Annotated in this window: 52 protein-coding genes and 2 tRNA genes (1 of these 54 running past the window's edge); 38 read left to right on the top strand and 16 right to left on the bottom strand. The window is 62.9% G+C overall.

Translation table 11 applies throughout. The annotated features are described in order from the left end of the window. The 3 genes in view from G9U53_RS29585 to G9U53_RS29575 are tightly spaced (at most 23 nt apart) and all read left to right on the top strand, a layout consistent with a single transcriptional unit that may run on beyond the window. Positions 1 to 581 carry the 3' portion of an enoyl-CoA hydratase/isomerase family protein gene (locus G9U53_RS29585; RefSeq protein WP_042923165.1) on the top strand. 478 nt of this gene lie to the left of the window's left edge, so only the last 581 of its 1,059 coding nucleotides appear in the window; its start codon lies beyond the left edge, outside the window; its stop codon occupies positions 579 to 581. A gap of 23 nt (positions 582 to 604) precedes the next feature. Next, on the top strand, positions 605 to 1,498 hold the full coding sequence (gene mmsB, locus G9U53_RS29580; RefSeq protein WP_003941308.1) for a 3-hydroxyisobutyrate dehydrogenase: 894 nt from the start codon (positions 605 to 607) through the stop codon (positions 1,496 to 1,498). Continuing rightward, the gene (locus G9U53_RS29575; protein ID WP_003941374.1) at positions 1,498 to 2,274 is read left to right on the top strand and encodes an enoyl-CoA hydratase; all 777 of its coding nucleotides are present in this window, start codon (positions 1,498 to 1,500) and stop codon (positions 2,272 to 2,274) included. Before mmsB ends, G9U53_RS29575 begins: the two co-directional genes overlap by 1 nt. 77 nt (positions 2,275 to 2,351) lie before the next feature. On the opposite strand, the gene G9U53_RS29570 is transcribed toward G9U53_RS29575, so the two are convergent. Next, positions 2,352 to 2,885, bottom strand: coding sequence for a MarR family transcriptional regulator (locus G9U53_RS29570; RefSeq protein ID WP_020970065.1), 534 nt, complete (start codon positions 2,883 to 2,885; stop codon positions 2,352 to 2,354). 85 nt (positions 2,886 to 2,970) lie between these two features. Between G9U53_RS29570 and mraY the strand changes: the two genes are divergently transcribed. Further along, a complete protein-coding gene (gene mraY / locus G9U53_RS29565; RefSeq protein ID WP_003941316.1) occupies positions 2,971 to 4,047 on the top strand; it encodes a phospho-N-acetylmuramoyl-pentapeptide-transferase in 1,077 nt (358 codons plus the stop codon). On the opposite strand, the gene G9U53_RS29560 is transcribed toward mraY, so the two are convergent. Next, entirely contained in the window at positions 4,044 to 5,312 is a 1,269-nt protein-coding gene (locus G9U53_RS29560; RefSeq protein ID WP_165639712.1) for a multidrug effflux MFS transporter, read from the bottom strand. The genes mraY and G9U53_RS29560 overlap by 4 nt on opposite strands. A gap of 233 nt (positions 5,313 to 5,545) precedes the next feature. Between G9U53_RS29560 and G9U53_RS29555 the strand changes: the two genes are divergently transcribed. Together G9U53_RS29555 and dcm are read left to right on the top strand one after the other, a co-directional pair. After that, positions 5,546 to 5,616, top strand: a tRNA-Cys gene (locus G9U53_RS29555). Between the two features lie 120 nt (positions 5,617 to 5,736). Continuing rightward, positions 5,737 to 7,071, top strand: coding sequence for a DNA (cytosine-5-)-methyltransferase (gene dcm / locus G9U53_RS29550; RefSeq protein WP_242692829.1), 1,335 nt, complete (start codon positions 5,737 to 5,739; stop codon positions 7,069 to 7,071). An 82-nt stretch (positions 7,072 to 7,153) separates the two neighbouring features. On the opposite strand, the gene G9U53_RS34105 is transcribed toward dcm, so the two are convergent. Continuing rightward, positions 7,154 to 7,279 (bottom strand): hypothetical protein, encoded by a 126-nt coding sequence (locus G9U53_RS34105; RefSeq protein WP_003941303.1) that lies wholly within the window; start codon positions 7,277 to 7,279, stop codon positions 7,154 to 7,156. A gap of 394 nt (positions 7,280 to 7,673) precedes the next feature. Beyond that, entirely contained in the window at positions 7,674 to 8,321 is a 648-nt protein-coding gene (locus tag G9U53_RS29545) for a TetR/AcrR family transcriptional regulator (protein ID WP_042923173.1), read from the bottom strand. Positions 8,322 to 8,418: 97 nt separating this feature from the next. Here G9U53_RS29545 and G9U53_RS29540 point away from each other — a divergent pair, with 97 nt between their 5' ends. Together G9U53_RS29540 and G9U53_RS29535 are read left to right on the top strand one after the other, a co-directional pair. Continuing rightward, complete coding sequence (locus G9U53_RS29540; protein ID WP_165639711.1) at positions 8,419 to 10,209, top strand: amidohydrolase family protein; 1,791 nt, start codon at positions 8,419 to 8,421, stop codon at positions 10,207 to 10,209. After that, entirely contained in the window at positions 10,206 to 11,051 is an 846-nt protein-coding gene (locus G9U53_RS29535; protein ID WP_165639710.1) for an alpha/beta fold hydrolase, read from the top strand. The genes G9U53_RS29540 and G9U53_RS29535 overlap by 4 nt, the downstream gene beginning before the upstream one ends. An 85-nt stretch (positions 11,052 to 11,136) precedes the next feature. On the opposite strand, the gene G9U53_RS29530 is transcribed toward G9U53_RS29535, so the two are convergent. The 3 genes from G9U53_RS29530 to G9U53_RS29520 are packed head-to-tail and all read right to left on the bottom strand — an operon-like array spanning position 11,137 to position 14,235. Beyond that, entirely contained in the window at positions 11,137 to 12,276 is a 1,140-nt protein-coding gene (locus G9U53_RS29530) for a sulfotransferase (protein WP_042445529.1), read from the bottom strand. 7 nt (positions 12,277 to 12,283) lie between these two features. Continuing rightward, the gene (locus tag G9U53_RS29525) at positions 12,284 to 13,066 is read right to left on the bottom strand and encodes an SDR family oxidoreductase (RefSeq protein ID WP_007726165.1); all 783 of its coding nucleotides are present in this window, start codon (positions 13,064 to 13,066) and stop codon (positions 12,284 to 12,286) included. Positions 13,067 to 13,068: 2 nt separating this feature from the next. Continuing rightward, positions 13,069 to 14,235 carry a hypothetical protein gene (locus G9U53_RS29520; protein ID WP_030537322.1) on the bottom strand — a complete coding sequence of 389 codons (1,167 nt, stop codon included), beginning with the start codon at positions 14,233 to 14,235 and terminating at the stop codon, positions 13,069 to 13,071. A gap of 116 nt (positions 14,236 to 14,351) precedes the next feature. Between G9U53_RS29520 and G9U53_RS29515 the strand changes: the two genes are divergently transcribed. The 5 genes from G9U53_RS29515 (at position 14,352) to G9U53_RS29495 (ending at position 19,720) form a co-directional block, all read left to right on the top strand. Further along, a complete protein-coding gene (locus G9U53_RS29515) occupies positions 14,352 to 15,287 on the top strand; it encodes a helix-turn-helix domain-containing protein (protein ID WP_047270168.1) in 936 nt (311 codons plus the stop codon). 143 nt (positions 15,288 to 15,430) lie between these two features. Then, complete coding sequence (gene cysD, locus G9U53_RS29510; RefSeq protein ID WP_003941285.1) at positions 15,431 to 16,357, top strand: sulfate adenylyltransferase subunit CysD; 927 nt, start codon at positions 15,431 to 15,433, stop codon at positions 16,355 to 16,357. Beyond that, positions 16,357 to 18,201: an adenylyl-sulfate kinase gene (gene cysC / locus G9U53_RS29505; RefSeq protein ID WP_003941334.1), complete on the top strand. Its 1,845-nt coding sequence runs from the start codon at positions 16,357 to 16,359 to the stop codon at positions 18,199 to 18,201. Before cysD ends, cysC begins: the two co-directional genes overlap by 1 nt. Continuing rightward, positions 18,198 to 19,352 (top strand): 3'(2'),5'-bisphosphate nucleotidase CysQ, encoded by a 1,155-nt coding sequence (locus G9U53_RS29500; protein WP_165639709.1) that lies wholly within the window; start codon positions 18,198 to 18,200, stop codon positions 19,350 to 19,352. Before cysC ends, G9U53_RS29500 begins: the two co-directional genes overlap by 4 nt. Further along, positions 19,349 to 19,720, top strand: coding sequence for a limonene-1,2-epoxide hydrolase family protein (locus G9U53_RS29495; protein WP_165639708.1), 372 nt, complete (start codon positions 19,349 to 19,351; stop codon positions 19,718 to 19,720). The genes G9U53_RS29500 and G9U53_RS29495 overlap by 4 nt, the downstream gene beginning before the upstream one ends. Positions 19,721 to 19,729: 9 nt before the next feature. Here G9U53_RS29495 and G9U53_RS29490 read toward each other — a convergent pair whose 3' ends face one another. Then, positions 19,730 to 20,881: a N(5)-(carboxyethyl)ornithine synthase gene (locus G9U53_RS29490; protein ID WP_003941354.1), complete on the bottom strand. Its 1,152-nt coding sequence runs from the start codon at positions 20,879 to 20,881 to the stop codon at positions 19,730 to 19,732. 233 nt (positions 20,882 to 21,114) lie between these two features. After that, a complete protein-coding gene (locus G9U53_RS29485) occupies positions 21,115 to 21,492 on the bottom strand; it encodes a MarR family transcriptional regulator (RefSeq protein WP_003941367.1) in 378 nt (125 codons plus the stop codon). Positions 21,493 to 21,577: 85 nt separating this feature from the next. Here G9U53_RS29485 and G9U53_RS29480 point away from each other — a divergent pair, with 85 nt between their 5' ends. Continuing rightward, positions 21,578 to 23,107 (top strand): MFS transporter, encoded by a 1,530-nt coding sequence (locus tag G9U53_RS29480; RefSeq protein ID WP_165639707.1) that lies wholly within the window; start codon positions 21,578 to 21,580, stop codon positions 23,105 to 23,107. Positions 23,108 to 23,180: 73 nt separating this feature from the next. Here G9U53_RS29480 and G9U53_RS29475 read toward each other — a convergent pair whose 3' ends face one another. From G9U53_RS29475 to G9U53_RS29460, 4 genes are all read right to left on the bottom strand, one after another. Then, positions 23,181 to 25,058: an FAD-dependent monooxygenase gene (locus tag G9U53_RS29475; RefSeq protein ID WP_165639752.1), complete on the bottom strand. Its 1,878-nt coding sequence runs from the start codon at positions 25,056 to 25,058 to the stop codon at positions 23,181 to 23,183. Positions 25,059 to 25,060: 2 nt separating this feature from the next. Continuing rightward, positions 25,061 to 26,389 (bottom strand): MFS transporter, encoded by a 1,329-nt coding sequence (locus G9U53_RS29470; protein ID WP_075833726.1) that lies wholly within the window; start codon positions 26,387 to 26,389, stop codon positions 25,061 to 25,063. A gap of 128 nt (positions 26,390 to 26,517) precedes the next feature. After that, complete coding sequence (locus G9U53_RS29465; RefSeq protein WP_165639706.1) at positions 26,518 to 27,444, bottom strand: LysR substrate-binding domain-containing protein; 927 nt, start codon at positions 27,442 to 27,444, stop codon at positions 26,518 to 26,520. A gap of 89 nt (positions 27,445 to 27,533) precedes the next feature. Continuing rightward, positions 27,534 to 27,609: transfer RNA gene (locus tag G9U53_RS29460), tRNA-Arg, on the bottom strand. Between the two features lie 243 nt (positions 27,610 to 27,852). Between G9U53_RS29460 and G9U53_RS29455 the strand changes: the two genes are divergently transcribed. Then, complete coding sequence (locus tag G9U53_RS29455; protein WP_003941371.1) at positions 27,853 to 30,222, top strand: phosphoketolase family protein; 2,370 nt, start codon at positions 27,853 to 27,855, stop codon at positions 30,220 to 30,222. Positions 30,223 to 30,277: 55 nt separating this feature from the next. Here the strand turns inward: G9U53_RS29455 and G9U53_RS29450 are convergent, their stop codons facing one another. Beyond that, on the bottom strand, positions 30,278 to 30,997 hold the full coding sequence (locus tag G9U53_RS29450; protein ID WP_165639705.1) for a DUF305 domain-containing protein: 720 nt from the start codon (positions 30,995 to 30,997) through the stop codon (positions 30,278 to 30,280). Beyond that, positions 30,990 to 31,817, bottom strand: a complete 828-nt coding sequence (locus G9U53_RS29445; RefSeq protein ID WP_003941378.1) for a DUF3105 domain-containing protein — start codon at positions 31,815 to 31,817, stop codon at positions 30,990 to 30,992. The genes G9U53_RS29450 and G9U53_RS29445 overlap by 8 nt, the downstream gene beginning before the upstream one ends. Positions 31,818 to 32,033: 216 nt before the next feature. Here G9U53_RS29445 and argS point away from each other — a divergent pair, with 216 nt between their 5' ends. From argS to G9U53_RS29335, 22 genes are all read left to right on the top strand, one after another. Beyond that, a complete protein-coding gene (gene argS / locus G9U53_RS29440) occupies positions 32,034 to 33,686 on the top strand; it encodes an arginine--tRNA ligase (RefSeq protein ID WP_003941360.1) in 1,653 nt (550 codons plus the stop codon). After that, complete coding sequence (lysA, locus tag G9U53_RS29435; RefSeq protein WP_165639704.1) at positions 33,683 to 35,104, top strand: diaminopimelate decarboxylase; 1,422 nt, start codon at positions 33,683 to 33,685, stop codon at positions 35,102 to 35,104. The genes argS and lysA overlap by 4 nt, the downstream gene beginning before the upstream one ends. After that, complete coding sequence (locus G9U53_RS29430) at positions 35,101 to 36,414, top strand: homoserine dehydrogenase (protein ID WP_007726192.1); 1,314 nt, start codon at positions 35,101 to 35,103, stop codon at positions 36,412 to 36,414. Before lysA ends, G9U53_RS29430 begins: the two co-directional genes overlap by 4 nt. Further along, on the top strand, positions 36,411 to 37,493 hold the full coding sequence (gene thrC / locus G9U53_RS29425) for a threonine synthase (RefSeq protein ID WP_003941280.1): 1,083 nt from the start codon (positions 36,411 to 36,413) through the stop codon (positions 37,491 to 37,493). Before G9U53_RS29430 ends, thrC begins: the two co-directional genes overlap by 4 nt. A gap of 44 nt (positions 37,494 to 37,537) precedes the next feature. Beyond that, positions 37,538 to 38,482: a homoserine kinase gene (gene thrB, locus G9U53_RS29420; RefSeq protein WP_007726194.1), complete on the top strand. Its 945-nt coding sequence runs from the start codon at positions 37,538 to 37,540 to the stop codon at positions 38,480 to 38,482. Between the two features lie 503 nt (positions 38,483 to 38,985). Beyond that, complete coding sequence (rho, locus tag G9U53_RS29415) at positions 38,986 to 41,124, top strand: transcription termination factor Rho (protein WP_064075250.1); 2,139 nt, start codon at positions 38,986 to 38,988, stop codon at positions 41,122 to 41,124. Positions 41,125 to 41,350: 226 nt separating this feature from the next. Next, on the top strand, positions 41,351 to 41,587 hold the full coding sequence (gene rpmE, locus G9U53_RS29410; RefSeq protein ID WP_003941310.1) for a 50S ribosomal protein L31: 237 nt from the start codon (positions 41,351 to 41,353) through the stop codon (positions 41,585 to 41,587). 146 nt (positions 41,588 to 41,733) lie between these two features. Beyond that, the gene (prfA, locus tag G9U53_RS29405; protein ID WP_003941341.1) at positions 41,734 to 42,813 is read left to right on the top strand and encodes a peptide chain release factor 1; all 1,080 of its coding nucleotides are present in this window, start codon (positions 41,734 to 41,736) and stop codon (positions 42,811 to 42,813) included. Between the two features lie 77 nt (positions 42,814 to 42,890). After that, complete coding sequence (gene prmC / locus G9U53_RS29400; RefSeq protein WP_054186744.1) at positions 42,891 to 43,823, top strand: peptide chain release factor N(5)-glutamine methyltransferase; 933 nt, start codon at positions 42,891 to 42,893, stop codon at positions 43,821 to 43,823. Then, a complete protein-coding gene (locus G9U53_RS29395) occupies positions 43,820 to 44,482 on the top strand; it encodes an L-threonylcarbamoyladenylate synthase (RefSeq protein WP_003941345.1) in 663 nt (220 codons plus the stop codon). Before prmC ends, G9U53_RS29395 begins: the two co-directional genes overlap by 4 nt. A 2-nt stretch (positions 44,483 to 44,484) precedes the next feature. Beyond that, positions 44,485 to 45,810, top strand: a complete 1,326-nt coding sequence (glyA, locus tag G9U53_RS29390; protein WP_165639703.1) for a serine hydroxymethyltransferase — start codon at positions 44,485 to 44,487, stop codon at positions 45,808 to 45,810. Then, positions 45,807 to 46,994, top strand: a complete 1,188-nt coding sequence (locus G9U53_RS29385; protein ID WP_030537335.1) for an MraY family glycosyltransferase — start codon at positions 45,807 to 45,809, stop codon at positions 46,992 to 46,994. Before glyA ends, G9U53_RS29385 begins: the two co-directional genes overlap by 4 nt. 92 nt (positions 46,995 to 47,086) lie before the next feature. Further along, complete coding sequence (locus tag G9U53_RS29380) at positions 47,087 to 47,497, top strand: hypothetical protein (protein ID WP_165639751.1); 411 nt, start codon at positions 47,087 to 47,089, stop codon at positions 47,495 to 47,497. A gap of 280 nt (positions 47,498 to 47,777) precedes the next feature. Then, positions 47,778 to 48,605: a F0F1 ATP synthase subunit A gene (gene atpB, locus G9U53_RS29375; protein WP_020970049.1), complete on the top strand. Its 828-nt coding sequence runs from the start codon at positions 47,778 to 47,780 to the stop codon at positions 48,603 to 48,605. An 83-nt stretch (positions 48,606 to 48,688) separates the two neighbouring features. Further along, positions 48,689 to 48,931, top strand: coding sequence for an ATP synthase F0 subunit C (locus G9U53_RS29370; protein ID WP_003941327.1), 243 nt, complete (start codon positions 48,689 to 48,691; stop codon positions 48,929 to 48,931). A 7-nt stretch (positions 48,932 to 48,938) separates the two neighbouring features. After that, positions 48,939 to 49,499 (top strand): F0F1 ATP synthase subunit B, encoded by a 561-nt coding sequence (locus tag G9U53_RS29365; protein ID WP_003941337.1) that lies wholly within the window; start codon positions 48,939 to 48,941, stop codon positions 49,497 to 49,499. A gap of 5 nt (positions 49,500 to 49,504) precedes the next feature. Beyond that, positions 49,505 to 50,329 carry a F0F1 ATP synthase subunit delta gene (locus G9U53_RS29360; RefSeq protein ID WP_003941304.1) on the top strand — a complete coding sequence of 275 codons (825 nt, stop codon included), beginning with the start codon at positions 49,505 to 49,507 and terminating at the stop codon, positions 50,327 to 50,329. A 62-nt stretch (positions 50,330 to 50,391) separates the two neighbouring features. Further along, the gene (gene atpA / locus G9U53_RS29355) at positions 50,392 to 52,035 is read left to right on the top strand and encodes a F0F1 ATP synthase subunit alpha (RefSeq protein WP_007726218.1); all 1,644 of its coding nucleotides are present in this window, start codon (positions 50,392 to 50,394) and stop codon (positions 52,033 to 52,035) included. A 48-nt stretch (positions 52,036 to 52,083) separates the two neighbouring features. Then, positions 52,084 to 53,067, top strand: a complete 984-nt coding sequence (locus tag G9U53_RS29350; RefSeq protein WP_003941320.1) for a F0F1 ATP synthase subunit gamma — start codon at positions 52,084 to 52,086, stop codon at positions 53,065 to 53,067. Between the two features lie 3 nt (positions 53,068 to 53,070). After that, entirely contained in the window at positions 53,071 to 54,522 is a 1,452-nt protein-coding gene (atpD, locus tag G9U53_RS29345) for a F0F1 ATP synthase subunit beta (RefSeq protein ID WP_003941349.1), read from the top strand. Positions 54,523 to 54,528: 6 nt separating this feature from the next. Further along, entirely contained in the window at positions 54,529 to 54,897 is a 369-nt protein-coding gene (locus G9U53_RS29340; RefSeq protein ID WP_003941287.1) for a F0F1 ATP synthase subunit epsilon, read from the top strand. A 49-nt stretch (positions 54,898 to 54,946) separates the two neighbouring features. Next, entirely contained in the window at positions 54,947 to 55,369 is a 423-nt protein-coding gene (locus G9U53_RS29335; RefSeq protein ID WP_029255703.1) for a DUF2550 domain-containing protein, read from the top strand. A 10-nt stretch (positions 55,370 to 55,379) separates the two neighbouring features. Here the strand turns inward: G9U53_RS29335 and G9U53_RS29330 are convergent, their stop codons facing one another. Beyond that, positions 55,380 to 55,952, bottom strand: coding sequence for a cob(I)yrinic acid a,c-diamide adenosyltransferase (locus tag G9U53_RS29330; protein WP_007726220.1), 573 nt, complete (start codon positions 55,950 to 55,952; stop codon positions 55,380 to 55,382). A gap of 54 nt (positions 55,953 to 56,006) precedes the next feature. Between G9U53_RS29330 and murA the strand changes: the two genes are divergently transcribed. Beyond that, entirely contained in the window at positions 56,007 to 57,266 is a 1,260-nt protein-coding gene (gene murA, locus G9U53_RS29325) for a UDP-N-acetylglucosamine 1-carboxyvinyltransferase (RefSeq protein ID WP_003941314.1), read from the top strand. The last annotated feature ends 405 nt before the right edge of the window (positions 57,267 to 57,671 follow it).

Below are 57,671 nucleotides of genomic sequence, written 5' to 3'. Positions count from 1 at the left end.
TCGGGACGCACATCGCGCTCACCACGGCGCGACTGAGCGCCGGCGATGCCATCGCAGCAGGTTTCGCTGACCACTTCATCCCGTCGGAGAACATCGAGACGTTCATCGCCGCACTCGCGTCGTCTTCGGTTGCCGACGCCGTGGCGCAGTACGCGGAGCCGGCTCCGGTGTCGGAACTGTTGGCCCAGCAGAGCTGGATCGACGCCGCGTACTCCGCCGACGACGTATCCACCATCGTCGAGCGTCTTCGCGCAAGTGGAATCCCCGAAGCGGAGAAGGCAGCGGAGCAGATTCTCGGCAAGTCCCCGATTGCACTGTCGGTGACCCTGCGATCTCTGCGGCATGCCAAGGAAGCAGCAAGCTTGGAAGAAGTCCTCAACGAGGAGTTCCGGGTCTCGACCGCTGCGCTCGCCTCACACGATCTGGTCGAGGGCATTCGCGCCCAGGTCGTGGAGAAGGACCGAAACCCGAAGTGGTTGCCGGCAACTCTCGACGACGTCACGGCAGAATCCGTCGACGCCTACTTCGCCCCGCTGGGCGACAACGAGCTCGGACTCGCCCCTCAACCGCAAGGCAACTGATCACCGCCGAAGGAGCATCACTAATGAGCACCATTGGATTTATCGGACTCGGTCACATGGGTGGCCCGATGGCGGCCAATCTCGTCAAGGCCGGACACAAGGTCGTCGGTTTCGACCTGGCACCTGCGGCGCTGGAGCAGGCAGTCAAAGACGGTGCATCGGTCGCGGATTCGGCGGTCGACGCCGTTCGCGGTGCCGACGTCGTGATCACGATGCTGCCGAGCGGTAAGCACGTTCTGGGTCTGTACGAAGAGCTGCTGCCGGTGGCAACACCGGGCACGCTGTTCATCGACTGTTCCACCATCGACGTCGCCGACGCCCGCGAGGCACACGACAAGGCCGAAGCGGCCGGTCACCGCAGCGTCGACGCACCGGTCTCCGGTGGAGTCGTCGGGGCTACCGCAGGCACGCTGGCATTCATGGTCGGCGGTTCCGAGGCTGACTTCCAAGCCGCGTCACCGTTGCTGGACGTGATGGGCCGCAAGGTCGTTCACTGCGGCGACGCCGGTGTCGGCCAGGCAGCCAAGATCTGCAACAACATGATCCTCGGCATTTCGATGATCGCGATCAGCGAGGCGTTCGTGTTGGGCGAAAAGCTCGGCCTGAGCAACCAGGCGCTCTTCGACGTGGCGTCCAACGCCTCGGGACAGTGCTGGGCACTGACCACCAACTGCCCGGTTCCGGGACCTGTGCCCACCAGCCCGGCCAACAACGACTACCAGCCCGGCTTTGCTGTTGCACTGATGGACAAGGACCTGGGTCTGGCAGCAAATGCGCTGCGCAACAACGGCGTCGATGCAGAGATCGGACTCAAGGCCGCCGAACTCTACAGTCGCTTCCATGCCGCGGGCGGTGGCGGTCAGGACTTCTCTGCCATCATCAACGACATCCGTGACCGTTCGACCGAAGGACAGTAGTGACCGACTTCAACACCATCATCCTCGAGCGTAAGGGTCGCGTCGGCGTCATCACGCTCAACCGCCCGAAGGCTCTCAACGCGCTGAACTCCGAGCTGATGAACGAGGTCGTCGCCGCGGTTGCCGACCTCGAAGCGGACAACGGCATCGGAGCCATCCTGATCACCGGTTCCGAGCGCGCCTTCGCCGCCGGTGCCGACATCAAGGAAATGCAGTCCAAGACGTACATGGACGCATACGTCGAGGATTTCTTCACCCCGTGGGATCGCGTCGCAGCAGCTCGTAAGCCGCTGATCGCCGCCGTCTCCGGATACGCGCTCGGTGGTGGCTGCGAGCTTGCGATGCTCTGCGATTTCATCATCGCTTCGGATACCGCGAAGTTCGGCCAGCCCGAGATCAAGCTCGGTGTCATTCCGGGTATCGGTGGCTCGCAGCGCCTTACGCGCGCCGTGGGCAAGGCCAAGGCCATGGAGCTGTGCCTCACCGGCCGCAACATGGACGCAGAAGAAGCCGAACGTGCAGGCCTGGTTGCCCGGATCGTTCCGGCCGCCGATCTGCTCGACGATGCCTTGAAGACCGCAACCACCATCGCCGAGATGTCGCTGCCGATTGCGATGATGGCCAAGGAAGCAGTCAACCGCTCCTTCGAGACCACCCTCGCCGAGGGCGTCCGCTTCGAGCGTCGGGTGTTCCACTCGACCTTCGCGACGGAGGATCAGAAGGAAGGCATGACCGCGTTCGTGGAGAAGCGGTCGGCAGAATTCAAGCACCGCTGAATTTCAACAGCGCTGAAACTGCCCTCACACTCGTCGAGAGTGTGAGGGCAGTTTCTTTGTGTGTACGGGTGGTCGGTTCACCACTTGGTCGGTGCGCCGCCGGTGTCGAAGTCACCCGCAGTCTTACGAAGTTCAGTGAGGATCGTCACCAATTGCTCGAGCTTGTCCTGCTGGAGTCCGGGGTGAGCGAACACCTTGCTGTTGAGCATTTCGGTCGCTTCGAGGGCCAGTGCGCGACCGGCGTCCGAGATCTCGATGAGCGTTGCACGGCGATCGCTGGGATGCGGGACCCGCCTGACCAACTCCGCTTTCTCCAAACGGTCGACGGCATTGGTGACGCTGGTGGGGTGAACCTGGAGTCGGGCACTTGCCTTGGCCATCGGGAGTGCGCCCGACCTGGTGAAGGTGAGAAGCGTCAGCAGTTCGTAGCGGGCGAAGGTCAGCCCGAGAGGCTTGAGTACCTCTTCGACCCGCGCCATCATGATCTGCTGCGCACGCATCACCGACGTGACCGCAGCCATACCGTCGGCGACATCGCTCCAACCGTGCTTCGTCCACTGACGATGCGCCTCTTCGATGGGGTCGAGGGGGAGCGGCGCGGGGGGAGACATAAGTTCGATCATCCCATGCTGGCAAGCGGTCGGGTGCCTTGTCTGATTGTGTGTCGCAGCCGCTTACGTCTGTAGAGTCCCACGGGTGATTTCAATCCTCGTAGCGGGTGGCGTCTCGTTGTTCGTCGCGCTCTTCCTGACTCCGTTTCTCATTCGTGTGCTTTCGCGGCAGGGGCTCGGGCACGAGATTCGGATCGAGGGTCCGCAGAGTCATCAGGGCAAGCGTGGCACCCCGTCGATGGGCGGGATCGCGATCATCGCCGGTATGTGGGCGGGCTACCTGGCGGCACACATCATCGGATTCGGCTCGCGGCTACCGCGGCTGTCTGCATCCGGTTGGCTGGTTCTCGCGCTCGCCACGTCACTGGGAATCGTCGGCTTTCTCGACGACTTCATCAAGATCCGTAAGAAGCGCAATCTCGGGCTCAACAAGACAGCGAAGACCGTCGGTCAGCTGGCGAGTGCCATCATCTTCGGCATTTTGTTCCTGCAGTTCTCCAACAACAACGGAGTCACTCCCGGAAGCCAGTACCTGTCCCATGTTCGTGACATCTCGGTGTTCTCCATGGGTGCCATCGGCTTTGTGGTCTTCTTCTGCATTCTGGTGTTCGCCTGGTCCAACGCCGTCAATTTCACCGACGGCCTCGACGGTCTCGCGGCCGGTTCGATGGGCATGATCCTGGGGACCTACGTCGTCATCGCCGGTTGGCAGTACCGGAACTCGTGTGTCCTCGAGCCTGCCGCCGGTTGCTACGACGTTCGTGACCCTCTCGATCTAGCGATCGTCGCTGCCGCCGCAGGCGGGGCGTGCCTCGGCTTCCTCTGGTGGAATGCCGCCCCGGCTCAGATCTTCATGGGCGACACCGGCTCCTTGGCACTCGGCGGCCTGGTTGTCGGCCTGTCCGTCACGACGCACACCGAGCTGCTGATGGTCATCATCGGCGCCCTGTTCGTCGCTGAGATCCTGTCGGTGATCATCCAGGTTCTGGTCTTCCGATCGTCCGGTCGACGCGTATTCAAGATGGCCCCGATCCATCATCACTTCGAGTTACTCGGTTGGCCGGAAACCGTCGTGATCGCAAGATTCTGGATCTTCGTCGCGATCTCGTGCGTCCTGGGACTTGCCACCTTCTACAGCGAGTGGTTCTCCGCTGCCGGTTAGACCGATTCACTCTTTCGGGTCGTAGCCAGAAGAGCGATCAGACCGAGCGACACACACGCCGTCATCGTGACGGCCAGGGCTGTGCTCGTGTTTCCCAGTAGACCGACTGCCGGCGCGATGGCCGCACCGACGCCGAACTGGAATGCACCGAGCATTGCCGCGGCAGTACCGGCCGCTTCGCCGTGACGAGCGAGGGCCAGTGCCGGGGCGTTGGGCAGAACGAACCCGATGGCACCGGCCATGACCCACAGTGCGATCACGAATCCGGCGAGCCCGCCCAGTTCCAGGACCGCGACAGCAATGACGACGGCCCCGGAGACAACGGCAGCCACGAGGGCCCACTTGGTGATCTGCTGGGGAGTCCACCGATCGAGCAGTCGGACGTTGACCTGCGAAGCGCCGATCAACGCAATCGCGCCCGCACTGAAGAGCAGCGCGAACTCCTGTTGATTGAGGCCGTACTGATCTTGATAGACAAACGACGCGCCCGAGACATACGCGAACAACGACGCCATGCCGACGCTGGATACGAGCGTGAGGACCATGAACGTGCGGTCGCCGAGCAGCGAACCGTAGGTACGGAGAACCGACGTCAATCCGCTCGGGCGACGCTTTTCCTTCGGCAATGTTTCGGACAGTCCGAACGCACCGATCATCGCTGTGCCGACGCCGATCAGTGCCAGGACGACGAAGATCCCGCGCCAGTCGAGGGCGACGAGGAGGGCGCCACCGATGCTGGGCGCCAGGATCGGCGCAACGCCGAGCACGAGCATCAGCCGGCTCATCACGACGGCAACGGTGTTACCGCTGTAGAGGTCGCGGACGATCGCCATGGTGACCACTGCTGCGGCCGCCGCGCCCATGCCCTGGAAAACCCGCAGGATGCCGAGGACAGCGATGCTCGGTGCGAAGACCGCCAGCAGCGAAGCCAGGATGTGCACACCGATCCCGGCGAGCAGCGGCTTCTTGCGGCCGAGAGTGTCCGAGAGCGGCCCGACCAACAGCTGTCCGAGTGCGAGGCCGAAGAGGGTTCCGGTGATCGTCAGCTGAACCGTTGACGACGAGACTCCGAGATCGGCACCGATATCCGGCAGCGCGGGCAGGTACATGTCGATGGTGAAGGGTCCGAGTGCAGTCATGGAACCGAGGGCAAGAATCTTCCCGACGCTCGGCTTACGGTCGATACTGCTCGTTTCCAGCGGGGCTGCCTTCACGGGCGGGGCTGCCTTCACAAGCGGGGCGATGGCGGTGTTCTCGGCACTCATGAAACCTTCTGGGTTGTCTGGGTCTGGCGAACTGCTCGGTCGTTCGGTCGAAATTCGGGCCGCAATCGAATGACCTGCGCCCACCGAGGGAGTCAGCATCGAGACTGACCGATTTGTTCCCGAAAGGCCCGCACTTTTCCCAGAGACTGGAACGCTTGGTGAGAATGCACTCGAATCATGCTGAGCGGAACTGTGGTTCGAGATCGTCACTCAGGGCAGAGTTACTCACTGACGCGGGTGTGGCTGAGTGGCTAGGCACCGGCCTGCAAAGCCGTTCACACGGGTTCGAGTCCCGTCATCCGCTCGTGTCGGAGACCGGCAGGCATATCGCCTGCCGGTCTCTCTTGTGTGGTCCCGGTTCGCGGGGTCGGCTGCGATAGTCTGGGCTGCCGGAGCGAGCGGACCACATGAGTGAGGCACTGAATTGATTTCGGGACAGGACCTGCGATCGCGGCGCTTGCACGTGGGGATCAGTCAGTTCCAGTTCGCCCGCCAGGCGGGAGTCTCGTCAGCCGTCGTCTCCGCGTGGGAACTCGACAAGGCGTATCCGAAGCCACCGGCGGAACGAGCAGTTCTCACGGCCCTCTCCGCGCTGGAAGCGGCCAAGCGTGAGGGCACGTACGCGGCCCCCCGGAAGCGATCGAGCGGTAGTACCCGTGCGCGTCGAGCGACACCGGTCAACGACCCCGCCTCGGTGGCCAGGCGTGCGGTCGCGGGGGCAGGAAACGGTGGCCCCACCGTATTGACGGCGTTCTCCGGTTGTGGCGGTATGGCCGAAGGCTTTCGGATGGCGGGGTTTTCGGTGGAGGGATACATCGAAGTCGTGCCGGAGGCGCGCGCGACCTTCGATCGGAACTTCCCCGGCGCGAAGTGCCTCGGTGAGGACATCCGGGCGATCGACGAAGCCCGTGTGAAAGATCTTCTGGCACAGGTGAATATCGATGTGTTGGCCGGGGGGCCGCCGTGTCAGGGTTTCAGTCTCGCCGGCCGGCGAGACCGCGACGATCCGCGTAACCATCTCTTCCGGAACCTACTCGAGCTCGCCGATCTGGTGAGGCCGAAGGTCGTGGTGATGGAAAATGTTCGGCTGCTGCTGAGCATGAAAGACCCGGACGGTGGGATGGTCGTCGACCGGATTCTCGGCGAGATGGCTGCATGCGGTTACGACGCGTCGGTCAACACGGTCAATGCGCAGGATTACGGCGTCCCGCAGTTCCGGGAACGAGTGTTCATCGTGGCGACCCGCCGCGACAGTGGTATCGGGCCGCTGCGTTTTCCGCCGAAGACTCACGGCGTGAATGGTGTTGCGCCGCTGAGGACTTTTCGCGATGCCACCGTCGACCTGGCCCCGCTGGAATCCGGGCAGGCTTGCGAGACGGACCCGCTGCACTGGGCCGTCGAGCATCCCGAGCACGTCTTGCGGTGGCTGCGTGATGTACCGGAAGGAATGTCGGCTCACGACAACGAAGATCCGGCCATGCGACCGTCGTCCGGATACAACACGACGTACAAGCGCCTCCGGTGGGACGAGCCGGCGTCCACGGTCGGAACCACTTTCGGGATGATCTCGGCTTCACGCAACGTGCATCCGAAACACACGCGATCGTTGACCGTTCGAGAAGCTGCTCGCCTCCAGACCTTTCCCGACGACTACGTCTTCGAGGGTAAGTGGGGAGCGGTGCGCACGATGATCGGCAATGCGGTGCCGCCGCAGCTGGCGTCGGTACTGGCAGGAGAGATCAAGAAGGCACTCGGCTGAGATAGGGCACCTACGGAAAATGGGGCCGACGATGTCGGCCCCATTTCGAGTTACGCCCTGGCAGGGGTGTGGTCCAAGCGAATCAGCTGAGGTTGAGCTTGGCGATCAACGGCTGGACGACCTTGATGATGTCGATGACGGCGCTGAGGGTGTTGATGGAACCCATGTTTCGGTCCTCCGTGTCGTATGTACAGGTGTGTATGTACAAGGTTGTGTCTGCGTGGTGTTTCTGTACGACCTTGTGTCGCAGACACAAGGTAGCAAACTGGACGCTTGTTTGGGTCGAAATGACCGCTTTGCGCTGAAGTTGCTGAAAAGTTCACGGATTGTTCAGGAACGTAAACAAAAAACAGGCCGGACTCCCCGAAGTCCGGCCTGTCGATGACGCTTTGCGATCAGCTGAATGCCGAAAGTGCGCTGATGAGGCCGATGCCCGCAACTGCGACCTTGAGGACACTCAAGACGTCTTCGAGCTTGACACCCTCGGGCAATACGTTTTCGACAGACTCCATGTTGGATCCTTCATGTGTTGGGGTCGTGGTCCAGTGCCACTGCAAGCAAGATACCCAATCGTGACCACCTGTGAAACCCCGGCACGAAGATCACAGTTGTGTTGCGCCGGACTCACTGGCCGTCGCGACAACGGTGGCTGCCACTATTTGCTCCACGCTGATGCCCGCTGCCGGTAGGCAGTGGTAGAAGATTCGTTCGCAGAGGTCGACCATTTCGCCTCGCTCGAGCGTCGGCTCGTCGATCCAGTTGACGACGATTTCCTCCATGAATGCCTGCCACCCGGCGATTGTCGCCTCCACGGTCGCATTCGATTCGATGCCTAGATTCGTCAGCGCAGCGACGATCCACGTGGTGAAAGTGCGGCGCATGCCTCGGTAGATCGTGCGCATTCGAACGTCGCCACTGCCGGCCATACGCATCACGGCGAGGTAAATGGTGGGGTGCTCGATAACGGCGTCGACGAATGTCTCGATACCTGAGCGCAGCTGGGACGTGATGGGTAGCTCGGGATCCGGTCGCATTCGATCTTCGAGATCGGCCGAGGCGGCCTCGAGGATGGCGTTCTGGAAACCCTTCTTGTTCTTGAAGTAGTGGAACAGCAGTGGCGGCGAGACACCGGCCTCGGCTGCGACGCGATCCATCGACAGTTGGTCGAAAGGCTCGGTCCGCAACATGTGTACTGCCACCTCGAGGATTTGCCTCTGACGGTCTTCGGGGGAGCGGGGGACTGCAGCCATTCCGTCATCTTATGTATTGGTTCGAATGGTTCATTGACTTTTACTCAACGCTGTCTATAACGTGAGGTAACACATACGTGAGGCGAGGAGTCCAACAGTGTCTGCTTTCGACATCGTGGTCAACGACGGGTTGTGGTTCGACGGGACGGGGGCTCCAGGTCTGCGTCGTAATCTCGGAATTCGAGAGGGCGTGGTCGCGGAGGTGTCCACGACGCGCCTCGAGATCGGGCCGGACACAGAAGTGATCGACGCGGCCGGCAAATGGGTTCTCCCCGGCTTTGTCGACGTCCACACGCACTACGACGCCGAAGCCTTGGTCAGTCCAGGGCTTCCGGAATCGGTTCGCCACGGCGTCACGACGGTCGTGCTCGGCAATTGCTCGCTGTCGACGGTGTATTCGACGCCGCGCGAGATCGCGGATCTGTTCAGCCGGGTCGAAGCAGTTCCCCACGACGCGGTGCTGCGCATCCTCGAAGCGAACAAGACCTGGACCGGTCCCGCGGCGTACACCGCCGCCCTCGAAGCCCTTCCCCTCGGACCCAATGTCGCGGCCTTCATCGGTCATTCCGATATCCGCACGCACGTACTCGGACTGGGGCGCGGTACCGACAAGAAGGTCAAGCCGACTCGCTCGGAACTCGGCCGGATGGGCTCGATGCTCGAGGACGCCATCGACGCTGGGATGCTCGGCCTGTCGTCGATGACCAATGCCCTCGACAAGATCGACGGCGACGAATATCGTTCTCGCTCTTTGCCGTCTACGTATGCACGGTGGAAAGAGTTCCGATTCCTCAACCGCATCCTTCGCGATCGCGGCAAGATCTTGCAGAGCGCTCCGACCATCAACCTGCATCCGAACGTCGCGGCGTTCTTCGCCGAAAGCTCGGCGATCGGACGCAAGAAGCCGCTCAAGACGTCGCTGCTCTCCGGTGCGGATTCGAAGGCCTACCCGGTGATCGTGTACTTCATGCTCGCTGCGGCCCCACTGCTCAATCGCTTCGCCAAGACCGATTTCAAGTGGCAGCACCTTCCGGTTCCCTTCACCGTCTACGCGGATGGAATCGACCTGGTCGTGTTCGAGGAGTTCGGTGCCGGCGCCGCCGCTTTGCACCTCAAGGACCAGGTGGAGCGCAACGAACTGCTCCAGGACGAGTCGTACCGTCGCGCATTCCGTAAGGACTACGACAACAAGTTCTCACCCCGCATCTGGCATCGCAATTTCTACGATGCGGTCATCGTGGGATGCCCGGACGAGACGTTGATCGGCAAGAACTTCGGTCAGGTCGGTGACATCCGCGGAGTGCACCCGGTGGACGCGTACCTCGACCTGGTCGTGAAGTACGGGCGAGATCTTCGCTGGCGCACCACCATTGCCAATCACCGGCCCAAGTTCGCGAAGAAACTCGCCGCGAGTTCCGGTGTGCAGATGGGCTTCGGCGATGCCGGCGCACATCTGCGCAACATGGCGTTCTACAACTACCCCGTGCGACTCCTCAAGCGCGTCAAGGACGCTCAGAGTGACCGCAAGCCGTTCCTCACCATCGAGCGCGCAATCCACCGCCTGACCGGCGAACTGGCGGACTGGTACGGCATCGACGCCGGACATCTGCGCCAGGGTGACCGCGCGGACTTCGTTGTCATCGACCCGGCCGGCCTCGACGAGTCGGTGGACGGGTTGTTCGAGGCAAAGGTTCCCGAGTACGGCGGGATCAGCCGGATGGTCAACCGCAGCGACGACGCAGCCGTCGCTACGGTGATCAACGGCCGACTCGTCTACCGCGACGGCGAATTCGCCCCCGGATTCGGCATCGAAAAGACAGGCCAGTTCCTGCGCGCCGGTGAAAAGGCTCCGATTACGCGGGCCGCGAAGACTAGCGTGGCGCTATGACTACACCGGCGGATCGCCTCTCCTCGTACTCCCGGTCCGGGCTGACCTTCGACGTACGCGACGAAGGACCCGCCGACGGTCCGGTCGTGGTTCTCCTGCACGGATTTCCGCAGGATTCGAGCTCGTGGGATCAGCTCGCACCGCTACTGCACGACCGCGGCTTCCGGACCGTCGCACCGGATCAGCGAGGGTACTCACCCGGCGCGCGGCCGAAAGCGCGCTGGGCGTACCGCGGGTCCGAACTAGCTGCTGACACTGTCGCACTGATCGACGCGCTCGGGGTGGGCAAAGTGCACCTGGTCGGCCACGACTGGGGTGCCGCAGTCGCATGGCAGGTGGCCGCCGAACGGCCGGACTTGCTCGATACCGTGACCGCGGTGTCGGTTCCGCACCCACTGGCGTTCATCAAGGCGATGGTGACCAGCACACAAGGACTGAAGTCGTGGTACATGGGGGCGTTCCAATTGCCGTTCGTTCCCGAGAAGGTTCTGTCCTCCACCTCGGCGGGTGAGAAGTTCCTGATCTCGAGCGGGCAGACGCCGGAGAACGCACGGCGCGATCTGAATGCCATGCTGGCTCCCGGCCGGCTGCGGGGTGGTCTGAACTGGTATCGCGCGATGTGTATGACCAAGCCGAACCCGGAAGCTGCCCGGGTCACCGTGCCGACCCTGCACGTCTGGAGTGACGGCGACGCCGCCATCGGACCCAAAGGGTCTGCGCTCACCCCCGCGTTTGTCGACGGTCCGTACCGGTTCGAAGTTCTCCGGGGTGTGAGCCACTGGATCCCCGACGAGGCGCCGACGGAGTTGGATCGGTTGCTCGGTGAGCATTTCAGCAGCTGACTGAGTTTCGTACTGAAGCCCCCGCCGTTCGGCGGGGGCTTCAGTCGTCAGCAAGGTCGTCAGCAAGGTCGTCGACCAACCGTGGTCAGCGAGCTCCGAATCGCTCTTCCACCTGCTCCTTCGTCAGGCCGAACTCCTCGAGCGTGTACTTGTGCGACGGTTTGCGAGCACCCGAGCGGCTTTCCTCGTGCATGGCCTCCATCGACTGCTGGGCGGTAGATGTCAACGGGATGTCGAAATGCGTGTAGATGTTCTCGACGGTTCCCAGCGGATCGGTGACGAAGTCCTGATAGTCGACGTCGATGAACTGTGCGGGATTGTGGTGTGCGCGTGCACTGTCGAACTGCTCGAGCCCCCTGGCCCACAATTCGAGCTGACTTTCGCCGATCACCTTGTCGGTGAACGTGTTCGACCAACCCTCTGTCGCCTGGGCGGCCAGGCTGCATACCGACGGAATGATCGTCGAAGGGGAGCGGTGAGTCTGGATGACAAGCGCGTCGGGGTACGCCTCCATCAATTCGTCGAGCGCGAACAGGTGGCTCGGGTTCTTGAGGACCCACCGTCGATCCTGATCGGGCAGACCGATCAGCTGCAGGTTCTTCTTGTGTCGTGCATAGGCGTTCGACCACTCCTGGTCCTTCAGCCATGCGGAGTACGTGGGTAGATTGGCCAGACACTCGTACGACACGGACTTGAACGTCTGACGCAAGAGTTGCCAACATTCTTCGACTTCGCTGGCCGACATGTAGTGCACGCCCATGAATTCGGGATGCTCGACGTGGTGTTGACCGAATGTCTCCTCGATCTTGGCGAAGACCGGGTTCGATTCCCACGTATCGCGAGGCGGGCGAGGCTGAGGGAACTCGGTCAGCCACATCTCGAGGCCCTGGTGAGCCGGGTCGACCGTGAGGAGGCGGTGCAAGGCAGTGGTGCCCGTCCGTGGCAATCCGGTGACGAAGATCGGCCGCTCGATCTTGACGTCGGCGTGTTCCGGATGCTCCTTCCACGCCGATTCGCTGAGCAGACGGGCCACCAGGGCGCCGCGAAGGAATACCCGAGAGATCTTGCTGCCGAAGGGCGTCAGATCCTCGTCGCGGTCGTAGGACTCGAGCAGGACCGACAGAGCTTCGGTGTAATCGTCGACGCCGAAGTCCGTCAGTCCGGTCATCCGTGTCGCCGAGGCGTGGAGATCCTCGACGGTGCCGACGTGAGTGCGTTCAGTCATGGTGCTCCTAGTGATGGAATTCGCCGCAGTTGACGTCGATGCATTGGCCGGTGATCGCGCTGGCCATCGGAGACGCCAGGAAGATCGCCGCGTCGGATACTTCATCCGTCGTCGGCAGGCGCTTGAGGTCGGTGTTCGACGCAGTGTGCTCGTAGATCTGCTCGACGGTCATGCCGAACTTCTCCGCCTGGTGCGCGAAGTATCCCTTGAGGGTGTCTCCCCAGATATAGCCGGGTGCAATCGAATTGACACGAATTCCCTGCGGGCCGAGTTCGGTGGCCAGGGACTGCGACATGGCGAGCAGGGCCGACTTCGCCATCTTGTAGCTGCCGTAACGCTCTTGCGAATGCCGCAACACCATCGAATTGATGTTCACCACGGAGCCGTCCGACTCGGCAAGTGCCGGCGTGAACAGCTGAGTCAGGCGCAACGCACCCAGCACGGTCAGTTCGATGCTGTCGCGGATGTGCTGGTAATCGGTGCGAGCCAACGGTTTCATCGACGGAATCGAGAATGCATTGTTGATCAGAGTGTCCACTTTGCCGTAGGCGGCAATGGACTCGGCCACCAGATTCTCGGCGGAAGCCTGGTCGGTGATGTCGGTGGCAACGGTGACGGCGCGCCCACCGGCATCGACTATTTCCTTCGCAACGTCGTCGAGTCGCGATTGCGTACGTGCTGCGAGAACAAGACTCGCGCCGGCCGACGCACATCGAAGGGCCAGAGCGCGGCCGAGTGCCGGGCCGACTCCGGAGATGACTACTACACGGTCTTCGAGCAAGGCGGTCATGATTACCCCAGCATTCGGTTGTCGATGGCGGCCTGGCGCTGGGCAATGCGCGCTGCCCAGTCCTCGGCGGTGATGGCGTTGGTGTCGAAATGCGGCAGGTGCTTCGCAATATCTGCGACGGCGACGATTTCGACGGTGGGACCGTCCTGCGGCGTCAGCTCGCGGGACACGCGCTGCCAACGGAACTGCAGAATGCCGCGCGGATGTCCGACGGTTTCGATCCAGTTGGTGACACCGGGGTTCTTCTCGCTGACCACCATTCGAACCATCCCGTCCGGATCGACCTGTGCCTGGCCGTTGTTGAGGGAGGTCTGATGATTGACGTAGTCCAGTGAGATGTACCAGAGGCTCCCCAGTTGGAAGCCGAGATACGGTGCGTCGGAGGCGGGAACGGTGATGATCATCGCCTGCTCGTCGGTGAGTTCGTAATGTCCCACCGACGAGTACTGCGTTGCCAGCCCGCCCGGTGTCAGGCGTGGTTCGGTCATGGTGTTGACCGCGAGCTTGAGGTAGAACCACTCCGGGAACTGGAGCCACGTCTTGACCCGCGTGACCAGTGCCTTCCCAGCCCGGGCGTAACGCTTCTCGGTCTCTTCGGCGGTGAGAGGTGGCGGCGCGATCCCGATCGAATCGGTGCGCTCGATGCGGATCACGCCGCGCTGCTGACTCCAGTCGCTGTAGACCTCGCGAACGACCAGCTGCGAGGATCCGGGCGCCAGGGTGTAGTAGTTGGCTCGGCCGTCGGCGGGGCCGGGGCCGAACCAAGCGACGAAGTTGCCGTCGTCGTCTATCTCCAGCTCGCGGTCGTCGAAGGCGATTTCGCTGCCGGGAACGTTCGAGTTGGTGTAGTTCCCACTCAACACCTGGAAGCTGAGATCGGCTGTGGTGCCGCGCTTTCCGGTGACCTTGTATTCCTTGTCGTCGTTGATACGGGCGCCGAAGTACAGAGTGTCGGGGTTGTCGAGGCCCATCTTGGTGAATGGTCCGGTGCCCTGGATGAAACTCGGATGGGTCTTTTCGCCGGCCCAGGCGGCATGCGTCGTCGCGATGATTCCGCCGGCCAGATATTGGTATCCCTCCAGTAGATCCTGTTCGGATCTGATGTGCGGCGCAGTCTCGATCAATTTCTCGGCTTCGGCGATCGCCTCGGCAAACGGGTCCGTCAGCACGCTGGCTCCTCACAGTTCCGACTATGTCGCCGGTCCAGAGCGTCGTGGTACAAATATGTACCTATTTGGTAGATGTTGGGTATTTCGACAATAGAACGCGTTCTAGGGAGTGGTCAATGGGTGGACCGGAGAAGACGCCTGAAGAGGGACGCCCGAGGGGGAGACAATCGCCTCCCACCGAACGGGTGGTTCAGGTGCTCGACTACCTCGTCGGTCGCCCTGATCAGCGGTTCGGGCTGTCGGAACTGGCCCGCGCGCTCGAGATCAGCAAGCCCACCTGCTTGGGAATCCTCACGGCGCTGGCTGATCGTGGATACCTGACTCGGGACGAGGTGTCGAAGACCTATGGGCTCGGTCCGGCCTTGATCGCAGCCGGACGTGCAGCTCAGCGGGGATTTGCCGTCGGACCCATTGCCCGCACCCATCTGGAGAAAGTGAGCACGGAGTTCGGGACGACGTGCACGGCGTCCGGTGTGATCGGTGATCAGATCAGCGTTCTCGAAGTGACCGGACCGATCGGCGCGCGTCGCGCTGCCAAGGTCGGTCAGGTGTACCCGTTCGCTCCGCCGGTCGGGCTGATGTACGTCCTCTGGGGTTCGGATCACGACATGGACAGTTGGCTGAGCAAAGAGCCGAGCCTGCCGGTGCGCTTGGATCGCGAGCGTCTGTGGAACGTGGTCCGCGAGTGTCGCGCTGCGGGGTATCTGGTCGAGAGTCTGGATCCCGTCGGGCAGCGACTGCACACGCTGATGGCGGGCGTTGCGACGCACGATCTTCCGCCGGAGGTGCGTGAACTGCTCGGTGAGATGGTGTCGAGCCTGGGCGAGAGGGTGTATCTCGGACGTGACATCAGCTCTGACGACGAGCATCCCGTCAGTCTCATCGCGGCCCCGACCTATGACGCCGAGGGGCATCAGGCCCTTGTGCTCACTCTGTATGTGGGTGGGGCGATCACGGGCGCCGAGATCGAGCGCCGCGCCGCGGTGCTGGTTGCGGCGGCGGATGCGGTGACGGCGGAAGTTGGTGGCAGGAGTCCGGTTCGCGGTCTGTGACGTCTGATTGCCGGTCATTGACCTTTGGGTAGAACGAGTTCTATTCTGTGATTGCGTTCAATTTAGAACCAGTCCGGTACATAAATGTACCGATGCGGAAATGGTGTTCCGCACGGAGTACGTGATGCTCAGGAGCGAAAGACATGGCAACACTCCAGACCCCGCCCGCCTACGAGTTGTCGCATCTGCGAGCACTCGAAGCGGAGGCGGTCCATATATTCCGCGAAGTCGCAGCGACTTTCGAAAAGCCGGTCCTCCTGTTCTCCGGAGGTAAGGATTCCGTCGTGATGCTGCACGTAGCGGCCAAGGCATTCTGGCCTGCCCCACTGCCGTTCGCTGTGATGCACGTCGACACCGGTCACAATTTCGACGAGGTGATCGAATTCCGCGACCAGACGGTCGATCGCTTCAACCTGCGTCTTGTCGTCTCCAGCGTGCAGGACGACATCGACGCCGGTCGCGTCATCGAGGACACCGGAGTCGGTTCCAGTCGCAATCGCCTGCAGACGCACGCGTTGCTGCGCGGAATTCGCGACAACAAGTTCGACGCCGTGTTCGGTGGTGCTCGCCGAGACGAGGAGAAGGCGCGCGCCAAAGAGAGGGTGTTCAGCTTCCGGGACGAGTTCGGGCAATGGGATCCGAAGGTGCAGCGACCTGAACTGTGGAACCTGTACAACGGCAAACACCGTAAGGGCGAACATATTCGGATCTTCCCGCTCTCGAACTGGACAGAGCTCGACATCTGGCAGTACATCGAGAGCGAGCAGATCGACCTCCCCGGCATCTACTACGCCCATCGTCGCGAGGTGGTTCCACGCGACGGAATGTTGTTGGCACGCACCCGTTTCCTCGAGCTTCGCGCCGGCGAAGAGTCCTACGAGGCGTTGGTGCGCTTCCGTACGGTCGGCGACGCAACGTGTACCGGATGTGTCGAATCGTCGGCCGAAACACCGGGCGCTGTCGTGGAAGAAGTTGCGGCGAGCCGTATCACGGAGCGTGGCGCAACCAGAGCTGATGACCGGATTTCCGAAGCTGGCATGGAAGATCGTAAGAAAGAGGGGTACTTCTGATGCCGCAACTGCTGAGAGTCGCTACAGCGGGCAGTGTCGACGACGGAAAATCGACACTCATCGGCCGGTTGCTCTACGACTCCAAGTCGATCTTCGAGGACCAACTCGAGGCCGTGGAACGGAGCAGCCGAGAACGCGGCGACGAGTACGCCAACCTCGCGCTACTGACCGACGGATTGCGCGCCGAGCGTGAACAGGGCATCACGATCGACGTGGCCCACCGGTATTTCGCGACCCCTCATCGGAAGTTCATCATCGCGGACACTCCCGGGCACGAGCAGTACACCCGCAACATGGTGACCGGCGCGTCGACGGCCGATCTTGCCCTGATCCTGGTGGATGCTCGCAAAGGGGTGCTCGAACAGACGCGGCGGCACGCCTTCTTGTCCACTCTCCTGGGGATACCCCACCTCGTGCTGTGTGTGAACAAAATGGACCTCGTGGGCTGGTCTCAGGAACGGTTCGAGGAGATCAAGGAAGAATTCCGACAGTTCGCGATCAAGTTGGACGTCCACGACCTGACGTTCATTCCGGTCTCGGCGCTGTTGGGGGACAACATCGTTGCCCGGACCGAGAACATGTCCTGGTACGACGGGCCTTCTCTGCTGCACCATCTCGAGCAGGTGCACATCGCGTCGGACCGCAACTTGATCGACGCTCGGTTTCCGGTGCAGTACGTGATCCGTCCGCAGAAGCAGACCGACGCCGACCTCCACGATTTCCGTGGATACGCCGGAACGGTGGCCAGTGGCGTCTTCAAGCCCGGCGACGAAATCGTGGCTTTGCCTTCAGGATTCACCTCGACGGTGAAGGCAGTCCACGGGCCGGGCGGTGACGTGATCGACGAAGCGTTTGCGCCCTCGGCCGTATGCATCGAGCTGACCGACGATCTCGACGTCAGCCGCGGGGACCAATTGTGTCGACTCAACAACCGGCCGCAGGTCGGGCAGGAAATCGATGCGATGGTCTGTTGGTTGACCGAACAGACAACTCTGTCGGAGAACAATCGCTACTCGTTGCTGCACACCACGCGCTCCACGAAAGCGCAGATCGTCAAGCTCGACTACCGGCTGGACGTCAATTCGCTGCACCGCGACGAGAAGGCAGAATCTCTGTCCCTCAACGAGATCGGCCGCATCTCGATCAAGACGCAGCAGCCGTTGATGTTCGATCCCTACCGCCGCAACCGCGTGACGGGCAGCTTCATTCTCGTGGACGAGACCACGGGCAATACCGTCGCCGCCGGAATGATCAACGGTCCGACACTCAAGGAATCGCGCGTCGTCTGGCACAGTTCGGAGGTTTCTCGCGAGGAACGTGCGACTGCCGGCGCCACGGTCTGGCTCACCGGTCTCTCGGCCTCGGGTAAGTCGACGATCGCGGTGGAACTCGAGCGGCGGTTGGTGGCCGCGGGTATCCCGGCGTACCGCCTCGACGGCGACAACCTCCGGCACGGATTGAACGCGGATCTGGGATTCAGTGCCGATGACCGCGCCGAGAACGTCCGCCGAGTCGGCTCGGTGGCGCAGTTGTTCGCTGATTCAGGTGCAGTGGCAGTGGCCTGCCTGATAAGCCCGTACCGCGAAGATCGTGATCGAGTGCGGGCGGCGCACGAGGCCGCCGGGCTGAAGTTCGTCGAGGTCTACGTCGACACCCCGATCGAGCAATGTGAAGCCCGAGACCCCAAGGGCATGTACGCCAAGGCCAGGGCCGGGGAAATCACGGGATTCACCGGAGTCGACGATCCCTACGAAGCTCCGACAAGTCCCGAGTTGGTGATCAGACCCGAAGACGGAACGCCTACCGAACTTGCGCTGCGAATTATGGAAGTGTTGGACCGGTGAGCGAATCCACACACAGCAGAATCGCCGACGAGGCACTCGCGGCGGAATTGGCGCAGGCCGCCGGTGCGATCCTCCTGGGGATCCGAGCCGAGGGTCTTGGTGTCGACGGCGGTCGTGAACTGGGTCGCCGGGGCGACAAGGCCGCCGATTCCTACATCCTCGACCGGTTGGCTGCCGAGCGGCCGGGCGATGCCGTGCTCTCTGAGGAATCTGCCGACGATCGCAGTCGTCTGGATGCAGCTCGGGTCTGGATCATCGATCCGCTGGACGGCTCCAAGGAATACGGCTTGCCGAATCATGCGGATTGGGCAGTGCACGTGGCGCTTTGGGAGCGCGGTAGCGGAATTACCGCAGCCGCGGTTGCTCAGCCGGCGCTCGGAGCGGTGTACTCCAGTGGCGACGAGGCAGCTTCGGTTGCCGCCAACTCGCCGCTCCGCGTAGTAGTCAGCGGATCGCGACCACCCGCATTCACCGAAGCGGTGGCAGCCGAACTCGGCGCCGACGTGGTGCACATGGGATCGGCCGGCGCCAAGGCGATGGCGGTGGTGCGCGGCGAGGTCGACGCGTACCTGCACGCCGGTGGGCAGTGGGAATGGGATTCGGCTGCACCCGTCGGCGTCGCACAGGCGGCGGGACTGCATTGCAGCCGCATCGACGGTTCGCCGCTGCTCTACAACGAATCTCATCCGTACCTGCCGGATCTCTTGATCTGCCGACCGGAGTTGTCGGAGTCGATCCTGGGCGCAATTGCCAAGCACTCCACGGAGTCTGCGGTCAGCGGACGCGTCGCCATGGCGCGTGAATACGTGAACGCATTGCTCACTCATGACGCAACGAAGGTCCGCTTCGCCGCCGACGCCTGGCGGGTCGAGAACGGTCAGCGAACCGGTGACAGCGGCGCCTTCATCAGCAACGAGCTCGAACAAGGCCAGCAATATCGCGGAATCGTGGCGATACGTGAACTCGCGCTGCGTGAGTGGGGCGAGAGCGTCGTAGCCCGGTATCTGCTCGACCTCGGAACACCTGGCCAGGTACCGGCCGTCACGGTTTTCGTCACCGAGTACTTCGGGATACCGGCAGGCGAGATCGAAAGCATCCTGGCAATCATCGAACCCCACGAAGACGATTCGAAAGAGGCTGGCACACAATGACATCGGACAAGCTGATCATCGAATTCTGCGCGCTGTGGGCAGACGCCGATGTTGCAAAGATCGTCGACTACTTCACCGATGACGTCGTTTATCACAACATCCCGATGGAGCCCGTGGTCGGTCGCGAGGCCGTCCGGGCGTTCATCGAGCAGTTTGTCGGTGCCTTCGGCAACATCGACTTTCAGATCAAGCGTCAGGTCGCGGACGGCAACACCGTCATGAACGAGCGCGTCGACGTCTTCACCATCAACGGCGACGAGGTAGCGCTCCCGGTCATGGGGGTGTTCGAAGTCGAGGACGGAAAGATCAAAGCCTGGCGCGACTATTTCGACATGGCACCGATCAACGCGGCAGCCGGCCAGGCCTGATCGGGGCGCCTACTCCGCGATGACAGCGTGCGGGTAGTCCGCCGAACGGTGCTGGAAACGCGTAATGGCGGGATTCACGATGACGCCGTCCCGGATTTCGATGGCGCGGTCGACGGTCTCGTCTGCCTTCCAGGCCGTCTCTCCTGCCATCACAGTGGGCAGGTAGGGAAGAAGTGATTCGCTGATCTCCCACGACGCGGAGTTCCACAAGTATGACGGACTGTGGTCGACACCGTAGTAGGTGATGTTGTCACCGACGATGAAGGTCGGCTCGGCAAACGAGGTGGGGCGAGCCCAACTGAAGCCCATGCCTTCGTCGCACGATACGTCGACGATGAGGCTGCCGGGTTGGAAGTCCATGAGGTCTTCCTCGGTCAGGAACGTCAGTGGGGCGTCCGTGTTCTGCAGTACGCAGTTGACGACGATGTCGTGCTCGGCCAAGAAGCCGGGCACCGGCACGCTGTGGTTGTCGAGCATGACGTGGCTGCCACGGACGTCACCGTTGTTGTTGTCGAACGAGACCATGCGCGCCGAGTGGATGGGGGAGCTGACGGCGGTGACTCCACGCTGGGTGAGGACGTCCACTTCGTGGATACCGTGCGCCTTGAGTGCTGTGACCGCGCCGCGTGCAGTGGCTCCGAAACCGATCACGGCAGCGGTGAGACGCCGGCCGTAGTCACCGGTGGAACCGATCAACTGCAGGGCGTGCAGTACCGAGCAATAACCGGCGAGCTCGTTGTTCTTGTGGAACACATGCAGATTGAACGATCCGTCGCTGTGCCAGAAGTTCATGGCCTCGAAGGCGATGAGAGTCAGTTTCTTGTCGATCGCGATCTGTGTCAGTTCGGTGTCCTGGACACAGTGCGGCCAGCCCCAGAGAACCTGACCTGACCGTAGTTCGGCGAGGTCACGCACCAACGGCTTCGGTAGCAGAACCACATCGGTTTCCGCCAAAATCTGCTTGCGCGTGCGGATTCCGGCAACGAGGCGCGAGAGGTAGTCGTCGGAGTAGCCGAAGGGGTGGCCGTAGCCTTCTTCGAGGTAGATCCGAGAACGTAGTTCGGCATCGATGCGATCGAAATGCGCAGGATGGATCGGCAACCGGCGTTCTGCCGGTTTGCTCGACTGTCCGATGACTCCAAGGGTGCGTGCGTTGTTCAATTGTGTATCTCTCGATAGGAGCAGGTAGAGATGTCAGGCAGGAGCCTGAGGGACTAGCAGAAGCCGCAGGAACGCTGGCAGATTGCCTCGGCCAGGACCGCGTGAAAGCGTGCTGGCTGCGCTGCTGTCGATCGCCGACGGCAACAGAAAGGCGCGTCGGTATGTGCTCAGTCTAGTCCGGAACGGCCCTCGCCCGGTGGCCGGGCGCTGTGTTGTGCTCCGCTGACGTGTGGCTACTGCTCGCGCAGGCGTGAATCCAGTACGGCCAGTTGGATTTTGCTGGCGTCCGCGTGTACCTGACGTCCTTTGTCGGTGACGTCGACGAAGACTCCGCGCCGGTCGGCCTCGCACAGTGCTCGCTGAACCAGTCCGGCCTTCTCGAGACGGGCCACGCTACGGGAGAGCGCGCTGGGACTCAGGTACATCTCCGAGGCAAGCTCCTGCATGCGTGGACGTTCGCACGTGGCGTCCATGAGTCGGTCGAGGGCCTCGAAGTCGCTCATGCTCAGCCCATGCGCCGACTGCATCTGGCGATCGAGTTCGCACGCGATGTCGTTGTAGCTGGTCGACAGCGAGCGCCAGGTGTTGCGCAATTCGGATTCCGACGTCACGACCGCATTCTAGTTGAAGACTCGATTACGTGCAATCGCATTAAATGCTTGTGCATTATGTGCATGTGCATCTATTCTCGCTGACGTGACTTGCACAGACTCGACACTCAAACCATTCGATTCGCCGGAAGCCCCGGTTTCTACGGAATCCTCGGATCCGGCCACAGGGGAGGGCTGGTCCCTCAAGCTGTGGGGCATCCTCGCGGTGCTCTGCCTCGTGTTGTTCCTCGACGGTCTCGATGTGTCGATGGTGGGCGTCGCGCTTCCGTCCATCGGCAATGAACTGGGCCTGTCCACTACCTCGCTGCAGTGGATCATCAACGGCTACGTCCTCGGATTCGGCGGCCTGTTGCTACTCGGTGGACGTACCGCCGATCTTCTCGGGCGCAGGAAGGTCTTCCTGATCGCACTGACCGTGTTCGCAATCGCCTCGCTGGTCGGTGGCCTTGTCGACAACGGAACACTGCTGATCGCATCACGATTCGTGAAGGGATTGGCCGCGGCCTTCACCGCTCCGACCGCAATGTCCATTCTCACCACGACGTTCAAGGAAGGTCCGGCCCGTAACCGTGCGCTGTCGGTGTTCTCCGTGTTCGGCGCCAGTGGTTACTCGTCCGGTCTGATCCTCGGTGGGCTGTTGACCAGTGCCGGTTGGCGATTCACGTTCCTGATGCCGGTTCCGTTTGCCGTCATCGCGCTGATCGGTGGGTACTTCCTCATTCCGCGGGACCGTCCCGCAGATACCGGGGGACACGACCTCGTCGGCGCCGTCACCCTGGTGACGGGAATGCTTCTCACGGTGTACACGATGGTTTCGGCTCCGACCCGTGGATGGGCACACCCGATGACGCTGGGTTCGTTCGCTGTCGCAGCCGTGCTTCTGGCGACGTTCTTCTTCGTGGAGAAGAAGGTGGCGCATCCGCTTGTGCGACTTGGGCTTCTGCGCGTCGGCACCATCGTTCGTGCAAATCTGGCCATCATCGCGCTCTTCGGTTCCTACCTGAGCTTCCAGTTCATGATGACGATCTTCCTGCAGTCGGCCCTCGGCTGGTCGCCCCTGAAGATGGCGATGGCACTGCTGCCCGCGGGCATCATCGTCGCATTCGGATCGCCGTTCGTCGGACGGCTGGTCGACCTGTACGGCAGTGCCAAGCTCATCATCGCGGCACTGACCTCGCTCAGCGTCGGGTACCTCTGGTTCCTCTTCGCGGGCAGCGATTCACCGTCGTACGTCGTGGCGATTCTGCCGAGCGTCATCCTGCTCGGACTCGGATTCGCGCTGGGGTACACCTCGATCATGGCCCAGGCCACCTCGGGTGTCGACGACTCGGAGCAGGGTTTGGCGTCCGGGCTGGTGAACACCTCCGCTCAGGTCGGTGCGGCGCTCGTGCTCGCTCTGACCACTGCCCTCGTGACCGCTGGATCGCACACCGCGTCCGGCGCCGGTACCGCCGGATTCGAGCAGTTCCATCCCGGACTGATCCTGGTTACCGGAGTCGCGCTGGTGGGCTTGGCGATCACCGTCTCGCCGCTGGTACGTGGAAGGTCGCAGCGGGGAAGATCCGTGCGTGAAAGGCGCGCTGAGGAAGAAAAGGAATTGGCCGAGGTCAACTGAATACTTGCTTCATCCGCGAATGCGCTCGGCCGCGTAGGAGACAATCCTGCGCGGCCGAGTTGCTGTGTCTGAACTATCGGGTGGCAGATTTCAGGGCAGCGTCTTTCAGTGCTACGTCGAAGCTCGTCGACGTAGCTTGCGAACCGAGAATCAAGGCAAGGCGCGCCAACATGGCTTCGCGGTCGGACGGATCAGCCTGATCCAGTGCATTCGACAGTGCCAACCAGACGTGTTCGCGGTGGCCCTCGTCGTCGACCACCGCAGTTGTCGCCGACTGTGCCGTATCGAAGTGCGTCGGCGCAGTGCCGGCGGTGAGGTGTTTGGCCACGTCGTTCAATTGCGTGGGATCGCTGATGCGGCACAGCACCAATCCGTCGGGCCGAATCACGAAGATCTCGCCGACACGTGCGCCGAGGGCAGATGCGAGATTGCCTTCGGCATCGGGAACCGTGGAGTCGGTAGTTCCCACGGTGATCACGCGTACGGTTTCCGGTGCAAGGGCCTGAGCAAGGATTTCGGCTTGCGTGTCGAGTTCGGATACCAGCTCAGCTGACAGTCCGAAAGCCAGCAGGCCGAATCCAGTACCGCGCAGACTGTTCAAGGAGGTAGATGAACCGTCCGCCGAGACCTGGACGACTATGTCTTCCAACGGATCGCCGGGTAGTACGCCCTCGGCGCCCGCAGCTGTGGGCCACGTCAGCGGGGAGAGCCGGGCGTGCGTCGCACTCGACTGGCGCGGGTTGATGAGGTGCGCGAATTCGCTTCGCTTGGTGGCGAGTTCGAGTACGGCATCGCGGGTGGTCCGGTAGCCGTGACTTCCCGGCGACATGATGAGCGTCGACTTGCCTGCGTTGTCGACGTTCTGCTGCCACGCGCTGCGACGTTCCTTCGAATACGCGTCGAGGATGGTGGAATCGGCAGCTCCGTTGATGACGGCGGCTAGTTGCCACACCAAGGTCTCGGCGTCTTCCATGCCCGAGTTCAGGCCGCGAACACCGAAGATCGGAACGAGATGCGCGGCGTCGCCGGCAAAAAGCACACGGCCGTGAGTGAAATCTTCCAGAGCGAGTGCGTGGGCGCGGTAGAAGCCGAACCATTCCAGGGTCCAGGGGATGTCGCTCTGGAGCCATTCGAGGTGACGCGTGATGCGGTCACGGATGCGATCTTCTTGCGTCTCCGCTTCCGGATCGTCCGAGGCGTCGAGCTGGTAGTCGATGCGCCAGATGTCCCGTGGTTGGCGATGCATGATGATCGTGGACCCCGGGTTGCTGGGTGCGTCGAACCACACCAGACGCTCGGCCGGGAGTTCCGATTCCCAATGAATGTCGGCAATGACGTAGTTGCCCTCGTAGCTGTTGCCCTGCAAGCGGATTCCGCTGAGTTCGCGCATCTTGCTGCGTCCACCATCGGCGGCAACGACCCACGCCGCGCGCAGTTCGCGGGTTCCGAACGCGGTGTCGACGGTCAGAGTCACCTCGTTGTCACCGACGGAGATGCCGGCGATCGACGACGACCAGTGGAAGTTCACCAGTGGGTGAGCGAGCAGCTTGTCGGTCATGATCTGCTCGAACTCGGATTGCGAGACGTTGACCATGGGTCCACGCGCGTCGTGCTCGGCGGATGCCATGCGGAACTGCAGTACTTCCTGATCGCGGTAGTAACTCCGACCACCCACCCACGGCAGAACGAGGTCTTCGAGCTCGGCACCGAAGCCGAGGCGTTCGGCAACTTCGAGGCTGTGGCGTGACACGCAGATCGCGCGACTGCCGAACGAGACCTGATCGGCCGCTTCGAGAATCGTGACGGCAATGCCGCGCTGCGCCAAGCCCATGGCTACGCCCATGCCGACGGGGCCGGCTCCGACGATCACGACGGGAAGTGCGTCGGCCGAAGGCGCCAGGGAGGCGAAGTCCTCGGGTGCGTACTTCTTCGGATGAAAGTAGGTCGACATGGTCACGAGGCTTTCTGTGCGGCAGTGTTTTTCGGGATCAATTGAGGTTCCGGGAGCAGCAGGATGGAAACCAGGCTGATCACGGCAATGATCACGAAGTACACGGTGATGGCGAACGAGGTGTCGAAGGCGGCGTAGAGCGCGGTGGCGATCATCGGGGCCAGACCGCCGCCGAGGATTGCGCCGATCTGGTAGCCGAGTGACGCTCCGCTGTAGCGGATGTGTGCGGGAAACAATTCGGCGAACAGTGCCGCTTGTGGGCCGGCGCAGCAGCCGAGCGTGAAGCCGAGGGCGATCATCGATACGAGCATCACCGGAACGATCGCTGTGTCGATCAGCGGAAAGAACACCGCTGCCGCCACTACCAGGGTGATCGAACTGCGGATGTAGACGGTCCGGCGTCCGAGAGTGTCCGACTTGTGAGCGCTGAAAGCCATTCCCGCCATCCAGAACGGGCAGGATGCGATGAGAAGGAAGAGCATCGTGGTCTTGCTGAAGCCGAGTTCGGTCTCGCCGTACTTGAGGACGTAGACCATGTACGCGTAGGCAATTCCGTTGGTGGCGATGAAGGTTCCACCGGCGAGGAGCACTGTCTTCCAGTGTCTGGTGAGAACCTCGAGAATCGGCATGGACTCCGCCGGTGCTTCGGACTTCGACGCGGTGAACTCGTCACTTTCCTCGAGGCCGAGTCGGATCCACATCGCAACGCCCACCAGAACTGCGCTGAGCAGGAACGGGATTCGCCATCCCCAGGAGTTGAATGCATCGTCGTCCATGAAGGCGGCGAGGGGGAGATAGACGAGATTGGCCACCAGTACGCCTGCGGGAACACCGATTTGTGGTGCGCTGCCGTACAGCCCCTTCCTGCCCTCCGGTGCGTTTTCGGTGGCGACCAGAACTGCGCCGCCCCACTCGCCGCCGACACCGAGTCCCTGAACGAATCGCAAGGTCACCAGGAGTATGGGGGCAAAGACGCCGATAGCGGCGTAGTTGGGTAGCAGCCCGATGGCAACGGTGGCGCAGCCCATCAGCATCAACGAGGTGACCAACATGGATTTGCGTCCGATGCGGTCGCCGAAGTGGCCCATCACGATTCCGCCGATGGGACGCGCGACGAATCCGACGGCGAGGGTGGCGAAGGCGGCGAGGGTGCCGGCCAGATCGGACGTGCCGGGGAAGAACTGCTTGCCGAGCACGAGTGCGGCGGCGGTGCCGTAGATGAAGAAGTCGTACCACTCGATGGCGGTGCCGACAAAGCTGCCGAGGGCGGCCTTACGCGCCTTGACCGTCGCGGCGGCGCGCGTTGCGGTCGGTGAGGCGATGGAGGTCATGGAGTGCCTTTCGAGATGAATGTGGCTTGAAGAAACAATGACGTGCGCCACAACAATTGAAAAGCGAAAGAATTGGAGGTTCTTGCACGGAAAATACGTGGAACCAGCTCCGCTGCCTGGTAGCGGGACTATTGGGCAGGTTCTGAGGGTGAAACGAATTCTATGAAAGCGCGTGCGACGCGGCTGAGGCGAGTGTTCTGGTGCCAAGCGAGAACTACGTGCACCGACGGCACGGCGGGGGAAGCGATGGTCTTGACGACCACCTCGAGCCCCTCGTACGTGACGTCGATCTTGGGCCGCTGGAGTAGCAGCGTCCAGCCGAGGCCACGGCCGACAAATGCCCTCGCCGTCTCGAAGTTCGCAGTTCTGTAGGCAACCTTCGGGGCGAATCCGCCTGCGCGACAGACGTCGAGCGCGTGTTTGGTGCTCGGCGGCGCGTCGAGGAGAACCATCGGGTGTTCCGCCAGGTCCGGAAGATGGATCGGTCGCTCGGACCGCGCGAGTGGGTGTTCTGCACCCAGGACGATCAAGGGTTCGCGGATGGCCAACGGAACTGTGCGCAATTGTGGAGACAGGTCCAGGTCGTAAGCGATTGCGAGGTCCAACTCGCCGTTCTCGAGATGTGTCTGGAGCCGATTCTGAGTGTCCTCGCGGAACTCCACCTGCGCGTCAGGATTCTCACGGGTGAACACGGCGATCATCGACGGCAACACCGTCGGCCCCAGAGCGGGATAACAGCCGATCGCGATGGGCCCCGACACGCTTCCGCCGGTTCCGAGCGCATCGGATTCGAGTTCCCCGGCTTGCTGAAGTAGCGCCCGGGCGCGCACCAGAACGGATTCACCGGTGCGGGTCAGTTGAATGCCGAATGAGCGACGGCGAACGCACAGTTGAACTTTGAGCGCGCGTTCGAGTTCGGTGAGCGCCGCGGACAGGGCGGAAGGAGAGAGGTGCAGGCGCTCGGCCGCGGCACTGATCGTTCCGGTCTCGGCTACCGCGACAAACGCAGCAAGCTGACGCATCGTGTACGTGGGAGCAGGATCGATGCGAGGCATGAGATCGACAGTAGTCGGGTAGATTTCCCTGAATATCTTGGTGTGGCACCGTGAAGAGGTCGACGATCAATCGCTGACCTGCGTCTTCGTGGTGCCCCCGGCAGGATTCGAACCTGCGACCTTTCGCTCCGGAGGCGAACGCTCTATCCCCTGAGCTACGGGGGCGCACCGAACTTTCGGTGTGCCGATTGGGCTGCGTTAGCGTAGCGCATCACGGGGGGACAAGACCAAACCGGCACCCGTCTCGGCATGGCGTCCTCGCGTGAGGTAGTCGAGGATGCGGCCGGGGACCATGGTCGTCGAATCATCTGTACCGACTGACTCGGATGCTTTTTACGCCTAGGCTCGGCTCTGAGCACAGGCTCGGGCGGACTGCTCGGGCACCCTCGTGAGGTACGGGAGTCGTTGATGACCGATCACCACTATTCCGAAGACCAGCTCGCGCTCGACCTGAAGTGGTGGGCAGCGGCCAACTACCTGACCGTCGCGCAGATCTATCTGAAGGACAACACGCTTCTGCGGGAACCGTTGCGTGCCGAGCACATCAAGCCCCGACTGCTCGGGCACTGGGGGACCAGCCCCGGCTTGTCGATGATCTACACGCTCCTCAATCGGCACATCGTCGCCACCGGCGCAGACTGGCTTTACGTGACCGGTCCCGGGCACGGCGGTCCGGCGCTGGTCGCGTCGACGTATCTCGAGGGAACGTACTCGGAGATCTATCCGGAAGTCTCGGACGACGCCGAGGGCATCCACCGGATGTGTCGGCGATTCTCCGCTCCCGGCGGAGTGCCCAGCCATGTGAGTGTGCAGACACCCGGAAGCATCCACGAAGGCGGCGAGCTCGGCTACGCCCTTGCCCATGCGGCCGGCGCTGCCTTCGATCATCCGAACCTCGTGGTGGCCTGTGTGATCGGCGACGGCGAAGCGGAGACCGGGCCGTTGTCCGGTTCGTGGAAGCTCCCGGCGTTCCTGAATCCACGACGCGACGGCGCGGTGCTGCCGATCCTGCACGTGAACGGTGCCAAGATCGCCGGGCCGACGGTCTACGGACGCAGCAGCGACGAAGACATCCAGGCTTACCTCGGTGGACAGGGGTGGGCGCCGATCGTCGTCTCCGGTGACGACCCCGACGCGGTGTTTCCCCAGCTGTATCAAGCGATCTCGCAGGCGCACGAGAAGATCCGCGAGATGCAGGGTGCCGCACGCCGCGGAGAGGAGTGGACGGGTTCGTGGCCGGCAATCGTGTTGCGGACGCCGAAAGGATGGACCGGTCCACACACCGTCGACGGAATCTTGGTCGAGGGCACACATCGTGCGCACCAGGTGCCGTTGTCCGGCGTGCGAAGCAACGAATCACATCTGCGGCAACTCGAAGAGTGGATGCGGTCGTACCGTCCGGACGAGTTGTTCGACGCCAACGGATCACTCGTCGCGGAACTGGCGGCGCTGTCGCCGACGGGGGACAAGCGCATGGGGAGCACTCCCTACGCGAACGGTGGACGACTTCGCGTCGATCTCCCGATGCCGCCGCTCGAAAAGTATGCGCTTCCCATCCAGTCGCCGGGTTCGACCTTCCACGAGACGACGCGAGTGCTCGGCGAGCTTCTGCGCGACATCTACGCCGCCACGGAAACCGAGGACAGCGGCGGGATCTTCCGACTCTTCTGTCCGGACGAGACGTCGAGCAATCGCCTCGGCGCCGTATTCGAGACAACCGATCGCTGCTGGCAACTGCCGATCACCGACTACGACGACGGGCTGTCCGCGGACGGTCGTGTCATGGAGGTCCTCAGCGAGCACCTCTGCGAGGGATGGCTCGAGGGCTATCTGCTGTCGGGCCGACACGGGATGTTCGCGAGCTACGAAGCATTTGCGATGGTGAGCGTGTCGATGCTCATCCAGCACGCCAAGTGGCTCCAACATGCCGTCGACCTGCCGTGGCGGGCGTCGGTTGCTTCGCTCAACGTGCTGTTGACCAGTACGTGCTGGCGCAACGACCACAACGGATTCAGTCATCAGGGCCCCGGCATGATCGACGCCGTTATTCCCTTGGCACCCAGTGTGATCCGCGTGTGGCTGCCGCCGGATTCCAACACGTTGCTCTCGATCTCGGATCACTGCCTGCGTAGTACCGACCACGTCAACCTGATAGTCGTGGACAAGCAACCGCACCTGCAGTACCTCACGCTCGAGCAAGCGCACGAGCACTGCGCGGCGGGCGCTTCGGTCTGGGAATGGGCCGGAACTGAGGCTCGCGGACAGGAACCGGACGTGGTCCTGGCCGCCGCGGGAGATGTGCCGACGCAGGAGATCCTGGCTGCTGCACAGTTGCTGCGCGATCACACACCCGAACTGATCACCCGCGTCGTCAACGTCGTCGATCTGATGGCCTTGCTGACGCCAACCGAGCATCCCCACGGATTCGGGGAGCGGGTCTTCCTCGATCTGTTCTCCGCGCAGACCGACGTCGTGTTCGCATTCCACGGATACTCGCGTGCCGTGCACGAACTGATTCACGGGCGTCCGAGTCCCGAGCGCTTCCACGTTCGCGGATTCAGTGAACAGGGAACAACCACAACACCGTTCGACATGGTCGTCCTCAACAAGATGAGCCGCTACCACCTGGTGATCGAGGCGCTACGACGCTCCAAGCGTCGGCCGGCCGGGGCGTCCGAGTTGGCGGAGTTCTGCCGCACACAACTCGAAAAGCACTCGCGTTACATCGTCGAGCACCTCGAAGACATGCCGGAAGTAGAAAACTGGACCTGGTCCTGAAATTCAGGACCAGGCCCAGTTGGGTCTGAACATTCTCGGCTCAGTTCAGTTCTGCTCAGTTCATGGGCAGTGGCATTGCGCCGCGAGCTGCCAACATGTCGGTCATCAGCTTGGACTCGCTCTGCTGCGTGTTGACCATCGTCTGCGCCAGGCTGCGCACCGGCCCCTCGGTGGCGTCGGCTGCTGCGTACTCCATCATCGGAAGCCCACCTTCGTGGTGACGAAGCATCAGCTGCAGGAACAAGGTGTCGAGTTGCAGACCTTCCGCTGCGCGGAGAGCCGCAAGGTCGTCGGGGGACGCCATGCCGGGCATGGTGTCGACCGGCCCGGAATGACTCATGTCCATCGTGGCCGAAGTCCCGTGCGATCCATGGCCGGAGCCCGAATCCGACGACATCCACTCCATGTACGGGCCCACCTTGGACAGCGGCTGATCCCACATGGTCAGCCACGCCTGCATCTGACCGAGCTGGTTCTGCTGCGTGGTCAAGATGTCGAACGCCAGCGTGCGTACGTCGTTGTCCGTGGACTTCGTCAGGGCGATGGACGCCATGTCGACGGCCTGGCTGTGATGCACGCTCATGTCCTGCGCGAAGCCCACGTCCACCGAATCCGAAGCCGGAACGGTCAGTGACGACTTCGCATCGGGTCCGAGGAGGTTGGTCAATGCGCCGAGCGCAAAACCGACGGCGATCGCGCCGATCAGACCGATGATCAGCAGTGCGGTGCGCTGACTCGGCTTCGAAGACTGATCGGTGTTCGTCGAACTATCCACCGGCGGGAATCTGTTCGTCGGTGGCCGGGGTAGCGCCCGTGCCGTCCATCTGGATGGCGTCGGCGCCCGGAGGTGTCGGATCGAACGGCGACGTCGACGGAGTGAACAGCGGGTTGGTGCAGCTCGCGCCGACCTCGGGGTAGACGTTCGGGTTCTGGTTCAGCGCAGTGATGAACTGATCGATGCGATCGTCGTCGGCCTTGTCGATCTCGAGGCGATGGCCCCACGACTGCAGAGAAATGGGGCTGCTCTGACCGGGGTACGGCGACATCAGCATGTAGGACTTGCCGTTCACGCGTCCGGCGAGACTGTCGATCTGGTCCTGGTCGACGAGATCGGGGTTGTACGTGATCCAGATGGCGCCGTGCTCGAGCGAGTGGACTGCGTTCTCGGTGCGAATCGGGTCGGCGTACACGGTTCCGGTGCAGTTAGCCCAGGTGGCGTCGTGCGGGCCACCGAACGGCGGGGTCTGGTCGTACGCCACGCGCTGAGTGGAATCGACGTGCTGGCCGGCCGGGTACTCGATCTTGAGGACGCCGTCGATCTTGTCGGACGGATCCTTGTTCTCGGAGCTGTACTTGTACGGCTCGAGGGCCTGCCGCTCCTCGACCTTGGGCCACAGATTGATACCGAGCACGGCGATGAGTGCGAGCACAGCCACACCGGCGCCGATCGACAGCCAGGGGATCTGGCGGGGAGCGGGGACGCCGCCCTTGCCCTTCTTGGCCGGCCGACTGTTCTTGTTGGCGGCCTTGATGGCCTTGGCTGATTTGGCCCCGGAGTTCTTGTTGGGACCGCGACTATCGGAACCGCTTGGCATCGATTGGGCTCTTTCGGTGTGTGGGCTTGAGGTGTGGCGCGCCCGCGCATGAAGGTACGCGGTGGTAGCTCGGGCATTACCACTGTACTTTCCGAGTCTGAGGGCAAACTTTGAGAGTGGCGTGCGACACGCCACAGCGGCCCCGCGCACGTTCACGGAGAGCGAGGCGTGAGGCGAGTCTCCACTTCCGGTGTGCAGGCAATAGGATGAATACCTGTGACTCCAGCTGACCTTGCCGAACTGCTCCGCGGAACCGCAGCGAGCGTCCTTGCCGATCGTGGCCTCGACGTATCCGTGCTACCCGAAACCCTCACCGTCGAGCGACCACGCAACCCCGAGCACGGCGATTACGCCACCAACATTGCCATGCAGGTAGCCAAGAAGGTCGGCACGAATCCCCGCGAGCTGGCGGGCTGGATCGCCGAAGCCCTCACCGCTGCCGACGGAATCGAATCCGCCGAGATCGCCGGGCCCGGCTTCCTCAACATTCGGTTGGACAAGGACGCCCAGGGCGCGATCGTCGTGTCGGTTCTCGAAGCCGGTGCGTCGTACGGCTCGGGTGACTCCCTCGCCGGCAAGAAGATCAACCTCGAATTCGTCTCCGCCAACCCCACCGGACCGATTCACCTCGGTGGAACCCGTTGGGCCGCAGTCGGAGACGCGCTCGGACGCATTCTGTCCGCGCAGGGTGGTTTGGTAACACGTGAGTACTACTTCAACGATCACGGTGCCCAGATCGACCGCTTCTCGCGTTCGCTGATCGCTGCAGCGAAGGGTGAACCTGCTCCCGAAGACGGTTACGCCGGCGCGTACATCGCCGACATCGCCGCCTCGGTTCTGAAGCAGCGTCCCGACGTCATGGATCTGCCTGCCGACGAGCAGCAGGAAACCTTCCGCGCCATCGGCGTCGAATTGATGTTCACGCACATCAAGCAGACCCTGCACGACTTCGGCGTCGACTTCGACGTCTACTTCCACGAGAACTCGCTCTTCGAATCCGGTGCGGTCGAGAAGGCCGTCGAATCCCTCAAGGGTTCGGGCAACCTCTTCCACGAAGACGGTGCGTGGTGGCTCAAGAGCACCGACTACGGCGACGACAAGGACCGCGTCGTCATCAAGAGCGATGGCAACGCCGCCTACATCGCCGGTGACATCGCCTACTTCCAGAACAAGCGCGCCCGTGGGTTCGACCTCTGTATCTACATGCTCGGCGCCGACCATCACGGTTACATCGGCCGTCTCAAGGCTGCCGCTGCCGCATTCGGCGACGATCCGGACACCGTCGAGGTGCTGATCGGCCAGATGGTCAACCTCGTCAAGGACGGCACTGCCGTCAAGATGAGCAAGCGTGCAGGCACCGTCATCACCCTCGACGACCTGGTCGAGGCAATCGGCGTCGACGCCTCGCGTTACGTCATGATCCGCTCGTCGGTCGACTCGAGCATCGACATCGACCTCGACCTGTGGACCAAGACCAGCAGCGAGAACCCCGTCTACTACGTGCAGTACGCGCACGCACGCCTCTCGGCGATCGCCCGCAACGCCGCAGACCTCGGTCTGTCCGCCGACGCGAGCAACCTCGCCCTGCTCACCGTCGAGCAGGAGGGTGACCTCATCCGCACGATCGGCGAGTACCCACGCGTCGTGTCGAGCGCTGCGAATCTGCGTGAGCCGCACCGTATTGCCCGCTACCTCGAAGAACTCGCGGGTGCCTACCACCGCTTCTACGGCGCGTGCCGCATCCTTCCGCAAGGCGACGAAGACGCCACCGACGTGCACCGCGCGCGTCTGGCTCTCTGCGCTGCCACCCGACAGGTCCTGGCCAACGGTCTCGAACTGCTCGGCGTCACCGCACCGGAGCAAATGTGAACGCGCACCCCGCCGGCCCCAAGCATGCCGAGCAGTTGCAGGCCCCCGGCTTGCCCGACCGTCCGACCAGCCCCGAAACCTTCGGCGAACTCTCACCGCAGGTGTGGCCGCGCAACGCTTCTCGCGGCGACGACGGTGAAGTGACCCTCGCGGGTGTCAAGGTCGGTGAACTTGCCGAGAAGTACGGCACTCCGTTGTTCGTCATCGACGAGGACGACTTCCGTTCACGCTGCCGTGACATGGCCCGCGCCTTCGGCCCGGATGCCAAGGTGCACTACGCATCCAAGGCATTCCTCTGTGGCGAGATCGCACGCTGGGTCGCCGACGAAGGCCTCTCGCTCGACGTCTGCTCCGGCGGCGAACTGGCGATCGCGTTGCACGCGGACTTCCCGGCCGAGCGAATTGCCATGCACGGCAACAACAAGTCAGTCGCCGAACTGGCCGCTGGTGTCGCCGCGGGCGTCGGACACGTCGTGCTCGACTCGTCGATCGAGATCGACCGACTCGATCGTGTCGCCGGTGAGGCCGGTGTCGTTCAGGACGTGTTGATCCGACTGACCGTCGGCGTCGAAGCGCATACTCACGAATTCATCTCCACCGCACACGAGGACCAGAAGTTCGGTTTCTCGCTGGCCGGGGGAGCGGCGATCGACGCGGTCCGTCGCGTCTTCGCTGCCGACAACTTGCGCCTGGTCGGCCTGCACAGCCACATCGGTTCGCAGATCTTCGACGTCGACGGTTTCGAGGTGGCAGCGCACCGCGTGATCGGTTTGCTCCGCGACGTCGTCACCGAGTTCGGCGTCGAGAAGACCAAGCAGATTTCGATCATCGACCTCGGCGGCGGAATGGGGATCTCGTATATCCCCTCCGACGACCCGCCGCCCGTCGACGAACTGGCAGCAAAGCTCGGCCACATCGTGCGCAACGAGTCCGCACTGGCCGGATTGCCGGAGCCGACGCTTGCCGTCGAACCCGGCCGCGCCATCGCCGGACCTGGCACGGTGACGCTCTACGAGGTCGGCACCATCAAGGACGTCACGGTGGGTAGCTCGCTGACACGCCGCTACATCAGCGTCGACGGCGGGATGAGCGACAACATCCGCACGTCCCTCTACGGTGCGGAGTACGAAGCCAAGTTGGTTTCGCGAACTTCCGAGGCTGATCCCGTCGTTGCACGTATCGTCGGTAAGCACTGCGAGTCCGGTGACGTGGTCATTCGGGACACCTGGATGCCCGAGGACGTCGGGCCCGGTGATTTACTAGCGGTAGCAGCGACCGGTGCATACTGCTATTCGATGTCGAGCAGGTACAACCTGCTCACCCGCCCAGCCGTGGTGGCGGTGCGTGACGGAGTCTCACGCGTGATTCTGCGGAGGGAAACAGTGGAAGATCTGCTCAGCTTGGAGGTATCGCAGTGACGAGCGAATCGGCGCATCGCGCTATCGGTGTGGCCGTTCTCGGCCTCGGCAACGTCGGGAGCGAGGTCGTCCGGATCATTCGTGAGCAGGCCGAGGAACTCGAAGCTCGCGTCGGTGCCCCGTTGGAACTGCGGGGGGTTGCCGTCCGCCGTATCGGCTCGGACCGCGGAATTCCCGAGGAACTGCAGACGACGGACGCCGAGTCCCTGGTCGGTCGTGACGACGTCGACATCGTGGTCGAGGTGATCGGTGGAATCGAGCTCCCTCGCAAGCTGATTCTCTCTTCCCTCAACTCCGGCAAGTCGGTCGTGACCGCCAACAAGGCGCTGCTCGCGGACCACACCGGTGAATTGGCGGAGGCTGCAGAGGCCAACTCTGTCGACCTGTACTTCGAGGCCGCTGTTGCCGGTGCGATCCCCGTGATCCGCCCGCTCACACAGTCGTTGGCCGGAGACCGTGTCAACAAGGTCGCCGGAATCGTGAACGGCACCACCAACTTCATCCTTTCGGCGATGGACGAGACCGGCGCCGACTACGAAGAGACCTTGGCCGAAGCCGGACGACTCGGATACGCGGAAGCCGACCCGACCGCGGACGTCGAAGGCTACGACGCCGCGGCGAAGGCAGCGATCCTCGCGTCGATCGCGTTCCACACCCGCGTCACTGCCGCGGACGTGTACCGCGAAGGAATCTCCACGATCACCTCCGCCGACCTGGCTTCGGCGAAGGCACTCGACTGCACGATCAAGTTGCTCTCGATCTGCGAGCGCATCGTCACGCCCAAGGGCAAGGAGCGGATTTCCGCTCGCGTGTACCCGGCGCTGGTTCCGCTCAGCCATCCGCTGGCCTCGGTCAACGGCGCGTTCAACGCCGTTGTCGTGGAAGCAGAGAACGCCGGCCGGCTCATGTTCTACGGCCAGGGCGCAGGCGGCGCCCCCACCGCGTCCGCGGTGATGGGTGACCTGGTGATGGCTGCGCGCAACAAGGTTCACGGCGGCCGCGGCCCCCGCGAGTCCAAGTACGCCAAGCTCAAGGTCGCCCCGATGGGCGACATCCTCACGCGCTACTACGTGAACATGGAGGTCGCGGACAAGGAAGGTGTGCTGTCCGCAGTCGCCGCCGAGTTCGCCAAGCACGGCGTGAGCATCTCCGTCGTCCGCCAGGAGGGCGCCGGCGCCGGCGCGCGTCTGGTGGTCGTCACTCATGTAGCAACCGACGCGGCTCTCTCCGAGACCGTGGCGGCCCTCAACGAACTCGAATTCGTCACCGCTGTGACCAGCGTGCTGCGACTGGAAGGCACTGAACAATGACCGGCATCGTCAACCCCGTCCACAAGGCATGGCCGGGTCTCATCGAGGCATACCGGGACCGTCTCGCGATCGGTGACAACTGGAAGACCGTCACCCTGCGCGAAGGCGGCACCCCGCTCCTGCCGGCCGGCCACCTCTCCGAGATCACCGGCTGCGACGTCTACCTCAAGGTCGAGGGCCTCAACCCCACCGGTTCCTTCAAGGACCGCGGCATGACGATGGCCGTCACCGACGCCTTGGCCCGTGGCCAGCGCGCAGTTCTGTGCGCGTCCACCGGCAACACCTCCGCCTCGGCCGCTGCGTATGCAGCCAAGGCCGGCATGACCTGCGCCGTGCTCATCCCGCAGGGCAAGATCGCCATGGGCAAGCTTGCGCAGGCAGTCATGCACGGCGCCAAGATCATTCAGGTCCAGGGCAACTTCGACGACTGCCTCGAGCTGGCACGCAAGACCACGGCCGAATTCCCCACCATCGGTCTCGTCAACTCGGTCAACCCGGTGCGGATCGAAGGCCAGAAGACCGCGGCATTCGAGATCATGGACGTCCTCGGCAAGGCTCCCGACGTGCACGCACTCCCGGTCGGAAACGCCGGTAACATCACCGCGTACTGGCGCGGATACTCCGAGTACTACGCGGACGGTCTGACCACGGTCAAGCCCCGCATGCTCGGCGTCCAGGCAGCCGGAGCGGCTCCGCTGGTCAACGGTGCACCCGTCAAGGATCCCGAAACCATCGCCACGGCAATCCGAATCGGTTCTCCCGCTTCCTGGAACGGCGCTGTCGCCGCGAAGGAAGAGTCGAACGGTGCATTCCGTGCCGCCACCGACGAGAAGATCCTCGAGGCTTACCGTCTGATCGCCGCCACCGAGGGCGTCTTCGTCGAACCGGCGTCGGCAGCCAGCGTGGCCGGCCTGCTCGCCGCACGTGCAGAGGGCTGGCTCGAGCCGGGCCTGACCGTCGTGTGCACGGTGACCGGTAACGGTCTCAAGGATCCTGACACGGCTTTGAAGGGTATGCCGAACGTCGAGCCGATCGGTGTCGATCCCGTTGCCGTCGCGGCTGCCCTCGAGCTTGCATAGTGTCCGTGGATTCATCGACCACTCCGCGGAATCCGGTGTCTGACATGACTATAACCCTGCCTATCGGCCTTTCGGTGACTGCTCGCGTCCCGGCCTCGAGTGCGAACTTGGGGCCGGGGTTCGACACCCTCGGTCTGGCGTTGGGGTTGTACGACGAAATCGTGGTCACCACAACGGATTCAGGCCTTCAGATTCGCGTCGAAGGTGAAGGCGCTGCCGACGTGCCCTGGGGTCCTTCGCATCTCGTGGTCCGCGCCATCGAGCGTGGTCTCGAAGCGGCCGGAGTGTGGGCCAGTGGCCTGGACGTGTTGTGCCGCAACGCGATTCCGCATTCGCGCGGGTTGGGATCCTCGGCTTCCGCGGCTGTCGGCGGATTGGCAGCAGCCAACGGTCTGGCGCGCGCGCTCGATGCCGAGATCGGCTTGACGGAAGAGCAGTTGGTTCAACTCTCGTCCGAGTTCGAAGGTCACCCGGACAACGCGTCTGCCAGTGTTCTCGGTGGCGCAGTCGTCTCGTGGAGTTGCCCACCGGCCGTCGAAGGCGACGAGCCGATCTACTCCGCGGCCAAACTCGACGTCCATCCCGACATCCGTGCTGTGGCACTGGTTCCCGAGGAGCGGTCGTCCACCGCACACACTCGCGGGCTCCTGCCCGAATTGGTTCCGCACCAGGATGCCTCGTTCAACGCGAGCCGCAGCGCGCTCGCCGTCGTTGCGCTCACTGCTCGGCCCGATCTGTTGATGGCGGCCACCGAGGATCGCCTGCATCAGGCACAGCGCGCACCCGCGCTTCCGCTCACGACGCGATGGATCGGGATCCTGCGCGAGGCGGGTATTGCTGCGACCGTTTCCGGAGCCGGCCCCACCGTGTTGGCGCTCAGCACAGAACCTTTCCCCGTCGAACTCGCGGAAGCGGCGCGGGCAGACGGACTACGTGTCCTCGAATTGGACATCGCCGACGGCGTCGAAGTATCCACGACGACGGTCTGATCCCTGCCTTGGTCCTGGTGATCGCCCACTACCGATCGGTAGTGAACTGACACACCCAGTCGTCCAAATTCTTGCCGGACTCAGGTTTGGGCGCTATCCTGGGCTATGTCCGTACATCGTGCGCGTCAGTCGCCGGTGCATCACCAGGGGGCAAAACTCCTTCCCAATCGGGGTCCACAGTCCTTGGCATGATTCTCGCAGGCATGATCCTCACGCTTGTACCTTCTCCGAAGGTTTGAATCCTCCGCGGATCGAACACTCAGAGGTTCCATCACTCTGGGGTTCAACACACGGGGGAGTGAATCGTCGACGAAGGCGCGTTGGGCAGGTTTGCGAGCGCATGAAAAGTTTGAGGCGAGAGTTTCCGACAATCATGTGACGGCGGACAAGCCGGCAGTTCTGGACAGCAACCACGTACGGCACCACCGAGTTCGGTATTCAATCGAACTGCGGGACGAACCCTCGACTTTGCGCAGTGCGAGTGAGGGAAGGAAAGGACCTCCGTGACCGATACGGACCTCATCGCCACTTCTGCACCCGCCGGGTCGGAATCAGGCGACAATTCTCAGGCGTCATCTTCAGCATCGAACGGTGCGGTGGCGACCTCCACGAAGCGTGCCGAAACGCGCCGTGGTGCCGGACTCTCCGGCATGGTGCTCACCGAACTCCGCACTCTTGCGGGTGAACTGGGCATCAAAGGCACTTCCGGCATGCGCAAGGGTGACCTGATCGCAGCCATCAAGGAGCGCCAGGGCGGCAGCGCAAAGGCTGCACCCGCACAGAGTGAACTCACTCTCGACGACGCACCCGTTGCGCGCACTCGTGCCAAGAGCACTCGCGCTGCACGCACCGAAACCCCCGCAGCCGAAACAGCTCCGGCAGCCGAGTCGGCTCCTGCCGAGGCCGCGCCTGCGCGTACCGAATCCGCCGAGGATTCCGATCAGAGCGCACCCCGTCGCGGACGTCAGCGTCGCGGCGCCGCTCGTCGTGCAGGTTCACCCGACCAGGGTGAACTGAGCATCGAGCAGGAAGCTCCTTCGGCGAAGTCCGACACGGACACCGCGAAGGCCGCCGATACTTCGAAGGTCGCCGAGACCGCCAAGGCCGAGGCTCCGGCCGAGCGTCCTGCGCGCACCGAGGGCAAGTCCGACGCTGATCAGGCTCCCGCCGAGCAGGGCAACGAGCGTCCCCGCCGCGAGCGAAACCGGGACAATCAGGGCCAGCGGGACAACCAGGGCCAGCGCGAGAACCAGGGCAACCGGGGTAACCAGGATCGCCAGGATCGCCAGGACCGTCAGGATCGCGGCAATCAGAACAACGCCGGCCAGAACAACGCCGGTCCGCGTACGGACAACCGCAACAACGGACCGGATGACGACGAAGAGGGTGGACGCGGACGCCGCGGACGCCGTTTCCGCGAGCGCCGTGGCCGTGGTCGCGATCGCGGTGAGGGTGGCGCACCCAACGATTCACGCGAGACCGAGATTCGTGAGGACGACGTCCTTCAGCCGGTCGCCGGCATCCTCGACGTCCTCGACAATTACGCCTTCGTGCGTACGTCCGGGTACCTCGCCGGTCCCAACGACGTCTACGTCTCCATGAACCTGATCCGCAAGAACGGCCTTCGCCGTGGCGACGCCATCACCGGTGCCGTCCGCGTCTCGCGTGACGGTGAGCAGGGCAGCCAGCGTCAGAAGTTCAACCCGCTGGTCCGTATCGACACGGTCAACGGCGGCGACGTCGAGGCCGCGAAGAAGCGCCCCGAGTTCAACAAGCTCACGCCGCTGTACCCGAACCAGCGTCTGCGCCTCGAGACCGAGCAGCACATTCTCACGACGCGTGTCATCGACCTGGTGATGCCCATCGGTAAGGGCCAGCGCGCCCTCATCGTGAGCCCGCCCAAGGCCGGTAAGACCAGCGTGTTGCAGGCGATCGCGAATGCCGTCGCCACCAACAATCCTGAGTGCTACCTGATGGTCATCCTCGTGGACGAGCGTCCCGAGGAAGTGACCGACATGCAGCGCAGCGTGAAAGGTGAGGTCATTTCCTCCACCTTCGACCGCCCGCCGGGAGATCACACCGCAGTTGCCGAGCTGGCAATCGAGCGTGCGAAGCGCCTGGTCGAGATGGGTAAGGACGTCGTCGTACTGCTCGACTCCATCACGCGTCTGGGTCGTGCGTACAACAACTCCTCGCCGGCGTCGGGACGCATCCTCTCCGGTGGTGTCGACTCGACGGCGCTCTACCCGCCGAAGCGTTTCCTCGGTGCTGCCCGCAACATCGAGAACGGTGGATCGCTCACCATCATCGCTACCGCAATGGTCGAGACCGGATCCACCGGCGACACCGTGATCTTCGAAGAGTTCAAGGGCACCGGCAACGCCGAGCTCAAGCTCGATCGCAAGATCGCCGAACGCCGCGTGTTCCCGGCCGTGGACGTCAACCCGTCCAGCACGCGTAAGGACGAGTTGCTCCTGAGCCCGGACGAAGCTGCGGTGCTGCACAAGCTCCGCCGCGTCCTGTCCGGTCTGGACTCGCATCAGGCCATCGATCTGCTGATCGATCGACTGAAGAAGAGCAAGAACAACCTCGAGTTCCTGATGCAGGTCTCCAAGACCGCACCGGGTGCGATCGACGACTGATCGACTCGACGTCAAAAGGCCCACAACCAGCTGGTTGTGGGCCTTTTGCGTGGGCGGAACAAAACCGAGCGACAGTGCGTTGAAAACTTCGTACAGCCACCCCGAGGCGTGCGAGACGCGGATTATCCGGTGAGGTACCGCATCTGGCATACTGAACGGCCGAGTCCGGTTCCGGTTCACGATGTCGATTGGCGACGTCGACCCGGCGACCATTGAAAGGGACACCATGAAGGCAGGAATCCACCCAACCTACGTAGCGACCACCGTCGTCTGCGGTTGCGGTAACACGTTCGAGACCCACAGCACCAAGGAGTCCGGACGCATCAACGTCGAGGTTTGCTCGCAGTGCCACCCGTTCTACACGGGCAAGCAGAAGATTCTCGACACCGGTGGACGCGTCGCTCGCTTCGAGGCTCGCTACGGCAAGCGCGCAGACAGCAAGGTCCCGGCCACCGAGTCCTAGCTGTTCCGCCGACGCCCGATCTGCCATGCGCAGATCGGGCGTCGGCTTTTTTGTGCCTGCACTCGGTTTGCGCGTTTCCCGGGTCCCGGCGTCGAAATACCTTCAAGCGCGCACCGTAGGAATCGAAACTCAGAGCGGAGCGAACCATGGCAGGCGCAACCCAGCCCTCGGCCATCGACGACATCTTGGCGGAGCACGCCGGTCTCGAAGCACAGATGTCCGATCCGGCGCTGCACAACGACCCTGCCGCTGCCAGGCGCGTCGGTAAGCGGTTCTCCGAGCTCTCGCCGATCATGTCGACGTACAACAAGCTCACCGCTGCGCAGGACGATCTGGAAGCCGCGCGCGAACTAGCCGCCGACGATTCCAGCTTCGCCGCCGAGATCCCCGATCTCGAAGCCGAGGTCGCGCAGCTCGAGCAGACGCTTACCGATCAGTTGGCGCCGCGTGATCCGCATGACGGCGACGACATCGTCCTCGAAGTGAAGTCCGGTGAGGGCGGCGAAGAATCCGCCCTCTTCGCCTCGGACCTGGCCCGCATGTACGTCCGCTACGCGGAACGGCATGGCTGGCGCGTCGAGATTCTCGACGCGACGGTCTCCGATCTCGGCGGATACAAGGAAGCCACGCTGTCGATCAAGAGCAAGTCGGACACCCCGGACGGAGTGTGGGCGCGACTGAAGTTCGAGGGCGGCGTTCACCGCGTCCAGCGAGTGCCCGTCACCGAATCCCAGGGACGCGTTCACACTTCGGCTGCCGGCGTTCTGGTCTACCCGGAGCCCGAAGAGGTTGAGCAGGTCCAGATCGACGAAAGTGACCTGCGTATCGACGTCTACCGTTCGTCCGGCAAGGGCGGTCAGGGCGTCAACACGACCGACTCTGCTGTCCGAATCACGCACCTTCCGACCGGCATCGTTGTCACCTGCCAGAACGAGCGTTCGCAGCTCCAGAACAAGGCGCGCGCCATGCAGGTCCTTGCAGCCCGTTTGCAGGTAGTCGCCGAGGAAGCCGCGGACGCTGAAGCGTCGGCAGGTCGCCAGAGTCAGGTTCGGACGGTGGACCGTTCGGAGCGCATCCGCACCTACAACTTCCCCGAGAACCGCATCACCGATCACCGCATCGGATTCAAGTCGCACAACCTCGACGCGGTGCTCGACGGTGAGCTCGACGCACTTCTCGATGCATTGGGCAAGGCGGACCGAGAGGCGCGTCTCGCGGCCGAGTAGATGCAGACCATGACTGACCTCCATCCCGCCGGGAACTCGGTGAACCGCGTGTCGGTCGAGCGTGGCAGGCTGTACCCGTGAGTCGACTTCCACTTCGTTTGGCGCTGATCGAAGCTGCAAAACAGCTCGACGCCGCAGGTGTGCCCAGCCCACGCACCGACGCCGAGTTGTTGGCATCCCACCTGCTCGGGGTCGAACGCACGCGTCTCGGGCTGATTCCGTTGGTCGATCCCGAGGTCATCGCGGCGTTCGACGAGTTGGTTGCGCAACGGGTGAAGCGGATTCCGTTGCAGCACATCATCGGAGTCGCGTCGATGGGCAACATCGACGTCGCTGTCGGGCCGGGTGTCTTCATTCCGCGGCCGGAAACCGAACTGCTCATGGGTTGGGCACTCTCGTTCCTCGAAGGTTGCGGAAGCAAGCCGCCGGTAGTTCTGGACCTGTGCACGGGATCGGGTGTACTCGCGCTGTCCATCGCCGAGGCCCGTCCGGACGCCGTCGTTCACGCCGTGGAGAAGGAGCCCGCCGCCCTGGCGTGGGCGCGTCGTAATGCTGCCGACCGCGAGGCAGCCGGTGATACACCGATCCATCTGCATCAGGGCGATGTCACCGATCGGAACCTGTTGCCAGGGCTCGAGGGCGGCGTCGATCTGGTCGTTTCCAATCCGCCGTACATCCCCGAAGGCGCGCAATTGCAGCCTGAGGTCATGGATTACGACCCGCACACCGCGTTGTTCGGTGGCGTCGACGGTCTGTCCGTCATCAAACCCATGATCAGCAACATCGCGCGGTGGCTTCGAATCGGCGGCGCGGCAGGCATCGAGCACGACGACACCAACGGGGACGGCGTCGCTGCGCTGTTCTCGGCGCGCCGGGTATTCGGCGAGGTCGCGCAGCATCCAGATCTTGCCGGTCGTCCGCGATTCGTCGTCGCCAGACGTGTCGCCACCGACGTCGAAGCACAGCGGAATCGAACGCCCGAAGCGCAGAGTGAAAGGATGGCTGAGTGAGTACCGTGTACGACTGCAGTCAGACAGATTCCCGAACCGCAGGCTTGGCCGCCGCGAAGAACGCGCTCAAGGCCGGCCGACTCGTAGTTCTCCCTACCGACACCCTTTACGGACTCGCCGCCGACGCGTTCGACAGCGAAGCTGTCACGAGTCTGTTGCGCGCCAAGGGACGCGGGCGAGACATGCCCGTCCCGGTTCTGGTCGGATCGTGGAACACCATCGACGGGCTCGTCTACAGCGTGCGCCCGCAGGCACGGGATCTGATCCGCGCATTCTGGCCCGGCGGACTGAGTTTGGTCGTCGAGCAGGCGCCTTCACTTGCCTGGGACCTCGGTGACACCCGCGGAACCGTCATGCTCCGCATGCCCTTGCACCCGGTTGCTCTCGAACTGTTGCGCGATGTCGGACCGCTTGCCGTCTCGAGCGCCAACATTTCGGGGCGTCCGCCGGCAACTACCGTCGAGGAAGCCCGAGATCAGCTCGGCGGATCTGCCAGCGTGTATCTCGACGGGGGCAAGGCCGAACACGCCGTTGCTTCCACGATCGTCGACCTGACCGGCAATTCACCGCGTATCTTGCGAGTGGGTGCCGTCTCGGCAGAATCCATCGCCGAGGTATTGGGCACCAGTCCGGAAAGTCTCGTAGAGGGAGTTTCGTAACGATGGTCGGCGCCGGCGGCGAGCGCGCGGGGGAATCCACGTATTGGGGACCGGATTTCGGTGAGCTTGCCACGGCAGACCCCGAGATCGCGGCTGTTACGCTGGCCGAACTCGAGCGTCAGCGCGACGGACTTCAACTCATCGCGAGCGAGAACTTCACCAGCCCTGCGGTACTGGCTGCCTTGGGTTCGACCCTGAGCAACAAGTACGCCGAGGGCTATCCGGGTCGGCGTTACTACGGCGGGTGCGAGTACGTCGACGTAGCCGAGAATCTGGCGATCGATCGGGCAAAGGCGCTGTTCGGCGCCGAGCACGTCAACGTCCAACCACATTCGGGGGCCACTGCGAATCTCGCGGTGTACGCCGCATTCGCCAGGCCCGGCGACACCGTATTGGCGATGAGTCTGCCGCACGGTGGGCATCTGACTCACGGGTCTCGCGTCAGCTTTTCTGGGCAGTGGTTCACCACCGTTCCCTATCACGTCGATTCGGCCACCGAATTGATCGACTACGACGAGGTTCGCACCCTGGCTCTGGCGCACAAGCCGAAAATCATCGTCGCCGGCGCGACCGCGTACTCCCGCACCATCGACTTCGCAGCCTTCCGCTCGATCGCAGACGAGGTCGGTGCGATCCTGTGGGTCGACGCCGCCCACTTCATCGGACTCGTGGCAGGCCGGGCGATACCTTCGTGCGTTCCGTACGCCGACGTCGTCTCCGCGACGACGCACAAAGTCCTCAGAGGCCCGCGCGGCGGAATGATCCTGTGCCGCAGCGAGCATGCCTCGGCTGTAGATCGCGCGGTGTTCCCCTTCATTCAAGGCGGCCCGATGATGCATGCGATCGCCGGGAAAGCGGTTGCGTTCAAAGAGGCGTCGACGCCGGAATATCGTTGGTATGCACAGGAAGTGGTTGCCAACGCATCGGCGCTCGCGCTGTCGTTGGAAGCTCGCGGTCTGCGCACCGTGTCCGGTGGAACCGACACACATCTGGCGCTTCTCGACCTGCGCGCAAGCGGTGTCACCGGCGTCGACGCCGAGCGTAGGTGCGGACTGGCTTCGATCACGCTCAACAAGAACGCGATTCCGTTCGATCCGCAGTCGCCCGCCGTCACGTCCGGAATCCGCGTCGGGTCCGCGGCCGTGACGACCCAGGGTTTCAACCGCTCCGACATGAGCGTGGTGGGGGAGTTGATCGCGCGCGCAGTTGTCGCGGACCCCGCCACCACGTCAGGAGAGGCCGAGTTGGCAGCAGTTGCCGACGGCGTTCGCGAACTGGTCCGGGCAAAGCCTGCCTATGCCCGCCAGACGGGTGATCTCGAGCAGTGATCACTTCCTACGAGGCGACCACGTATCTGGCACAGGGTGGCGGGGGAGCGGGTGTTCCCATCCGTGAACTTTTGCTCGTGCTGTGTACGGCGGCGGTGGTGACCTACCTGGCGACTGGCGCAGTCCGGTTGTTGGCGCTGAGGTTCGGCGCTGTCGCGATTCCTCGTGATCGGGACGTTCACGTCGAGCCGATTCCGCGCCTCGGTGGCGTCGGAATGTATGTCGGCATGGCTGTCGGTCTGCTGTTCGCGCAGCAATTACCCGCGCTCACAAGAGGTTTCGGCTTCGGCAGTCCTGACGTACACGCTGCGCTCGTAGCTGGCGCCGTCATCGTCCTCGTGGGTGTGATCGACGACAGGTGGGGCCTCGACGCCCTCACCAAATTTGTCGGTCAGGTGACTGCTGCCGGCGTTCTCGTGGTGATGGGCGTCAGCTGGTTCATCATCTACAACCCGTTCGGCGGTGACGGTGGGTCCACCATCATCCTCGATCAGATTCAATCCGGACTGTTCACCGTTGCTGTTGCCGTCGCGACCATCAACGCCATGAATTTTGTCGACGGTCTCGACGGATTGGCCGCCGGGTTGGGGCTGATCGCGGCGCTCGCCATCCTCATCTTCTCGATCGGTCTTCTCCACGATCAGGGCGGCGACGCGAGTGTCTACCCGCCGGCGATGATCGCGGCGGCCTTGGCAGGCGCTTGTCTCGGTTTTCTTCCACACAACTTCAATCCAGCGCGCATTTTCATGGGCGATTCCGGGTCGATGTTGATCGGTCTCATGCTGGCCGCGATCTCCACCAGTGCATCCGGTCGTATTCCGCTCGCTGCTTACGGAACCCGCGACCTCGTCGGCCTCCTCGCGCCGTTGTTGCTGGTCGGGGCTGTGATGTTCATCCCGATGCTGGACATGCTCCTGGCCGTGATCCGCCGGACGAAAGCGGGCGTCAGTCCGTTCAGTCCGGACAAGATGCACCTGCATCATCGCCTCTTGCAGATCGGACACACGCACCGACGAGTTGTGCTGGTCATCTACCTGTGGGTCAGCGTCCTGGCGTTCGGTGCCGTCGGATCCTCGCTGCTCAATCGTCAGCTGGTTGTTGTACTCGTCGCGGCCGGTTTGGTTCTTGCGTTGTTCTTCACTGCGGTGCCTTCGCTGATCGATCGCAAGCAGCAGCGTCGCTAGCCAAGTTTTCCGATCCATTACCCTTGGGCATCGTGACGAACACGCCGCAGCCTGTACCTGCCTCGCAACCCATCCCTGATTCGACCGCCGCCATGAAGTCGGCCGTGAAGTGGGGTGTGATGGGGCTGATCGCGCTGGCCGTGGTCGGCGCGCTCCTGGGCGGGCTCTTCGCCGGTAAGGAAGGCGTCTACGGCGCTCTGATCGGCGCAGCCGTCGGCGGCGGGTTCATCTTGTTCACGGCGTCGGGCGTGCTGCTCACAGCGAAGCTGCCTGCGCTCACGGCCGGTGCCGTTCTGCTCGGTACCTGGCTGCTGAAGATGATTCTCGCGATGGTGGTTCTCTTTGTCCTCTCGGACATGGATTTCTACAACAAGACCGCCCTCGTCCTGGTCATCATCATGTCGCTGGTCGTGGTGCTCGGTGCGGAGACTTACGGCGTCCTGGGAACCAAAACTCCGTACGTCGATCCCGCTCCCAGCAGCAACGTCGACGACGACGAGTAGTACTACAAGAGGTAACTAATCGGACTTCCAGGTACCCCATCTACACAATGTCGTAGATGACTTGATAAGGTTCGGTTCAAGCGAGAGCAATGGTGGGCCGAGTAACACTCAGCCGACGATGCCATGTGCTCGCAGGTGGTCGAAATTCTGACCACTGAGTCGACGAGAGTCGCCGACACCGACAGACGCCAGGCCCCTCTAGGGTTCTCCAGCTGCTGACGAATGCGCGAGTCGAACTTGTCGACTTGTAGATCGTCAATGTCCGATCGAACCGCAGTCAATGATGGCTGCGGACCGACTACGGGAGAGAACGCTGAGCGTCACCACCCTGGCCGCGGATGAATTCCATGCGCCGTCACTAGACGATTTTTTCCCGCCCTCCGTGTTGATTCACGCGGGCCCCTTCGAGCTCGACCGTCTGATGCTGATTCGTCTGCTGATGTCGGTGCTGGTCGCAGCCTTCTTCGTGATCGCGATGCGCAGTCCTCGATTGGTTCCCCGTGGGATGCAGAACGCCGCCGAGCTTGCGCTCGACTTCGTTCGTATCAACATCGCCGAGGAGATCCTGGGCAAGGAACAGGGCAAGCGCTTCCTGCCGGTCATCACGACGATCTTCTTCATCGTGGTCGCCAGCAACCTGGCCAGCATCATTCCTTTCCTGAACATCTCGCCGAACGCACGAATCGGTATGCCCCTGGTACTCGCGGCGCTCGCCTACATCGTGTTCAACTACGTCGGAATCAAGAAGTACGGCTTCTTCAAGTACGTCAAGAGCAGCATCGTCGTTCCCGGCGTCCCGCTGCCCCTGCACTTCTTGTTGGTGCCCATCGAGTTCATCTCGACCTTCATCCTGCGCCCGTTCACGCTGATGGTTCGTCTCATGGCCAACATGTTGGCCGGCCACATCCTGCTGGTGCTGTTCTTCAGCGCGACGAACTACTTCTTCTTCGTGTCCGGCGGATTCCAGGCGATCTTCGGTGTTCCGTCGATCATTGCCGGTATCGCATTCACGTTCTTCGAGCTGCTGGTCATCTTCCTGCAGGCTTACGTGTTCGCGCTGCTGACCGCGGTGTACATCGATCTGGCGCTCCACGCCGACGAGCACTGACCTTTTACCTCCTCACCAGCTACACCAAGAACTGAGCCTCTTGCCGAATCCGGCGGAGGTCAACAGAAAGGGAATGGAACACCATGAGCATCGCTTACCTCGCTCAGGAAGTTGTCGAGACCAAGTCGCGCGGCTACGGAGCCATCGGCTACGGCCTCGCAGCAATCGGCCCCGGCATCGGCGTGGGCATCGTTGTGGGCAAGGCAATCGAAGGCATGGTCCGCCAGCCCGAGATGGCCGGCCAGGTTCGTACCACCATGTTCCTCGGTATTGCATTCACCGAGGCCCTCGCGCTGATCGGCCTCGTCGCCGGCTTCATCTTCTAAGACCGACATGGCAGCCACCATCGCAATTCTCGCGGCGGAGGGGACGACTGAACACAATCCCCTCATCCCCGAGACATACGACATCGTGTGGTCCGCGGTCGCGCTCGTAGTAGTTGGTTTCGTCTTCTGGAAGCTCGTTCTTCCGAAGTTCCAGAAGGTCTTGGCCGAACGCACCGAGCAGATCGAGGGCGGCATCAAGAAAGCCGAAGACGCACAGGCGGAGGCAGCAGCAGCGCTCGAGCAGTACCGCGCGCAGCTCGCCGAAGCTCGTACCGAGGCAGCGCAGATCCGTGAGGAAGCGCGTACCCAGGGTCAGCAGATCATCGCTGACATGAAGGTTCAGGCGCAGGACGAGAGCGACCGCATCGTGGCCGCAGGCCACAGCCAGCTCGTCGCCCAGCGTCAGCAGATTGTCGCTGAGCTCCGCTCGGATCTCGGCAAGACCGCTGTAGACCTGGCCGAGAAGGTCATCGGGGAGTCCCTCGCCGACGACGTGAAGCGCGCCGGAACGGTTGATCGTTTCCTCAACGAGCTCGACACCGTCAGCGCTGATTCAGCCAGGAAGTGAGCAACATGTACGCAGCGAGCCGTGAAGCCTTGGCGCAGACTCGTTCTGCGCTGAGCAGTGCCCTGGGCGCCGTCTCTGCAGGAGCCGCAACTGCTGCTTCTGCTCAGGCTGGGTCCGAGCTCTTCTCGGTGGTCGAGGTACTCGACGGCCAGCGCGCTCTTCGCAGCGCGCTGGCTGACGCTTCGGCACCGGCCGCTGGTCGCCAGGCTTTGGCAGAGCAGTTGTTCTCCGGAAAGGTCGGCGCCGAGGCGCTCGCCACCGTGAAGGCAGCTGCAGGCCAGGACTGGTCTGCGGCCCGCGACTTGGTCAACTCGCTCGAACTGCTCGGACGCGAAGCCCTGCTCCGCGCCGCAGCCGATCAGAGCCAGTTGGACACCGTTGAGGACGAGCTCTTCCGTCTCGGTCGCATCGTGGCAGGGGATCCCAGCCTGGAGCAGACGCTCTCGGATCTGTCGGTTCCCGCAGCCCGCAAGCGTGAGTTCCTCTCCCGCTTGCTCTACGGCAAGGTCACCGCGGTCACCGAGGCACTCGCCGGACAGGCCGTCGGCCGGTTGAAGTCTGCACCCGCAGACACTTTCGATCAGCTGTCGAATCTTGCCGCAGCGCAGCGCGATACCACCGTTGCTCACGTTCGCAGCGCCTCGGCGTTGAGCTCGGAGCAGTCGGATCGCTTGGCGAGCACTCTTACCCGCACCTACGGGAAGCCGGTAGCAGTGCACGTCGAGGTCGATCCAGAACTCCTCAGCGGCTTGGTCGTCCGGGTGGGCGACGAGGTTATCGACGGCAGCGCAGCGGGTCGACTCGCAGCACTGCGGAAGAACCTCAAGTAGTCCTTCAGCCGAACACATACTCCAGATCTTTTCGAAGACCAGACACCGAGAGCAGGAAAAACATGGCGGAGCTGACGATCTCCTCCGACGAGATCCGTAGCGCGATCGACAACTACACCGCGAGCTACTCCCCGGAGGCCTCCCGTGAGGAGGTCGGCACAGTGACCGACACCAGTGACGGCATTGCGCACGTCTCTGGCCTGCCTTCGGCTATGTCCAACGAGCTGTTGGAGTTCCCCGGTGGAATCGTCGGCGTCGCGCTCAACCTGGATGCCACCGAAATCGGTGCCGTCATCCTTGGCGATTACCAGAACATTCAAGAAGGCCAGGAAGTAAAGCGCACGGGCGACGTTCTGTCGGTTCCCGTCGGCGATGCTTTCCTCGGCCGCGTCATCGACCCGCTGGGTGCGCCCATCGACGGCCTCGGCGAGATCGAGAGCACCGAGAACCGTGCACTCGAGCTCCAGGCTGCTTCGGTGCTCGAGCGCCAGCCGGTCGAAGAGCCGCTCCAGACCGGTATCAAGGCTATCGACGCCATGACCCCGATCGGCCGCGGCCAGCGCCAGCTCATCATCGGCGACCGCAAGACCGGCAAGACCGCGGTCTGCATCGACGCCATCCTGAACCAGAAGGCCAACTGGGATTCCGGCGATGTCAACAAGCAGGTGCGCTGCATCTACGTTGCCATCGGTCAGAAGGGTTCCACCATCGCGGGCGTCAAGGCTGCCCTCGAGGAGAAGGGCGCGATGGAGTACACCACCATCGTTGCTGCTCCGGCATCTGATTCCGCAGGCTTCAAGTGGCTCGCACCATACACCGGCTCGGCCATCGGCCAGCACTGGATGTACCAGGGCAAGCACGTTCTGGTCGTGTTCGACGACCTGACCAAGCAGGCAGAGGCGTACCGCGCCATCTCGCTGCTGCTGCGTCGCCCGCCGGGACGCGAGGCTTACCCCGGTGACGTCTTCTACTTGCACTCCCGTCTGCTGGAGCGTTCGGCGAAGCTGTCCGACGCACTCGGCGGTGGCTCGCTGACGGCTCTGCCGATCATCGAGACCAAGGCGAACGACGTCTCGGCTTACATCCCGACCAACGTCATCTCCATCACCGACGGTCAGGTGTTCCTCGAGTCCGACCTGTTCAACAAGGGCGTTCGCCCCGCGATCAACGTCGGTATCTCGGTCTCCCGCGTCGGTGGCGCTGCACAGACCAAGGGCATGAAGAAGGTTTCCGGTTCGCTGCGTCTGGAACTGGCTCAGTTCCGTGAGCTCGAAGCGTTCTCCGCCTTCGCTTCCGACCTCGACGCTGCCTCCAAGGCTCAGCTCGAGCGCGGCGCCCGTCTGGTCGAGCTGCTCAAGCAGGATCAGTACAGCCCGATCCCCGTCGAGGACCAGATCGTCTCGATCTACCTGGCCGGCGAAGGCATCTTCGACAGCGTTCCGATCGGCGACGTCCGTCGCTTCGAGAAGGAACTGCTCGAAGACCTCAAGCACTCGGCTGCTGGCGTCTACTCCAGCATCAACGGCGGTAAGGCACTCGATGCCGACAACGCTGCTGAGCTGATCGCCGCGACGAACAAGTTCAAGGAAGGCTTCATCGCATCCGACGGAAGCCGGGTCGTGAACGAAGCCGAGGCTGACGCTTTGGGCGCCGACGAGGTCGCGAACGAGCAGATCAACGTCAAGCGCAAGACCGTCAGCAAGTGACGTACGCGCCCATGACACTGCGAATTCCGAAGGGAGAGTGATTGATCGATGGCGAGCATTCTCGAATTGCGGTCTCGTATCAAGTCGGTCAACTCGACCAAGAAGATCACCAAGGCACAGGAACTGATCGCGACTTCGCGTATCACCAAGGCTCAGATTCGCGTCGCCGCGTCCAAGCCGTATGCCGAGGAGATCACGAAGGTACTCACCGAATTGGCGAGTGCGTCTGCTTCGCTCGATCACCCGTTGCTCAACGAGCGTCCGGAGCCCAAGCGGGCAGCGGTCCTCGTTGTCACCAGTGACCGCGGCATGTGTGGTGGCTACAACTCCAATGTTCTCAAGCAGGCAGAAGAGCTCATGGCTCTCCTCCGCAGCGAGGGCAAGGAGCCGGTCGTGTACGTGCTCGGTTCCAAGGGGCTCGGCTACTACACGTTCCGCGGCCGCGACATCGGTGCTGCGTGGACGGGCTTCTCGCAGGATCCGGGTTACTCGGATGCAGCGAAGGCCAGCCGCCACCTGGTGGAGCTGTTCATGGCTGGTTCGGGTAACCAGGTTGCCGCTCCGAACGGTGAAGGCACGATCGAGGGCGTCGACGAACTCCATATCGTCTACACCCGCTTCGTGTCGATGCTGACGCAGACTCCCGAGGTTCGCCGTATGGCTCCTCTCGAGGTCTTCGTGTCGGAAGAGCGCATCGAACTCGGTGACGACATGCTGACCAACGGCCACGACGACGACCATGACAATGGCCCCGTCGCGGACTTCAGCTTCGAGCCCGAGCCCGAGAAGCTTCTCGGCGCTCTTCTCCCGAAGTACGTCAGCACTCGTATCTTCTCGTCGCTTCTCGATGCTGCGGCATCGGAGTCGGCAGCCCGTCGTACTGCCATGAAGGCCGCGACGGACAACGCAAACGAACTGGTGAACACGTTGAGCCGTCAGGCCAACCAGGCTCGCCAGGCCCAGATCACCCAGGAAATCAGCGAGATCGTCGGCGGCGCCAACGCGCTCGCCTCGAGCGCAGGAAGTGACTAGCACATGACCGCAGCAGTAACCGAAAACAACGGGGCAGGTTCGGCTTCGGCCGTAGCCGGCCGCGTCGTGCGGGTCATCGGTCCCGTCGTGGACGTTGAATTCCCGCGTGGCGCTGTTCCTGAACTGTTCAACGCCCTGAACGCCGAGATCACGCTTCCCTCGGTCGCCAAGACGCTGACGCTCGAGGTTGCACAGCACCTCGGTGACAACCTGGTCCGCACCGTCTCCATGCAGCCCACCGACGGCCTCGTCCGCGGCACTGCAGTGACCGACTCGGGCAAGCCGATCTCGGTTCCCGTCGGTGACGTCGTCAAGGGCCACGTGTTCAACGCCCTGGGCGATTGCCTCGACACCCCCGGCCTCGGCCGCGACGGCGAGCAGTGGGGCATCCACCGCAAGCCACCAGCCTTCGATCAGCTCGAAGGTAAGACCGAGATCCTCGAGACCGGCATCAAGGTCATCGACCTTCTCACCCCGTACGTCAAGGGTGGAAAGATCGGCCTGTTCGGTGGCGCCGGCGTCGGCAAGACCGTTCTGATCCAGGAAATGATCACGCGTATCGCTCGCGAGTTCTCGGGCACCTCGGTGTTCGCAGGCGTCGGTGAGCGTACCCGTGAGGGCACCGACCTCCACCTGGAAATGGAAGAGATGGGCGTCCTCCAGGACACCGCCCTTGTCTTCGGCCAGATGGACGAGCCGCCCGGAACGCGCATGCGCGTCGCCCTGTCCGCACTGACGATGGCGGAGTACTTCCGCGACGTTCAGGGCCAGGACGTTCTGCTGTTCATCGACAACATCTTCCGCTTCACGCAGGCAGGCTCCGAGGTTTCCACCCTCCTCGGCCGTATGCCTTCGGCAGTGGGCTACCAGCCCACGCTGGCGGACGAGATGGGTGAGCTCCAGGAGCGCATCACCTCGACCCGTGGTCGCTCGATCACCTCGCTGCAGGCTATTTACGTGCCCGCCGACGACTACACCGACCCCGCGCCGGCTACGACGTTCGCGCACCTCGATGCCACCACCGAGCTTTCGCGCCCGATTTCGCAGATGGGTATCTACCCCGCTGTGGATCCGCTGAGCTCGACCTCCCGCATCCTGGAGCCCGGCATCGTCGGTGCCGAGCACTTCCGCGTTGCCAACGAGGTCAAGCGCATTCTGCAGAAGTACAAGGAACTGCAGGACATCATCGCCATCCTCGGTATGGACGAGCTTCAGGAAGAGGACAAGGTCCTCGTCGGCCGCGCCCGTCGTATCCAGAAGTTCCTCGGCCAGAACTTCATCGTTGCCGAGAAGTTCACCGGTGAGCCCGGCTCCGTCGTGCCGCTCCGCGACACGATCGAAGCCTTCGACCGCGTCTGCAAGGGCGAGTTCGATCACCTGCCCGAGCAGGCATTCAACAGCTGCGGTGGACTCGACGACGTCGAGGCTGCAGCCAAGAAGATGGCCGGGAAGTAGTCCACGATGGCTGAGATGACCGTAGAACTCGTTGCCGTCGAGCAGCGCTTGTGGTCTGGTTCGGCGACGCTGGTCAGCGCTCAGACCACCGAGGGTGAAATCGGAATCATGCCTGGGCATGAGCCGGTCCTCGGCCAGCTGATCGAGGGCGGAACCGTGTCGATCACCTCGGTCGACGGCGAGCGTATCGTTGCTGCGGTACACGGAGGATTTCTCTCCGTCACTGCGACGACGGTGACGATCCTTGCCGAGTCCGCGGACATGGCACAGGACATCGACGTCGAGGCAGCCAAGGCTGTCTTGGCCGAGAACTCGGGCGACCTCGAAGCGATTGCGGTCGCCAAGGGTCAGCTCCGGGCCGTCGAGCGCGCGTAAGTTACTCGAGTAAAGCCGCGACGGGAGCCGACGAACAGTGACATTCGGAATGACTGTGTTGATCATTCTGGTTGTGCTGCTCGCGGTTCTCGTCGCGGCTTTTCTGTATCGTCTGCTGGTTCTGCGTCGCGGCGGTACCGCTGCACTGCTTCGTGTTCTGCCGTCCCCGGGGGACAGCGGGTGGCGTCACGGAATCATTCGCTACGGCGAAAGCACCTTTGTCTTTTTCAAACTGTCGAGTCTGCGGCCGGGCCCGGACTCCAGGATCGATCGTCAAGGTATCGAGGTCGAGAGCCGTCGTTCTCCCTCGGGTACCGAATTCGACATCATGAGCGACGACATCGTCGTGGTCAAGGTCAATGACGGCTCGTCGGCCTACGAAATCGCTTTGGACAGTGGAGCATTGACAGCGTTCCTGTCCTGGGTGGAATCGCGGCCGGACGGGCGCGCCCGTAGGCGACGCACCGCCTGACCGGTCCCGCTCAAGCCCCGGCGCCGGGCTTCCAGAGCACATCGCCTTCAGGATTTGCCACTCTTCCCATGATGAAGAGCAGATCCGACAATCTGTTGAGGTATTTCGCGGGGAGCACGCTCGTGTCCTCCGGGTTCGTATCGATGGCGGACCAAGCCGCACGCTCCGCACGCCGCGAGACGGTTCTTGCTACGTGAAGCAGGGCTCCCAAGGCGGTACCGCCCGGCAGAATGAACGAATTCAACGGTGCCAGTTGCTCATTGAGTTCATCGCACCATCCTTCGAGTCGATCGATGTAGGACTGAGTCACTCGTAGCGGCGGGTACTTCGGGTTCTCGACCACGGGGGTGGACAAGTCGGCACCTGCGTCGAAAAGGTCGTTCTGGATCTGGCGCAGCATTGCGAGGAGATTCTCCGGGGGAGTGCCGAGGGCAACGGCCACACCGATCGCTGCATTGGTCTCGTCGCAATCTGCGTAGGCGATCAGACGCGGATCGTTCTTGGACACGCGGGAAAAATCGCTGAGGCCCGTGGTCCCGTCGTCGCCGGTCCGGGTGTAGATCTTCGTCAGGTGAACAGACATAGGGCTACGGTACCGGCGCGGTGCCGACGAGGTTGTGGCTCTAGGCTGTGAACCGTGAGTGAGCACTTTCTTGTGACCGGGGGTAACCGCCTCGAAGGTGAAGTACTGGTGGGAGGGGCCAAGAACAGTGTGCTGAAGCTGATGGCCGCGGCGCTGTTGGCCGAAGGCACCACTGTCGTGACCAACTGCCCGGACATTCTCGACGTACCGCTGATGGCGGACGTTCTGCGAGGTCTGGGCTGCGAAGTCGAACTCGAAGATTCCGAAGTGCGGATCACGACGCCGGCCGAGCCGAAGTATCACGCTGACTTCGATGCGGTGAAACAGTTCCGAGCGTCAGTGTGTGTTCTCGGTCCGCTGGTCGCGCGTTGTCGACGCGCTGTTGTTGCCTTGCCTGGCGGTGACGCCATCGGTTCGAGGCCCCTCGACATGCACCAATCCGGGCTCCGCCTGTTGGGTGCGCGCAGCGAGATCGAACACGGATGTGTAGTTGCCGAGGCAGACGACCTGCATGGAGCGAACATCCGCCTGGTCTTCCCGTCTGTGGGTGCAACCGAGAACATCTTGATGGCAGCGGTCCTCGCCCGTGGTGAGACAGTGATCGACAACGCTGCACGTGAGCCCGAGATCGTGGATCTGTGCAACATGCTCAACGAGATGGGCGCCAAGGTATCTGGCGGCGGAAGTTCGACGCTCACCATTCAAGGCGTCCGCAAGTTGGAACCGACTACGCACCGTGTCATCGGCGATCGGATTGTCGCTGCAACGTGGGGTGTCGCGGCATCCATGACCAGGGGTGACGTCCGAGTTCGCGGGGTGAACCACAAGCATCTCGGGTTGGTCCTCGACAAGCTTCGGACAGCCGGCGCGGAGGTGACTCCCGAGGTCGACGGCTTCCGTGTCATCCAGCGCGAACGGCCTAAGGCGGTCAATTTCGCAACCTTGCCTTACCCCGGATTCCCCACCGACCTGCAGCCGATGGCAATCGGTTTGGCGGCGGTTGCCGAGGGCACGTCGATGATCACCGAGAACGTATTCGAATCGCGTTTCCGATTTGTCGAGGAAATGATCCGACTCGGCGCCGACGCCCGAACTGACGGTCACCATGCGGTGATCCGCGGAGTTCCGGTGTTGTCGAGTGCACCGGTGTGGTCTTCGGATATTCGGGCCGGCGCCGGGCTCGTGCTTGCGGGGTTGGTTGCGGACGGAACCACCGAAGTTCACGACATCTTCCACATCGACCGTGGGTACCCGCGATTCGTCGAGAATCTCCGTGGACTCGGGGGAGTGATCGAGCGGGTGGGCTCCGAATAGCTTCGGTGCTCGGCGTCACACTCGGGCCAATTCGCAGTTGGCGGAAAGGCTCAACGGTCTGACCTGGCCTTAATCGGCCAATTCGGTGTGGTGACCAGGCGATTTGTGAATTGATTGAAGGTTCGCGTAACTTATTCCAAGTCAGAGCGACACGGACACCGACTCCCACCTGCGAGGGTGAGGGACACGAGGTTGTACGAAGTGCCTGGCGAACACAATCCAGTTTTTCTTCTCGGGGTTCCGGTTTGCGCCGATGATCATGATGGGATAGGCTGGAGAAGTTGCCCCGGAGCGGCGGCCATAGGGTCGTGGTGATGGTGTGTGCGTGTTCTTTGAGAACTCAACAGTGTGTCGATGAATGTCAGTGCCAAAATTTTTTTGGTACTTCACATCCGCGAATGATCA

It is taken from the genome of Rhodococcus sp. D-46 (assembly GCF_011290655.1).
GTDB lineage: Bacteria > Actinomycetota > Actinomycetes > Mycobacteriales > Mycobacteriaceae > Rhodococcus_F > Rhodococcus_F qingshengii.
The sequence above is the reverse complement of the archived record's forward strand: the minus strand, read 5'-3'. Positions and strand labels throughout refer to the sequence as shown.

Bases quoted from the DNA above. Each gene is read 5' to 3' on its own strand.
- G9U53_RS29365 (WP_003941337.1), top strand. From the start codon at position 48,939: ATGGCAGCCACCATCGCAATTCTCGCGGCGGAGGGGACGACTGAACAC.
- G9U53_RS29350 (WP_003941320.1), top strand. From the start codon at position 52,084: ATGGCGAGCATTCTCGAATTGCGGTCTCGTATCAAGTCGGTCAACTCG.
- G9U53_RS29525 (WP_007726165.1), bottom strand. From the start codon at position 13,066: ATGACCGCCTTGCTCGAAGACCGTGTAGTAGTCATCTCCGGAGTCGGC.
- G9U53_RS29560 (WP_165639712.1), bottom strand. From the start codon at position 5,312: ATGAGTGCCGAGAACACCGCCATCGCCCCGCTTGTGAAGGCAGCCCCG.
- thrC (WP_003941280.1), top strand. From the start codon at position 36,411: ATGACCGGCATCGTCAACCCCGTCCACAAGGCATGGCCGGGTCTCATC.
- G9U53_RS29330 (WP_007726220.1), bottom strand. From the start codon at position 55,952: ATGTCTGTTCACCTGACGAAGATCTACACCCGGACCGGCGACGACGGG.
- G9U53_RS29335 (WP_029255703.1), top strand. From the start codon at position 54,947: ATGACTGTGTTGATCATTCTGGTTGTGCTGCTCGCGGTTCTCGTCGCG.
- mmsB (WP_003941308.1), top strand. From the start codon at position 605: ATGAGCACCATTGGATTTATCGGACTCGGTCACATGGGTGGCCCGATG.
- G9U53_RS29370 (WP_003941327.1), top strand. From the start codon at position 48,689: ATGAGCATCGCTTACCTCGCTCAGGAAGTTGTCGAGACCAAGTCGCGC.
- G9U53_RS29530 (WP_042445529.1), bottom strand. From the start codon at position 12,276: ATGACTGAACGCACTCACGTCGGCACCGTCGAGGATCTCCACGCCTCG.
- atpB (WP_020970049.1), top strand. From the start codon at position 47,778: ATGATGGCTGCGGACCGACTACGGGAGAGAACGCTGAGCGTCACCACC.
- G9U53_RS29570 (WP_020970065.1), bottom strand. From the start codon at position 2,885: ATGTCTCCCCCCGCGCCGCTCCCCCTCGACCCCATCGAAGAGGCGCAT.
- rpmE (WP_003941310.1), top strand. From the start codon at position 41,351: ATGAAGGCAGGAATCCACCCAACCTACGTAGCGACCACCGTCGTCTGC.
- G9U53_RS29545 (WP_042923173.1), bottom strand. From the start codon at position 8,321: ATGGCTGCAGTCCCCCGCTCCCCCGAAGACCGTCAGAGGCAAATCCTC.
- prfA (WP_003941341.1), top strand. From the start codon at position 41,734: ATGGCAGGCGCAACCCAGCCCTCGGCCATCGACGACATCTTGGCGGAG.
- G9U53_RS29340 (WP_003941287.1), top strand. From the start codon at position 54,529: ATGGCTGAGATGACCGTAGAACTCGTTGCCGTCGAGCAGCGCTTGTGG.
- G9U53_RS29445 (WP_003941378.1), bottom strand. From the start codon at position 31,817: ATGCCAAGCGGTTCCGATAGTCGCGGTCCCAACAAGAACTCCGGGGCC.
- G9U53_RS29535 (WP_165639710.1), top strand. From the start codon at position 10,206: ATGACTACACCGGCGGATCGCCTCTCCTCGTACTCCCGGTCCGGGCTG.
- G9U53_RS29380 (WP_165639751.1), top strand. From the start codon at position 47,087: ATGAAGTCGGCCGTGAAGTGGGGTGTGATGGGGCTGATCGCGCTGGCC.
- G9U53_RS29475 (WP_165639752.1), bottom strand. From the start codon at position 25,058: ATGTCGACCTACTTTCATCCGAAGAAGTACGCACCCGAGGACTTCGCC.
- cysC (WP_003941334.1), top strand. From the start codon at position 16,357: ATGCCGCAACTGCTGAGAGTCGCTACAGCGGGCAGTGTCGACGACGGA.
- glyA (WP_165639703.1), top strand. From the start codon at position 44,485: ATGGTCGGCGCCGGCGGCGAGCGCGCGGGGGAATCCACGTATTGGGGA.
- G9U53_RS29360 (WP_003941304.1), top strand. From the start codon at position 49,505: ATGTACGCAGCGAGCCGTGAAGCCTTGGCGCAGACTCGTTCTGCGCTG.
- G9U53_RS29455 (WP_003941371.1), top strand. From the start codon at position 27,853: ATGACCGATCACCACTATTCCGAAGACCAGCTCGCGCTCGACCTGAAG.
- atpD (WP_003941349.1), top strand. From the start codon at position 53,071: ATGACCGCAGCAGTAACCGAAAACAACGGGGCAGGTTCGGCTTCGGCC.
- G9U53_RS29470 (WP_075833726.1), bottom strand. From the start codon at position 26,389: ATGACCTCCATCGCCTCACCGACCGCAACGCGCGCCGCCGCGACGGTC.
- G9U53_RS29465 (WP_165639706.1), bottom strand. From the start codon at position 27,444: ATGCCTCGCATCGATCCTGCTCCCACGTACACGATGCGTCAGCTTGCT.
- cysD (WP_003941285.1), top strand. From the start codon at position 15,431: ATGGCAACACTCCAGACCCCGCCCGCCTACGAGTTGTCGCATCTGCGA.
- G9U53_RS29515 (WP_047270168.1), top strand. From the start codon at position 14,352: ATGGGTGGACCGGAGAAGACGCCTGAAGAGGGACGCCCGAGGGGGAGA.
- thrB (WP_007726194.1), top strand. From the start codon at position 37,538: ATGACTATAACCCTGCCTATCGGCCTTTCGGTGACTGCTCGCGTCCCG.
- atpA (WP_007726218.1), top strand. From the start codon at position 50,392: ATGGCGGAGCTGACGATCTCCTCCGACGAGATCCGTAGCGCGATCGAC.
- G9U53_RS29495 (WP_165639708.1), top strand. From the start codon at position 19,349: ATGACATCGGACAAGCTGATCATCGAATTCTGCGCGCTGTGGGCAGAC.